Here is a 57,671-nt window from a genome sequence, read left to right on the forward strand (position 1 = left end):
ATCCAACTTGCATAAGCCCACAAGTCATCAGCAATCCCCCTGATGCAGTTCGCAGCCAGCCGCTGCCCTCCGGCTCATAATGCCTGGGATGCGCGTCGCCGTTGCAGGATTGCCAGCTGATCGGCACCCCATGGAATTCCGCCAATGAAATGTCCAGGCCCTTCGTTGGCGTGACATAGTAGCTCAGCCCTGCTCCGGTCCGAACGTGAATCTGCTCAACGCCCGTTTCTTTGCCTTCCGTGCCCATGAAACGCCGCATGCCGGCAATTTGCTCGATCCGGCCTACACGGGCTTCCAATTCCCGCCTCGTCCACTCTTTCCCGTACAGTCGCATACAAGCCTACTCATCTTCCTGAATCACAGGCATTCGCTGAATACGCGGATCGGTGAATATGTCGTATTCATCACGGCTCGTGCTGGAAAACTCAGAAATGACAGCTCCCTCGTCGCCTGCCTGAAACCAATGCTTGACGCCAGGCTGAATGGTATATTGTTCTCCCGGAGACAGCGCCACTTCATGGAACACCGTGTAATAGGCTTCGCTGCCGGGCGGTATTTTCGCTTGAATGACAGGTGTCGCCTCTCCTTCTACATACAAATACACGCTGCCTGTCCGGCAGCGGAAGGTTTCCATTTTACCTTGTTCGCCTTGCACCTGGGGATGCAAATGCTCAGGGCATGTTTGATTAGGAAACAACATCAATTCCTTGGCACAATAGCGTTCCGTATTCACATAGGTAACCAGCTGTAAGCCCTGCGCTTCAAGCTGGTCAAGACCAAATCCGGCGACTTCAATCTGTTCCATTTCATGTTCCGTTAGCGCTATGCTGATGCCCTTCAACATCTCCGCTGCTTGCTTTTGAGCGCATATAACTTCGCTTCTTTTCATCCCGTATCCCTTCCTGTCCTTTGCGATTTGTCAGGGGGTCACGTGCACACCGTCGCTCGTTTACCCACCAGTCCGTCAAGCGAAGATTTATCTTACACTTGGCCCATCATCAACCGATTCGGCTAACCACCTCCGACCAGCAGAAATTCCGCTTATTGCATCGACCTTATCCCCTACACACCAAAAAATGTTTATTTATAACATTATTTTATGTTATCAACAAACATTTGTCTACGTCATTGTTGAAAAAAACTCCCTATTCCTTAACACCAGTGCGTTCCTTATACGATCCGGAAGCAGGTATTTATTCTTCTCATTGGAATTTGTACAATGAAATAGTTCTATGAGCTCTTCAAACTAGCTTGCATTGGAATTACTACAATGAAACCTGCTTTTTGCTTCCCTCCTTCTAATAGGGGAATTCTCTTATTTCCATTTATTTACATACGATAAAAAGAACCGTCAGAGAAACATCCTGACGGTTCTTTTGCCTATAAATCTGGTGGCTAGCAATTTTTCGCTGTCTATTTCAGCAGGTTGTAGATCGCTTGTGCAGCTTCCGCACGGGTTGTACGTTCATCTGGTACGAACAGCCCTTCTTGACGGCCGGAGAGCAGCTTCGCTTTCAGCGCGCTGTTCACAAAAGGCAGGGCCCAATCGCTGATCTCGGATGCATCCGAACTTGCTTCTGAGGACGGCTCGAGTTTGGCGCCTGTCCGGTGCTCATAAGCACGGACGAGCATGACGGCCATCTCTTCTCTGGTAATGCTGCGATTCGGTTCAAAAGCTTGCTGTCCATAGCCAGAAATAATTCCGGCTTTATAGGCAGCCGCCACTTCCTTGGCATACCAGTCTTTCGCTGTCACATCACCGAACGGAGACGTATCAGCAGCTGAAAGACTTAGCGTCCGGGCAAGCAAAGCTGCGAACTCGGCGCGTGAAATATCTTTGCCAGGCGCAAAGGTCGTATCCGTCGCTCCATTCACGATATGCTTGGCGGACAACTCTCTGATTGTCGCGAATGCCCAGTGCTGGTTGGTTACGTCATTGTAATTCTTCTCCAAAGAAAGCACGGCGTATTGGCTAAGTCGATCAGTTCCGACTTCGATAGCGGTATTTCCATTTACTCTTTTTCCGCCCAAGTAGACGAGGCTTCCGTCTTTCTTAATCTCGTAGATGCCAGCCAGTTTCGGATCCATGCCCGCAGGAATCGGGAACGTCATCGTGACAGGCTTCTCAAGCTTATCTAGGGCAAACTGTTTACCCTCAGCGTTGGTCGCGAAGATCGAAAGATCAACCACCTGTCCGCCTAGTTTATAAATACCGTTGTCCTTGCGCCCTGCTTCCTTCAGCGTCCGCTCCGCTTGCGCAGCTTCAACTGGTTCGATTTTCACGGTGACCACAGCCGTTTTGTCGGGAGTCGGCAGCAAGCTGCTTGCGGTTTTCAAAAGCTCACCAGGAATGGTCAGTTTTACGTCCTGAGTCTGAACTTGCAGAGAACGTCCGTTAAGCTGCTCGGTCTGCTCCACTCCAATAACCAGGCGATTCTTTCCTTCCGGTAGTTCGACGGATACCGTTGACTGACCGCCCTTCAAGTCCTCGTCTTTGATGATTATTGCATCTTCTGGCAGCTTCGGTTTATTCACCGTTGTCGATGATCCGGAAGAATCGGATGAACCCGAACCCGAATTTGAATTTGATAAACGATTTACCGTAATGCCATATTCATTGATCGTACCATTCTGTGCCGTCACCTTAACGATGATCACATTGGAGCCAACATTTAAGCTGCTGCCTCCTGTGACAACAACTGTAGCTGCTGCCTGATAGACCGAATAAGTCACCGTGGCCACGGTTGTACTATAGGGAACATCCATGGAGTAGTTCAGCTTGTCCGGTGCAAAGCCGCTCACTGTCGTTCCATTCACTTGCAGATCCCGCAGCGTTGCATCAGACGATGCCGATTGTGGTTGTCTGGTTACCACTAAGGTATACGTACTTTTACTTGTACCATCTTGCGCCGTCACCGTAACGGTGACCGCATTATCACCTACAACCAGATTCTCGCCGCCACTCACCACTACTGTTGCAGCAGGGTCAGCTTTCGAATAGGTCACAGTTGCCACCGTCGTCTCATACGGCACTGAAATCGCATAGTCGAACTTATCTGGCGTGAAGCCGCTGAACGAAGCGCCATTGACTTTCAATTCCGTTAAAGCTGCATTCCCATTAAAAGCCTTTTCGCCAGTAAAATCAATTTCGCTCATACTGGTATAGGCTGCGGTTGGATTAAAGGTTCCGGTCACAACGAATTTCACATACCGGCCCTGCAATGTTTTGTCTAGAGATACATAATCTTTATAAACCGTACCTGTCCAGGTCTTGCCAAACGTGCCGGCAGCTTTGTTCGCCGCATTGCCCAAGAATGCAGCATCATTTAGGTCGGCCAGATTATCCGAGGCGTACAATTCAAATGTTTTGGGAAATTCCATCTTTCCTGAATCCATACGGCTCTTTCTCTGAATACCATTAATCTTATTTGTATTCTTCATATCAATAATGACCCAATGCGGGAAAGGCGCAGCTGGCGCTTCATAGTGGGAATGCCAAATCGTCGTCTCTTGCCCGTCCAAAATGTTTTTCGCTTCATCGTTGTCATTTTCAGCATAAGAGCTGAAAGATTGCAGGGAGAAATTTGTTTTCGGTATGAAAGTGTACACGACAGCATCCTGCGCTGCTTTCAATGCCCAAATCAAATCGAGATAGGCTTGATCGATCACCATTGCACCAGAACCCGAACTCAAAGATTTTGCTGCAACAATCTGAGCTTTCAGCTCATTTTGCACCTGCACAGGGAGAGATACTCCCGCTGTACCCGCAATATGCGCAGCGAATTGCTCAGCTTCCTGAATTTTTGTAGTCAACTGATTAAAATCGAATAAATTCTCCGTCGTTTCTTCCTTGTAGGAGTCGGATAACGCTTTGGCTTCCGTGGCAGTCAGAGCACGCTTCCAGATTCTTAGATCGTCCAGCGTAACTTCCGCTCCGCCATAGCCCTTATTGCCATCTGCTCCGAGAATAATATTAAAAGTAGTATCTAAACTAGCTGTACCTAATACAGAGATGTCCTTGGTTGCCTTCACAACACCGTCCACATACGTTGAAGCTGTCTTGTTTGTCCTGTCTACAGACAACGTAAAGTAGTGCCACTCTTTTCCCACATTTTGAGCGGAATAATCAATGCGATTGCCTCCAGCAGCCATATTAAGAGACATGTAACTCTCAGTCGCAGAGCCAACATACCAGCCTGGATTCACCCCTGAATCCCAGTCCTTATTGGCGAGAACCGTCTGATCTCCTGCTAGATTACCCTTGTGCCAGAAAGAGATTGTAAAGTTCCCACTTCCGAATTTCAAGTCGTCTCGCGCGCCAAGATCGATATAATTGGCATTGCCTGGCGCAATTTTGACGGCTTGTCTGGATTTGCCTGACTCGAAAGTGACATCACCGTTTTGGACAGCCTTACCTGTTACACCTGGAGCAGCGTCATTCAGATTGCCATCGAATTTCATCTCGGACACGAGCCCATTCCACATCGTACTCTCGTCAATCGGCGTCAATCCCGGCGCCGTTCCTGCGGTCCGGTAGGTGGTCTGCACAGGAGCGCTTTTGTTGCCATAAACGTCCACCGCTGATACGTTAATAACATAGGAAGTTGCCGGATCCAAGTCAGCCATTGGAATATTCATTTTATTCGGAATCGGTGAAAAATAATAATCCGACAAAACGTTGAATGATTTCACTGTTTCAGCCGTTCTCTGGTTCAACAGTTTGATTTCATAGTGGTGCATGGACTGATCGTCTTTGGCTTGTCGGAAAGAAAGCACCGGTACGTTACTGACTCCCGGCAGCACTTTGATTTCGGGGTTCGCCGGGAATTGAGGTGCCGTTTTGTTGCGGTTGCTTGTTGTGTACGTGAAGTTGCTTTTGATTTCCGCATTGGAATTACCTTGCAGTTTCACAACCCATTTCTTCCCTGCCAATGCCCCGGCGCTGGAGTACGGAGGCGGGGGGCCCGCTCCTTCTTGCCCTATTCCTACCCACTTACCTCCTTTAATGATGGAGCCTGGGTCGCCGTTATACTCCACTCGCTCAATCTCTATGCGATCCTTGTATACCTCAATAAATTCCGATTGATTAACAGGATATTCATTGCGATTTGCCATTAAACCTTCGTTCGTGACAGCGCCGTACCCACTCTCTGTCTCTACATAGGACATAGATCCCAGATTGATCGCTGTAAAGTCTTTCTGGTAAATGGAACGATCATCGTTAATATTCAAATGCGAGTGGCCGGATAAGACGATAACTTGCGGAAAATCCTTTAAATCTGTATACAGATTATCATTTGAAGATTGCGCGCCGTCCATAACTGTATTTTTGACTGGATGATGCAAAGTAATAAAGATCGGCTTGTTAAGGTTTGCCGGATCGCTAGTCAGCGCTGCCAGTCGCCCCTTCAGCCAATTTCTTTGATTCGTGTCACCGTTGTAGTTGTTCCCGTTCAAGAAGAAAAAGGAATAGTCTTTAATTGTCTTCTCGTAATACCCGTTGGACTGACTCGTGAACCATTCATTCGGATAACCAGCTTTGACCTCTGCTACGCTAGCGTCATGGTTGCCGATGGCAATCTGTACAGGCATATCTTCCCAGCCTTTTCGTGCCATTTGTTCCTGGAAAACCTCGCGAACAAAAGCATGATCAGGCCCTTTGCCATCGAAGTTATCATTGATTAAATCGCCTCCGATAACAATCGCATCCGGCTTGAAAATGGAAGACATCACATCGAAATTGCTGGTGTACCGTGCCTTCGTACTGAGTTTAACTTCCGGTGTGTTCGTTCCGATATGGATGTCAGACATAGCTGCAAATTTCAACAGCGGTTTTTCAGATGTTTTGATGATGTAACCATAAGTCCCTGCTTTACTCCAAACACCGTCTTTCAGGGCAATAACTGAAATGTTCGTTGATTCCGTGATTGAAATCGGCGTTCCAGTATATTTGAGGCTGGTTTCGTCAGGCAATGTGCCGTCGAGCGTATAATAGACTTCTGCACCTGAAGTTGTGGAACTAAGTGCAACACTGATGGATTGCTCATATCGGCCTGCGGACTTCGATGGCACTGGCTTGTCTACAGTGACTGAGGCAGCTGCAACAGGGATGAAACCTGCTCCGGATGAGTAAATAACCGAACAAGCAATCGTGCATGCCATTAATGTGGATACGAATTTCTTGGGATTCAACATGATTGTCCTCCTTAAATACTTTTTGAGTAATTAACTGACTTCCAGCAAACTTTTCCCCTTCTAAAAATAATAAACAATACATGTAAAAACACATTTTTTTATTGTTTTTATGATTGTTTTGTTTTATTTTACCCTTTTTTTGTTTTTGGAAAGTTAATTGAATATGGTGATTTTGTAAATATTCCGAACGAATAAGAAAATAGAAGACCCCCTACAATCAGACTTGTATGGGATCTTCTTTATTGTCTATTTCAGCAAATTGTAGATTGCCTGAGCTGCTTCAGCACGGGTCGTATGCTCGTCCGGTACGAACAACCCTTCTTGGCGTCCCGAGAGCAGCTTCGCTTTCAGCGCGCTGTTCACGAAAGGCAAAGCCCAGTCGCTGATCTCGGACGCATCCGAACTTGCTGCTGAAGATTGCTCAAGTTTGGAGCCTGTCCGGTGCTCATAGGCGCGAACGAGCATGACGGCCATCTCTTCTCTGGTGATGCTGCGATTAGGTTCGAAAGCTTGCTCTGAATGGCCTGTAATGATTCCCGCTTTATAGGCAGCTGCCACTTCCTTCGCATACCAGTCTTTCGCTCCCACGTCGCCGAACGGAGACGTTTCGGCAGATGCAAGGCCTAACGTCCGGGCTAGCATTGCTGCAAACTCAGCACGGGATATATCTTTGCCAGGCGCAAAGCTCGCATCCGTCGCCCCATTCACGATATGCTGAGCTGTCAGCTCTCGAATTGTCGCGTATGCCCAGTGCTGGTTGGTCACGTCATTGTAATTCTTCTCCAAAGAAAGCACGGCGTATTGGCTAAGTCGATCAATACCGACTTCCATTGCCGTATTTCCGTTAACACGCTTTCCACCTAAATAGGCAAGGCTTCCGTCTTCCTTGATTTCGTAGATACCAACCAGTTTCAGATCGGTTCCTGCAGGAATCGGTAACGTTATCTTAACAGGCTTCTCAAGCTTATCTAGGGCAAACTGTTTGCCCTCAGCGTTGGTCGCGAAGATCGAAAGATCAATCATCTGTCCGCCTAGTTTATAAATAACGTTGTTCTTGCGGCTTGCTTCCCTCAGCGTCCGCTCAGCTTGCACTGCTTCAACCGGTTCGATTTCCACGGTAACCACAGCCGTTTTGTCAGGTGTCGGCAGCAGACCGCTGGCAGATTTCACCAGTTCACCAGGAACCGTCAGCTTGACGTTCTGGGCCTGAACTTGCAGCGTGCGTCCATTAAGCTGCTCAGCCTGCTCCACCCCAATAATCAGGCGATTCTTTCCTTCCGATAGTTCGACGAATACGGTTGACTGACCGCCCTGCAAGTCCTTGTCCTTGATGGTTACTGCGTCTTTCGGCAGCTCAGGTTCATCCGGTGTTGACGAGGGTCCTGAAGAATCGGATGACCCCTGTTCTGAATTTGAACTTGACGAACGATTTACCATAATGCCATATTCCTTGAACGTGCCATTCTGTGCCGTCACCTTAACAGTGATCATGTTGGAGCCGACATTTAGACTGATGCCCCCTATGACAACGACACTAGCTTCAGCATCATAAACTGAATAAGTCACCGTGGCCACAGTTGTGCTATATGGAACATCCATGGAGTAGTTCAGCTTGTCCGGTGCAAAACTGCTCACCGTCATTCCATTAACTCGCAAATCGAGCAAGTTTGCGTTGGATGATAGCGGTTGAGCGTGTCTGGTTACCACAATGGTATAAACACTTATCGTGCCATCTTGCGCCGTCACCGTCACCGTAACGGGATTTGCACCAACTATTAAATTCTCTCCACCATTCACGAATACGGTTGCAGCAGAATCCACTTTCTCATAAGTCACAGTGGCCACAGTTGTGCTATATGGAACATCCATGGAGTAATGCAGCTTGTCCGGTGCAAAACTGCTCACTGTCATTCCATTAACTCGCAAATCGAGCAAGTTTGCGTTGGATGATAGCGGTTGAGCGTGTCTGGTTACCACAATGGTATAAACACTTATCGTGCCATCTTGCGCCGTCACCGTCACCGTAATGGGATTGGCGCCTACAATCAAATTCTCCCCGCCCGCGATCACTACCGATGCAGAAGGATCTTTCAGCGTGTAAGTTACCGCAGCCACAGTTTTGTCATACGGTACCGAGAACGCGTAGGCAAATTTATCTGGGGCGAAACTGCTGAGCGAAACGCCATTTACTTGCAATTCCTTCAAAGTTGCATCGTCGCTTAAAGCCTTTACACCAGTAAAATCAATTTCGCTCATGCTGGTATAGATGGCGGCTGGATCATAGGTTCCGGTAACAACGAATTTCGCATACCGTCCCTGAAGTGTTTTGTCCAGCTTGACGTAATCCTTATAAACTCTTCCTGTCCAGGTCTTGCCAAACGTGCCGACAGCTTTATTAGCCGCATTGCCCATGAATGCAGGATCATCGAAGTCGGATAGTTGATCCGAAGCGTACAATTCAAACGTTTTGGGGAATTCCAACTGGTCTGAACTCAGGCGGCTCTTTCTTTGAATACCGCTTAATTTATAGGTACTCTCCATATCGATAATAACCCAATGCGGGAATGGAGCAGCAGGTACTTGCCACTTTGAATGCCAAATGGTTGCTTCATCACCGTCCAGGATGTTGGGCGCTGCATCGTTGTCATTGTCTGCGTAAGAACTGTAGGAATTAATTGAAAAATCGTCTTTGGGAATAAATGTGACTGCAATGCTGCTCTGGGCAGTTTGCAAAGCCCAATTCAAATCCAGATATCCCTGATCGATCACATTTGCACTGTCGACTGAAGTCAAGGCTTTTGCCGCAGCAATCTTAGACGTTAATTCATGTTGCAGTTGTACTGGAATTGATAATCCTGCAGTTCCCGCAATATGTGCGGCGAATTGCTCAGCTTCCAGAATTTTTGCTGTCAACTGATTGTAGTTGTATAAAGCTTCAGTCGTCTCTTCCTTATACGAGTCAGATAGTGCTTTGGCTTCCGTGGCAGTTAGAGCGCGTTTCCAGATTTTCAAATCGTCCAGCGTAACTTCTGCTCCGCCATAGGCCTTATTGCCATCCGCTCCAAGAATGATGTGATAACCAGCATCCAGGCTGTCTGTGCCCAATATGGAAATATCCTCTGTTTTCCCCAAAACCCCGTCCATATAAATGGAGGCCCTCTTGTTCATCCGATCTACCGATATTGTAAAGTAGTGCCAATCCTCTCCCACGCTTGTTACCGTAGTTTCGATGCGATTTTTTTTTGCCCCAGCCATATTAAGTGTCATGTTGTTCCCAATCGCAGGGCCAATGTACCAACCTTGATTACCGCCCGAATACCAGTTTTTGCTGGAGAGAACTGTCTGATCTCCTGCCAAGTTACCCATGTGCCAGAACGAGATCGCGAAGTCGCCGTTCCCGAACTTCAAATCATTTCTTTCGCCAAGATCGACATAATTAGTATTGCCGGCCTCAATTTTAATGGCTTTACCGGATTTGCCTGAGACATAAGTGACAGTACCGCTTTTGGTCGCCAAACCAATTGAGCCAGCTGCATCATCATTCAAATTGTCGTCAAATCTCATATCCGACACGAGCTGATTCCACATCGTAGCCTGGTCAATCGGCGTCAATGCCGGGGTTGAGCCTTCGGTACGGTAGACGGTCTTTAACGGCTCGCTTTTGTTGCCGTAAGCATCTACAGCAGTCAGGGTAAGGATGTAGGACGTTGCCGAAGCAAGTCCAGCCATTGGAATATTCATTCTGTTCGGAATTGGCGAATAGAAAAAGTCCGACAATACATTGTACGATTTTACTTCTTTCGCCGTTCTTTGGTTGTACAATTTGACTTCGTAATGATGCATGGACTGATCGTCCTTGGCTTGCCTGAAGGAGAGCACTGGCACGTCATTTGCTCCAGGCAGCACCTTCATATCATGGTTCGTCGGAAATTGCGGTGCTATTTTGTTCCGATGACTTGGCGTGTAAGTGAAATTGCTTTTGATTTCTTCGTTGGTATCGCCTTTTAATTTCACGACCCATTTCTTACCCGCTAATGCGCCAGCACTGTTGAAAGGAGCCGCTCTATCTTTATTATGTTCTTGCCATGCACCTCCAATCCACATGTACTGAGCATCGCCATTGTACTCCACTCGCTCAATTTCGATACGATCTTGGTATACCTCAATGAATTGCGATTGCGTAATCGACTTATGCAAAGCCTGATTGTCCTCCAATCCGCCTTGCCCTACAGTGGAATAGCCCCATTCGCTCTCAATATAAGACATGGATCCAAGATTCACCGAGGTGAAATCCTTCTGATGAATGGAACGATCATCGTTAATGTTCAAATGCGAGTGTCCGGATAAGACGATAACTTGCGGAAAGTCTTGCAAATCTTTATACAGGTTCGGAACTTTATCAGCCTGCATTCCGTCCATGACCGTATTGGGAATCGGATGGTGCAGTGTAATGAAGATCGGCTTGTTCCGATTGCCGGTATCGCCAGTCAAGGCAGCGAGCCGTCCCTTCAGCCAGTCTCTCTGTCCCGTGTCCCCGTTATAGTTGTTCCCATTCAGGAAGAAAAAAGAATAACCTTTGATTGTCTTCTCGTAATAACCATTTGTCTGGGTCGTAAACCATGCGGCCGGGTAACCATTCTTGACATCAGAAACCCTGGCATCATGGTTGCCTATTGCAACCTGAATCAGCGTGTCCGACCAGTTTTTGCGTACCATTTGTTCCTGAAAAATATCTCTTGTAAACGTGTGATCGCCTCCTTTGCCATCGTTATTATCTCTGATGAGATCGCCTGCGATAACAATGGCATCTGGTTTTGAAAACATCGAAGAAATGACATTAAAATTGCTGGCATACCTCGCTTTAATTTGAGCATCCGTTTCCTCTCTTAAATTTGGATCTAGATGGACGTCTGACATCGCAGCAAATTTTAGCAATGGTTGTTCCGTAGTCTTGATGATATAGCCGTATGTCCCGGGTTTACTCCACACACCATCCTTAAGGGCAATCACCGAAATGTTCGTCGATTCCGTCAGGTGGATGGGTGTTCCATTAAACTTAAGGCTGGTTTCGTCTGGCAATGTGCCGTCCAGCGTATAATAGATGTCTGCCCCTGGCGTCGTAGTGGCAAGCGTTACACTGATGGATTGTTCATAGCGGCCTCCGGGCGTGGAAGGTACTGGCTTATCGACCGCAACAGCAGCCGATGCGACCGGAATAAAGCCTTCTCCCGCTGAATAAACAACTGAGCTAGCGATGGTACATGCCATTAATGCGGATACGAGTTTCTTGGATTTCAACACAAGGAATCCTCCTTTTATTAAGTTGACTTGTTACTTCACATGCAGAGCCAGTGCGCAGAGCAATGTTGCCTAGTAACTGATTAACTTATTAGAGGCACCTCCCCGAAACAAAACTAAAATACATTAATATATGTTGTTTTTATTATGTTTAATTGTATTTTATTGGTTTTGTATTTGTGGATTGTTATATGAATATGATGATTTTGTAAATATACCGGGGGGGGGGGGTTCTTTCAACTTTTGAAAAAGCACCCAAGAATCCGACTCGCTTAAGATTTGTGCAGCGAGCCGCATCGGGTCCATATTGGTGTGGCCTAGAACGGAGAATTTGCTTAGCGATTCGATGGAGATCATCGTAATCAAACAGCTTGCAACGGCTCTATACAGAAACGGACAGATCGTTTAATACGCTATCAATTTCAACATAGGGATATCCCTGCGCATCAGCAACTGCTTTATACGTGACCTTGCCTTCAATTGTGTTAAAGCCTTTTGCCAAGTCTGGATGCAGCAATCCTGCTAGTCGATAGCCTTTATTGGCAATTTGCAAGCCATAGCCGATCGTTACATTCGTTAATGCAACTGTCGATGTCTGCGCGACCGCCCCAGGCATATTGGCAACCGCATAATGCACTACGCCGTGCTTCACGTATGTTGGGTTGCTGTGTGTTGTAATCCGGTCAATCGTTTCAATCGAGCCGCCTTGATCAATAGCTACATCCACGATAACCGAACCAGGCTTCATCGTTTTCACGACAGCTTCTGTCACAAGTCGCGGTGCTCGGCTGCCCGGAATCAAGACGGCGCCGATCAGCAGATCCGCTTTCTTAACCGCCTCCGCGATATTGCTGCTATGCGACATTAGCGTGCGCAGACGTCCCTGAAATTGGTCATCCAGCTGGCGCAGCCGCTCTGCATTAACATCAAGCAGCGTCACGCTTGCGCCTAAGCCAACCGCCATTTTGGCCGCTTGCGTCCCTACCACGCCGCCGCCGATAATAACGACCTCCGCTGGCGCTACACCAGGAACACCGCCTAGAAGTATGCCTTTTCCTCCTTTGGACTTCTCAAGGAATTGGGCACCGATTTGAATGGACATCCGGCCTGCAACTTCACTCATCGGCGTCAGAAGCGGAAGCGATCCATTGCTCAATTGAATCGTTTCATAGGCGATGGCTATCACTTTCTTTTCCGTTAACGCACGGGTCAACTCGGATTCTGCCGCAAGATGCAAGTAAGTGAACAGAATTAACCCTTCCCGAAAATACATGTACTCTTCCTCAAGTGGTTCTTTTACCTTAAGAACCATCTCAACCGACCAAGCATCCGCTGCGAAGGGCACGATTTCCGCACCTGCAGCAAGATAATCTTCGTCTGCAAACCCGCTCCCCAAACCAGCGCCTGCCTCAATCCACACCTCATGCCCATACTGTTTAAAAGTGGCAACACCCGCAGGTGTAATGCCAACTCGATTCTCATTGTTTTTAATTTCTTTGGGTACGCCAATAATCATGTTCATTCATCCCCCTTGGTTATGTCCAAAACTTTTCTTGCTGTATCGTATCCACAAGACGAATCATATCGTCTACCTGTACTTCCCCAATGTTGCCGATCCGAAACGTATTCGCATTCGTAATTTTACCCGGATAGATCACAAAGCCTCTGCGTTTCAATTTCTCATATAAAGTCTGGAACTGGAAAGCTTCGCTTTCTGGATATAAGAAGGATGTGATGATCGGCGACTGCAGCTGCTCCGGCAACAGCGTCTCGAAACCGAGTATTTTCATTCCTTTGACGAGTGCTCGCTGACTTGTTTTGTATCGATTGAACCTAGCAATTACGCCACCTTCATCTGCCAGCTCTTTCAGAGCTTCATAGAAAGCACGGACAACGTGAGTGGGAGAGGTAAACCGCCATTTGCCGTTATAATGCTCCATTTTGTCCCATTGATCGAACAAATCGAGGGAATGCGAGCGGGCCCAGCCTGCACACTTTGTCAATTCATCGATCTTGGCGATAACAAAGCCGAATCCGGGAACTCCTTGAATGCACTTGTTCGCGCTGCTGATCAGATAATCAATTTGCAGATCCGTAATATCCATCGGAATTCCGCCAAATGAGCTCATGGCATCCACAATATAGGTTTTGTTATATTTTTTAGCCATTCGGCCTACCGCTTCAATCGGGTTTAACATGCCTGTCGTCGTTTCACAATGAACAATTGCTACGTGCGTAATTTCCGCATCTTCTTGCAGCATGGATTCCAATTGATTCAAATCCGGAGGAGCAACCTCTCCGTTATCCAAAAGGACAAGTGGAATGTTCAGCATTTTGGCCATATGAGCCATCCGCTGACCATAGGCGCCATTGGCCATGACGAGAATTTTGCCATTCTGCGGAATAACGCTTCCGACGACAGCTTCTACGCAAAATGACCCGCTGCCTTGCATCAGAACGGAGCTGTATAGCGAAGTCTCCTTGGTCGCTAATTGTACAAGCCTAGCGCGGATATCCTGGACAATTCGATTATAGTCATCATCCCATGTGCACCAGTCTTTCAGCATGGCCGCTTTTACCCTCTTACTAGTGGAAAGCGGTCCGGGAGTCAGAAGTAAATAAGGGTTGTCTTCGATCAGCTCAATATTCATCGTTGTACTCTCCTTCGCTCTGTTCATCTATTCGTCGCCTCCCGCCATACGTTCATTAATGTCATCAATAACATGCACAAGATCGCCTATTGTCGGGATCACGTAATGAGCTCCTGCTTGAAAGAAGCGTTTCTCAACGACAGCTATTTGGGCTTTCAATTCTTCAGCCGGCATCGTGTTCACTTCTTCCTCGGTAAGGCCAAGTTCGCTTCCGCCTTTCACGACGCCAACACTCCATGCGCCTGCATTGACACCTTCCTGAATATCGCTGATGGTATCGCCAACTTTGATAATCGCCTTAAACGGATAAACGCCTAAATTCATGGCATTAATGTAGCACATCCACGGATATGGTCTTCCCGCTCTCACTTCAGAAGGAGTCACCAATGAATCCGGCTCATATCCTTTCCGTTTGGCTTCCCGACTTACAATGTTCATCATTTCTGCTGTATATCCCGTTGTTGAGCCTATTTTCAGTCCTCTTGCCCGCAGTTCCTTCACCAAGTCCAGGGCGCCAGGGATCAGATCCGTATATCTCGGTAAAATGTCAAAAAGCATCGGCTCAAAATCAGCATACAAGTCATCCACATCAGCATCTGTTGGCAATACCCCGAATTTATCCTTCCATAGCTGCGCGATTCGCGGTATGGCGCATAAAGTTTGAATATGATCCCATTTCAATAATCCCATCGGGCCACGCGCTTCTTCAGCTGTAATGGCAATACCCCGCTTCTCAAAAATCCGCAGAAATACGTCTAGTGGTGCAAAGCAACCATAATCTACCATCGTACCTGCCCAATCAAAAATAACGGCTTGAATTTGATTTTCAACTTTTTTCGTCATCCTAACCAGCCCTCTCACTGTTCATAAAATATTGTTATTCAGATTCAATCCACTGAACACAAACACGCTCTAATTCAGCCTTCCAGTCTTCCGGCACTGGAACTCCACTAACAATGACATCGATTTCCTGCAAATCCGCCATTTTATAAAATTGCACCAGACCTATTTTGGAATGGTCGGCAACCACAACGTTCATTTTGGCATGCTTCATCATCTTCTTCGCTAGTTGACCGCGCTCTTCATCAAACGACGTGACCCCTTTGTCGATGATCATGCCGTCGATAGAAATAAATGCTTTGTCTGCATAAAAATGCTCCACCATTGACTCGGCCAATGAGCCAACAACTCTGGATTGCAGCGAACTCACTTTGCCTCCAGTGAAAATTATTTCTCCGGAGTAGAGATCTCTGTTTTTATAATCAATGAGTGCAAAAAGCGCAGGAATCGAGTTGGTCAAAATCGTCAGATATTCCTTATCCAGCAGATGTTCGATCATCTGCAAAGTCGTCGAGCCGTCATCGATGAAAATGATTTCATTGTCCTCTACGAGCGCTGCAGCCGCTTTGCCTATTTTCCGTTTTTCGTCTGCATTCAGTACTTCCCTGTTCATATGCGAGGGCTCTTCCTGGGAACGATTCATTTTCACCGCACCCCCGTAGACTCGCTTCAACTTGTTAGCCTCTTCTAGGTCCTCCAGATACCTGCGTATGGTCTCGGAAGAAACTTGGAGTGCTTCTACAAGCTTATTGGTCATAACTTTGCCTTCTGAATTGATTTGACTAAGGATATAGTCTTTGCGCTCTTCACCGATTAATGACACGAACAGCAACCCCCTTGTGCATTTGCTTCATTAGCAGTAACGCAGCGGTTATTTGCGAACTTGCCAGGCCTCTGTTTTCTTTCTTACATTCTTCGAAAGTAGAGTATACAGCAGTCTTACGATAACATTCGTAATCACGATGAGCACCGCCATGGCTGCAGCCGCTGCGACATCGCCCGCATCTTCCATGCTCACCAAGGCTACGGCAGCTAAGTTCAAATCCGCAGACCGCAGAAACACGACGGCAGAAAAGGTAACCATCGAGTTGACGAAGAAGTACATGGCAATTTCAATGATTGCCGGCAGACACATCGGAACCGTGACTTTCAGCAATGTCTTATAGAAGGGTACGCGCATGGATTCGGCAACGAGTTCGAATTCTTTATCCAGTTTCTTCAGCGCCGTCGTTGCTGTGATGAAAGGCACGCCATAGAAGTGAGTAATATTGGCCAGTACAAGGATGATCATCGTTCCGTAGATCCAATTCAAGGGATTGCCCGGATTGTTAAAGAAGAAAATGTAAGCCAGACCTATTACCATACCAGGCAGTGCAAGCGGCAGTACCGATAGAAAATAGCCAATCTGCCTAAGACCGTTCAAATGCCGCGATTTCTCGATTAAATAGGCGAATAGAAACGTGATGACTGTTCCGACTATCGCTGTAAGGAACGATACCCGTAAACTAGTCCAGAACGGGTCAAGTCCGGAACCTGCTACATGTGAGAAATCATAATGTTTGAAACTGAAACTTAAATTATAGGGCCAAACTTTGATCAAGGAAGCGCAGACAATCGTGATTAATGGAATGAGGATTGCGATAGAAATGAGAATGCCAAAAAGTTGATAGAACGTATCACGGGCTCTACCAGCATTAATCCGGTAGGGAGTCGATTTGGAGGAAAGCATGGACCGCTGTTTTCGTTCCACCATTCGATCTACCACAAAGGCGATAATGGCGGGAATCGTTAGCAAAATACCTACGGTGGCTCCCATTGACATATTTTGCTGTCCGATGACTTGCTTATAAATATCTGTCGCCAATACGTTGAATTTGCCGCCGATCGCTTGCGGTGCTCCGAAATCTGTAAAGCAGGCCGTGAAGCAAACGAAAATAGCGCTTATTAATCCATATTTGACCGATGGCAGGGTGACCGTCAGAAACATTCTGCTCTTGCTCGCGCCTAATGTCTTCGCAGCTTCATACAAGCGCTGATCTGTGATGGACAACGCCGTAATGAAAATGAGAAATGCTTGCGGAAACAAATAAATGACCTCGGAAATAACGATGCCTACAGGACCGTAAATCGGTATGCTGATACCGCTCGGCAATAATCCGAAAAAGCCCTTTGTCACTATGCCTTGATTGCCAAAAAGATACGTTAAAGCGATTCCATGCATCATCGTCGGCTCGAAAAGCGGCAGCATTGCGACATAGTGCAAGTAGGCTTTACCTCGAATGGCCGTCCGGCTTATTCCATACGCATACAGGAAGGCTAGACTGACGGCAATAACGGTCGAAAGCAGAGAAACCCATATCGTATTCCATAACGATTGCGCCAAAGATGGCGTCGTAAAATATTTGATGAAATTATAAATCCCGATGAATTCATCATTCGTATTGAAGAAAGCCTTACTGAATAATAAGCAGAGGGGAACTAATGTCGTTGTGGATAACGTAATAACAAGCGCGGCGATAAGGAAATTTTGCAAATTGATGAGTTCTCCCCAATTTCGGCGAACAGGCGGTGTCCATCCAGAAGTTTGCTTCTCCATCACACAGTCACCACGTCATCCGGCTTAAACGAAATCACCTTATCTTGCGGAAACTCGACGGAAACTTCGGCAAACTTGATCAAGTTAAGTTTGTGAACATGCCCAGAGGATATATCCACAGAGAGAAGTTGATTGCCAATCATCTCCTTCAATTCGCGAATTGGCTGCAAAAGCAATCTATAGAACGGACCTCTGAACTCCATATGCTTGACGACAGCTCGAAAGCCTGAACCTGGAGAAGATATTCGAATGTGCTCGGGTCTGACAGCTAAATGGGCAAGGGGATGATTTCCTTTGTGAGACCAATAAGCAAGGAAATTAATGGACCCTATAAAATCAGCCACAAATGGCGATTCCGGTTGATCATACACTTGCTGAGGTGATCCAACTTGCATAATTTCAGCATTATTCATAACAACAATCCGATCTGCCATGGTTAAAGCTTCTTCTTGATCATGGGTAACCATAATCGTTGTAATACCCAGCTTCTTTTGCAAATTACAAATTTCTTCGCGCAGTTTGGCCCGAACTTTGGCATCTAGCGCCGATAGCGGTTCATCCAGCAATAGGAAGTCCGGCGATAAGACGAATGCTCTGGCAAGTGCAATCCGCTGCTGCTGTCCGCCCGAAAGCTGAGCAGGAAAGCGGTCTTTCATGTGCAGCAGATCGACCAGCGACAGTGCTTCGCTTACCTTGTCGCCGATTTCTTTCTGCGAGAATTTTCTTCCTTGCAGCCCGTAGGCAATATTTTGATAGGCTGTTAAATTCGGAAATAAGGCGTAGGATTGAAAGACCATGCCAAAGTTTCGTTTGGATGGCGGCAAAGCCGTAATGTCCTTGCCCTGGACCGCTACTCGCCCGCGCGTCGGTTTCTCAAGACCGGCGATAATGCGCAGCAATGTTGTTTTGCCGCAGCCGCTTGGACCAAGCAAGCAAATGAATTCATTTTTTTGAATATCAATGTTGATTTCCCTAAGAGCTGTAAAGGAGTCAAATGTTTTGTTCACACCTTGAATGGATAAATAGGCTTCTGGCATAAGTTGCCTCCTTGAACTTAGAATGAGCAGGAAGCGGCTGCTGGGGCCAGGAATCAGCCGCTTCCGGATACTCGCTGACTATTTTTTCGGCTCGCTCTTCGTGTTGTAACGTTTATCCCATTCTGCCAAAATACTTTCACGATTTTTTGCAGCTTCATTCAAATCGTTTTTGATTAATTGTTTGATCGGATCCACCTTGTAACCCTCAGGAAGTTTGGAAGCATCTGTTTTGATAGCCAAGATCGCATAGTTTTTGTTGTATTCCAGCATGGCTTCATCTGTAATGGCCCAATCAAGGAACTGCTTGGACACCTGTTTCATTGTTTTCTTCTTAATAAGTGCATTGGCTTCTACGTCCCACCCAGAGCCCTCTTTCGGAAACACAACCTCAACCGGGGAGCCATTCTTCTTCTCTTGCAGCCCGCGATATCCGAAGGAAATGCCGATCGGGTACTCGCCGGTGCCAGCCAATTTGGCCGGTTTCGACCCCGAGTGAACGTACATGCCAATATTCTCATGCAGCTCGTTCATGTACGTCCATGCTTTGTCTTGGCCATCCAATTGAATGAGTCCGGATACGGTCAGGAAACCTGTTCCTGAGGAAGACGGGTTCGGCATTGTAATAAGCCCTTTATATTCCGGTTTAATTAAATCCGCATAAGATTCAGGTACGGGCAATTTACGCTTATCCATCTCCGTTTTGTTAACAATAAACGCTGTTTCCCAGGCATCAATGCCAACCCAATGCGTGGGTACATTTTTATCTTTAAATTCAGGAAGTACACGTTCTACCCCCTGCGGAGCGTAAGGTTCCAATTGTTTATTCTGATCAAGCACCAGCAAACTTGTTGCCGCCAACCCCCAAACAACATCTGCTTGCGGATTGTCTTTCTCGGCCAGCAGCTTGGCCGTGATCACCCCTGTCGAATCTCGGACAATGTTAATTTTGACATCTGGGTATTTCTTTTTGTAACTAGCTAAATAGTTCTTGATCGCATCATCTTCCAGTGCCGTATACACGGTCAATTCCTTACTGGTTGTATCCAAGCTCCCTATTCCTGCTGGACTTGCGGCAACTCCGGATGTTGTCTCATTGCTGGTTGCGGATTTGCCGCATGCCGTTAATAAAGATACCAAGGTCACGATAACGATTAGACTTCCAGTTAATTTGGTCATTGTTCCGGTTCCTCTCCTGGTTAGAATCTGTTCCTTCCGATACTTCACTCACTCTTCTCTCTACGTTCATTTTGCAATCTCTGGGTGCTAATTGCTGTTTCACTGATCGACCTTCGATCAAAGATCCCCCCCGCATCGTTTTAGCACGTAAACAAACACAAAAACAACCTTACTAAAACATTTTAAATTGCTTTTTGTTTCTTTTAGTTGTTTTTATACTCAGATTATATGTTTTGTTTAGTGATGTGTCAATGACCTAAATGTCATAATTCATGACATAACTATGTTTTTTTTGGATTTTTTTCATTGTTATTTAAAAATAAGACTATTCACCCTCAAAAAATGTCATGTAAGTTTACAGAAACATTACAATTCATTTCGTTTTCCAATGGTATTTACAATTATTTAATGAAAAGTTGTTGTAGAACTAACATTCCAATGATAATATCAAACAAAACACACAACAAACAAACGAAAGACACTTTCGTGGATTGTTACTTTTTCTAAAGGAGGGCGGCTTCATGAGTTTTCTAAGCGACTTTCGCACTATGGTCATCGGCATTTTACTGGAGTCGTTTCCTTTCATCTTGCTTGGCGTCATCATTTCCGCCCTGCTGCAAACATTCATAAGCGACCAGGCACTACAGCGATGGATACCGAAGAAAACCATTCCCGGCATCCTTTTCGGCTGTTTGCTGGGCATTATCTTCCCGCTATGCGAATGCGGAATCATCCCCGTGGTGCACCGATTGATTCGCAAAGGCATGCCGCCTTATATCGGCCTCGTGTTTATGATGGCTGGGCCCATCATCAATCCGGTCGTGTTTACGTCTACGTTCGTCGCTTTTCGGGCTCAGCCCCAGATGGCTGTCTCCCGCATGGCGCTGGCTTTCGCTGCTGCTGCTCTTATCGGGGTGTGGGCGGCTCGCGGAGTTCGCGATTCCGCGCTTCGCAGTCCGGTGAACAACAGTCTTGAACCTGTCGCCACAGGCAAAAAAAGCATCAAACGTCCGCTTCCCCATAAAGCCCCGAAAACAGCTTGGACAAATAAATGGCATGAAACGCTGGAGCATGCCGCTATTGAAATGTTTGATGTAGGCAAATTTCTAGTACTAGGCGCTACCGTAACAGCTTTGCTGCAAACGATCGTCAGCAAAAAGTGGCTTCTTGCATTAAGCGACGGGGACTTCACTCCGCATTTGTTCATGATGGGACTCGCCTATGTCCTTTCCATTTGTTCCACTGCAGATGCGTTCGTTGGCGCTACGTTCATTCCCGACTTCAGCTTGGGCTCCGTGCTTGCTTTTCTCGTCTTTGGCGCCATGCTGGATATCAAAAGCACATTGATGCTGCTCAAAGTATTCCGTGTCAAAACCGTCGTGACGGTTTTGATCATTTCAGCCGTTGTCGTTCTGCTAGGATCGGTCGCATTCGATCGACTGAATACGTACTTATAGAATGGAGGCAAAGGAATTATGCAAATTTGGTCCGTGTTTGCGCATCGAACGATTCGAGCTGCCGTCTTAATCGCATTCGTTATTTTCATTGTCCGGATTAGCCGGTCGGATGCACTGATTTATTATGTGGCACCGAGTATGAATATCTGGGTGAAAAGCCTTGCCGTCGGCATGTACGTGCTGGCTATGCACCAGCTTTATTTGGCGGTACGTGATGTCTTGTCCAAAAAGAAAGCAGCGGCATTCGCTTGCACCTGCTCGTCACACAGCCACCATCACTGGAAACCAGGCATAATAAGCATGTATATAGCCTTGATCGTTCCGCTTGTGCTTGCGTTTTCGTTTCCCAATGCGGTGCTCGGAAGTCAAATGGCCGCTAAAAAAGGGTTGAATTTGACTCCTGCGAGCATTCTCGTTAATAATTTCGATGCCATTCAGAAGCAAGCTCCGGATGATGCGTTACAACTGGACACCGGACAGACTTTTCCGTTTAATACCTACACCAAGCCTTATGCCAAGCGGGCTTTGGAAATGTTTAACCAGCCTCTCATTATGATTAATGACGATTTTTATATAGAATCACTGACATCAATGGACTTGTATCAGGATCAATTTATCGGCAAAAAGGTGCAAATTGCAGGTTATGTGTACCGCCTCGACACCATGAACAAAAAGCAATTCGCTTTGGGAAGATTCTCGATGCGCTGCTGTGTCGCAGACTCTGTGCCACTTGCCATTCTGATCGAAACCGACAGCCCCGAACAATGGAAAAACGATATGTATGCTGTCGCTCTGGGCACCATCGAAAAACGTCATATTGACGGTAAAGACGTAGTAACGATCGTTGCCAAAACGATAGATACGCAAAAGGAACCAACAAGTCCCTACGTTTATCAAAATGCTTACTTTGGAAGTTAACGCTTAAAAAGATCACCATCTCTCCTTATATCGGAGGTTGGCGATCTTTTTTGCTTACAGCTTGACGTTCAATTCATTAAAACAGCCACTTTGTTTAAGCCGGATCGGACAGCCCGCTTTCGAACAAAAATTGATCAAGATCAAATTCCAACAAGGAATTAAGCCTTCTCTCATAAGGCGGGAATTCCAGTTCTTTCGTGACCTCATTAGGTACGATAATGCATCGGATACCAGCCGCATTGGCAGCCTTCAAGCCATTGGGGGAATCTTCGAAAGCAATCGTTTCAAATGAGCTTACGCCTAATTTGTGCATCGCCAGTTTGTACAACTCGGGATCCGGCTTTACTCTCTTCACATCGTCTGATGTAACTACCTCATCGAAGAGCGACATCAACCCAAACGATTTCAAATAACCGCTCACCCATTCGTGAGACGAACTTGAAGCAACTGCTATTTTCATACCGAGTTCACTTGCCTTATGCAAAATCTTCAATACCCCTGGTCTCAACTGGGCATGTTCCATACGAAGCTCATATCTCATTTCCAAATGAGACTGTATCTGTACAAGGTCAATCGGCTCATCTGCATGCTCTTTCAAATATTCGTAAGGATTAAAAGCATCTAAAGAAGAGCCAACATGGCGCGCCCATAGCTCCAATGGCAAGTCCAAGCCATACAAGACATACACCTCTTTGAAGACCTGATACCATGGCGTTTCTGTATCTAGCAGCAAGCCATCAAAATCAAATATAGCGGCTTTCAACATCCTCATCCCCCCGTTCCGACATAGCTTAAAATCGGCTTTCGTTATGCGTCGCTTCCTTAAATCCCAAATATTCGAATTCCACCGAGCAGCCCACGCCTTGCGGTGACTGCGCCACTACTCCCGCCAGGCATTCCTCCGAGTTCTGCATGCCGAAGTATCGAATGAGCGTCCAATTGGCGCCATCCTGCGAATACGAAAAAGCAACACATTCGTTTCGTTTGATAACACGCAAGTAAGGATTTTCCACCACTACACGCTCCGAATTGCAATCATCGGATACACCATCCTTCGTAACGACAGACACGATGATCGCATGTTGACCATTAAATTCAAAACACAACTTGGCCCAGTTTTGTTCGTTCAGCATAATCATTAAACAACCGGAATCATAGATATGCCGCATATCGACACGAAGCCTTGTCGTCAGTTCAAAAGAATCTCCCGCAGGCCAGTACAAGAACGGCGCAGAATCGGCATAGTGGATACCTGCCGGATCTTGAAAAAAGTCGGATTTGGACGGAGCTTCAACAACCAGTCTGCCGTCCTCTGTAAACTTATATCGCTTCGGCGTATTGAGCCATTCAAGCTTCTTTCTTGTTTCTTCCGCAAATAAATTTGAAATCATCGTTATTCTCCCATCGTTACTGATTGTTCTACGCGTTTGCCGGTCACTTTGCCAATGGGGTATGCCAATAGAAGTAAACTAGCATAGCTGATAAATATGATAATGAAGAGCAAGGAAGGCTTGATGTTATAAATGAGCCCGGAAATATATCCCCAAGGAATCGCTACAATCGACATGACGACTTGGATAGAAGAATATAAATCGGCTTTGTCATAATGTCCGAGCTTGTTCATGAGAAGGGAATCCCTGAAAGTTAAGAGCAGAAAAGTTCCTGCCGCGAGTACAGTTGTGACAATAACGAGCATGAGCACGCTGCCTGCAGGAATAAATAAAAACAGCAACGATCCTGCTGCACAAACAGCTAACGACAGCTTCACATACGAGGCTTCATTTCGTTCTTTCAAACGAGGCATGATTGCGCTATATACCAGTATCGTCGTTACAGCCGTAATGAAAGGAATCCATGAGATCATCCTGTCACCAAAGCCAAGCTGCTCTTTCAAATAAATAACCTGAAAAAAGTTCAGCTGTAGGATGATATTCGAAATAATCGTTATCATAATGATCGGCAGCATTTGTCGGTTGCGCAGCGATTGACCAAATAAGCGAAAACTTTGCATAACTCCACGAACAATATGGGTATCGCTATGCGTCTGAATCATCACTCTCCCTGCCTCAGTCTCTTTGGTCAAGTAATTACGTACGACAAAGAGCACAGTCATACTGATGCCGCCGATGAAATAAACGACGCTTATCGTCGGCATAATGCCATACTTATGAATAACCCCTCCTGCGAGAGGGGCCAGCACGCCAGCGGAAATAATAATCATATTCATAATGGCAAATACAAGTGAACGCTGCTTCTCATCCACATCCTCTATGATCAGCAAGTTGAACGCGACGGTGACGAATTTGGAACTCGCGTTCAATAAGTATGCAATGAGAAACAGCCAGAAATTGTTTGAAAATGCCCATATAAACATGGGGATACTCCAAGATATGAGATCGAACAGAAGTGTCGTCCGCTTTCTGCCCCATTTATTCGTAACTGCTCCCGCAAACAGCTGAAACACGAAGGAGAAGTACAAATTAACCGAGTTGAGGATACCGATCTGAATGTCGCTCAAGCCTGCCCCCTTCATATACAAGGGGGCATAGAACAAAACAATCGTGCCTGGTATCGCCCACAATGGCTCAAGCCAGATGGAATACCGAGGGTTGTCGGGCAGCTGCCGAAACTTTGCAAAGTTCATACATTCACCCTAACATACTAGAATGGTTTTGACAGAGCTCATGGGACGCGGTTCGCCTGTACGCATGTGATAGCCCATCGTTTCGTTGAATGCTTGTTCATAGTGCTCCAACGCCACCCTGGAGGTGATCATCCGTTCCAGCTCCGGCATACTTTGGGCGAACTGGAGTGCCATGCCTACGATTTGATGAACGGCAACCTGGCCAATGATGCTCACTCCATTGTTAATGAAATCTGTTGGCCGAATGGAGACCTCATACTGTTCGTTGTAACCCATCGGGATGATCCGTCCGCCTTTGCCGATGTAATCAAGCGCCATATGCAATTGATTGCCTACCGCATCAACGACGATATCGAACTTGCGATCATCGTTCACTGCCAACACCGATTGGGCGGTCATCTCCGCAGGATGGAACACATGATCGGCAATCTCGCTTGCAAAGCTGCGGCGGTAATCGTCCGGCTCTGTCCCAACCGTCAGACGACCTAGACGCTTACTGACCAATTGGCACAAGGACCCAATCGCTCCAGAGCCCAGAACAAGCACCGAATCACTGGGCTTAATATTTGCTTTGAGGAACGTATTGAGCACACAACCGAGCGGTTCGATCAGCATAGCCGTTTCCCAGCTCATCGTATCCGGTATTCGATACATGTACTTCTCTTCTCCGACGTAATATTCCGCGAAAGTGCCGTGAATCGTCATCCCGACCTGATGCTCTTCAAAATTCTCACAGTAGCAAAATTGACTCATTCGGCAAAAGTGGCATACGCCGCAAGCTTGCGTTGGATCAATAATCACGCGGTCTCCTACGCGAACGCTTCTGACCCGCTCGCCTACATCAACCACCGTGCCCACCCCTTCATGCCCGATAACCGTTCCTGCATTGGCAAATATTTTTCCTTTGATCACGTTTAAGTCCGTACCGCAAATGCCCGATCCATATATCTTTACTTTCACCTGTGTCGCTGATTGAATTTCAGGCTGATCCATCTCCATTAGCTCTACGGTTTTGGGAGCTGTATATACCAGTGCCTTCATTATTCATTCCTCCTTTAATCATTCGCAAGAAGCTCATTGGCTTCGGTCCATAATCGCAAGGCAGTCTCAATCGACATCTGGACGCGATCCAGATCATCTTTGGTATGGGAATCGGAATACACAAAATAACCTTTGCTAAAAATGCCATCTGCCGCCAAATGTTTGACCAAAAATTCGCGAAACGGATCTTGATAAAAATGAGGATGGCTTATCTGACGAATACAAAAGCTTGCGTATGTCCCTTGCAGTTCCATATCATGCAGCCCGAGCGACACCATGAGCTCTTTCAACTGCTTCATCATGGAAGCTGTGTTGTTTCGCCAACTCGGCCAAACAGGTGCCTGCTCCATCAACCCCTCGCAAGCGATAAGCGCTGCGAAAGCAATCGTTTCACTGGCATGGGCAGAACTGAACTTGATGTCTGCAAGCAAAGGCATCCACGGATCACCGCCCATAATGACAGCCAAAGGCAGTCCGTTCGCTATTCCTTTGGACAAGCAGAGAATGTCAGGCCAAATATCGAACTCACCTGCCGTTGCCTGCTTGCCCATTCTTATGCCTGAAGTGACTTCATCAAAAATGACGGTTATCTTCCGACGATGACAGTCAGCTACAACCTCTCTCAGCTCTTCCTTCTCCCACTCGTTCGGACATAGTACGATACAAGCTATATCGTCAGCTTCCGAAGCCAACAAATCCATAATGGCATTTGCGCCGCTATTCACCCAGCTTGTCGTGTCACGGATACCGGGCGGTATTCCCAGAGCTGCGGCATCTTGCCCGTAATACCCATAAGAGGACCAATCATGCCATCCATGATACGCTGTTGCGATAACCTTCGACTTGCCGCTATAGGCTCTGGCCGCACGGACAGCCGCACTAACGACGTCTGCTCCACCCTTCGCAAACTTCAATGACTTGTAACGACCGCCAAATCGCTTCAATATCAGCTTAGCCGCTTCCAGCTCCAAGTCTGATGCTGTCGAGAAACTCGTTCCTTTGGCCAACTGCCTAATAATGGCCTCATTCACTTCATCTCGGGCGTGCCCCCAGGACACCGTCCCCATGGCCATCTCGCAATCCAACCACACATGACCATCCAAATCTGTAAATCTCGAACCCTTTGCTTCCGCACAACATAGTGCCGTATAACCTGGAAACAACCGATCAGGACTTTTGGCAAGCGTGCTGCAGCCGCCGGGAATAATAGCACCAGCTTGCTCTAGCCATTCCAAGCTCCTAGTAAAATTTATTTGCTCTATGGTTTCTCTCATCCTTACACCCCCTGACTATCGAACCTTCGTCCCTGGCCAGCAGCTCTCGTAAATTTGGTTGATCATAACGACATTTCCATATAGATCAATGATCAAATCCTCAGATGAGGCATTGCGTCGTATCTCAATCCAATAACGGTTGTCTAGTAACCGAGTGAAATTGTCAACCAGAAACAGCAGTCTTGACGAAGAATGAATTAGCTCTTTGCCCAGCACTTGCGGGAGCCAGATCGAGCCATTGGACTGAAAGCGGCTCGAGTAATCGTGCACATCCGTTAATGACACCAACCCTGACTTTTGCAGTTGATCCCAGAACGTCTCTGCATCGCTGCGCACCTCAGCCAAGTCAATTCCTGTGAAGGCCAATCCGTGTTTTAAATTATTGGAAGATAGCCGACTTTTCAAATTTGAAAGTGTAAAATCCCAAATATCGCTATATATGTCATTTCCCCACTTTTTCCAAAACCTCGCCAAGTTGTTTTTACGATTGAAGCTTCGATGAATACCGCTGCTTCTTTCCCAATGATAAGCACGAATCTCCGGATTAATAACGGTTGAATAACCGGCTGCCTTCGCTCTCATCTGATAGTCGAAATCTTCATAGCCATTGAAAAACTTCTCGTCTAGATAACCGACTTTTTCAAAGACTTCCCGCTTCATGGTGAACATCGCAAATACGACCATTTGCACTTCAAATATTTCCCGGGGAATATCTTCCAGCGTTGCATTCAGAAACAAATGTCGTCCAATCGTATCAGCAAACGTAATGCCACAGTGCTGAATGCCTCCCGTCTGCGGGTAAAGCAGCACTCCACCGGCCATTCCAATCGTGGGGCTGCTGTTAAGCGTTGCCTCCATCTTCTCTTGCCAGTTCGGATTAAGAATAATATCAGAATCAAGCAAATGAATGTAGTCACCTTCTACGGTGGACAAAGCTTCGTTAATTGAAACCGCACAACCTCTTGGGTATTCATGGCGAATAATTTCGATCTTTACCCCAGCAGGCGCTTCCCGCTGAAGCCGCTCCAACAGCTCTTGAACCTTAGGTCCGGAACCATCATTGATAAATATGATTTGGGACGAAGGACCAATGCTCTTCATAAGGGATTCCGTAAATAAAGTTAGAATGTTAAAATCCTGATTGACTGGAACAACGATTGAATGCTTCATAATCATCTTCCTCCAATTTCTTGATACTAAGTTTCAATACTTAGAATTGAAAAATGACCGCAAGAAAATAAACAGGCGACTAGAAACAGACTGGCAACAAATCGTGAGGCATCTTGGTACGGAAATCATGTAATCATCTTAAAAATTCTTTATTTGGAATTAATTTCAATTTCATCTTACACTAGAAAGATTACTCTTTTCATTGATATTTTTGGGGTATTCCTTAGCTGAATGACAAAAATGTTCATGGCTTTGGGGAAAGGAGGTAAGTAAACTTAACATGTAAATGCATTTCCAAAAATTACTAACTTTTACACCATAGGAGGTGACATCACCATCGATAACCCGAAATAGGCAAAAAGCGCGATAGTACCATGAACTGTTTTCTGGCACATTAAATCTATTTTTTGAACAAGTTAGGTCGGCAATTTAGTAAAATAAAATGACTGGAGTGAACTTATCTTATGAAACGGTTACTCATGAAGAAATGGTTGATAGCGATTCTTGCACTTGTATTTATTGGATCCGCAGCGCCTGCTGCATTTACTCAGACGACGCATGCTAATCCGTTACCTCAGCACATTTCAAATATAAATAGCGGTAAAATATTAGGAGTCAGTGGATGGGATAAACAAGCGGACGGTGCGAATATTATACAATGGTCCTTTACCTGGGGTTCCGAGGCCAATGATCAATTATGGTATTTGGAAAGTTTGGGAAATGGTTACTATCACATCAGAAACGCGAATAGCGCAGACTTATTGGATGTCAGCGGAGCGTCTACATCAAATGGAGCCAATGTGATTCAATGGCCAGATAATGGCGGGCTGAACCAAGAGTGGAAAATTGTTCCAACCGGTGTCGATAGAGGTCATTCGTCGTACATTATTAACCGAGGCAGCGGCAAGTACTTGGATATGTCAGGATGGTCGACATCCGACGGCGGGCAGGCTATCCAGTGGGATTATACTGGCGACGCCAATCAGCGCTGGATTATTGCTCATTAATAACACCACGGGGTTGTCCAAGAAGTCAGTGAAAACTGACTTCTTGGCGCCCCGTTTTTGTTGAATGCTAAAAATAGGTACAAAAAAACCGTCTTTTTTATGTATCTGGAAGAGCAGCCATACTGTAATCGCCAGTCGCGAAAGTAGGGGCAATCCATTCTGCGAATGTCGAAACATCGTTTCTATGCGGCGATTTGTATGCATAAACGTCATTCACCATCGTTTAAACTGCCAACTGCCCCGCAAACCTGCTTGATTGACAGGTTCGTTCAAAATTACGGAAATACAGAGCCTTACGTACCCTTTGGAAACGTTTTGACATCTCGCTAGGGTAACAAGGGACCAACAAAGATATGTTACGCACGAAAGCCCACCCTTCAGAGTGCGGGCTTTCGTGCTTGTTTTAAGAAAACGTCTTTCTTTATCTTTCTGGTAAACATGTTTTAATACCTACTGCACTTTCACAATCGCCCACTTTTCGTCGGACGAATTGGTGAATGGATTTTGAACCAGTGTGCCATTGTCGAGAATACTGCCGTCTTTCACCTCCAGCGCTTTTCCGCTACTAACGCTAGAAATTTGATACAAGCCTTTTCCGATGAACTGAAGTTTCCATTGTTGGCTCGTCGCTCCGCTATAAGGCAATTGTACGATTTTAGCCCCATCTGCATTCGAAACTCCATTCACAGAAGGTGCGTAACCTGTGGTGTTTTTACTGGTTATTTTGTAATTGCCGTTGCCTACACTTTCAATCTTCCACAATTGATTGTCGGAGCCTGTATACGGCGCTTGAATGTTATCAGCCCCGGCAGCAAGCGATCCTCCACTGATGTCAAGTACCTTGTTGCTCTTCAAATTGACAATTTTGTAGTAGGATGCAGGAACATAATTATCTGCAATTTTTTGCACTTGCCACAGTTGGTGATCGCCTCCGTAATAATCGCGTGAGCTAGTCGGGTTGCCGTCACTTGCAGAACTGTTCCTATTTTCCAAATCCTTCCCTCTATGTGCATTTATGATCTTGAAATAACCGTTGCCTACATTGGAAATCGTCCATTGCTGAGTTTTGCTTGGAGGGCTTGCGCTCGTTTCAGAATCTGTCGACTGTATGACCGTATTGCCTGATACATTCATCGTCTTTCCGCTAAGTTTGTTGACAATTTTAAAGTTACCCAACCCTAAATCATCAATAATCCATTGCTGGTCAGCCTCATCCAAACTTGTTCGTTGAGCTACGGCTGCCCCTTCATTTAAAGAGTTTCCAACTCCGAGCGCCTTGCCGCTTCCTTTATTAACGATTCTGTACACCGCATTGGAATCAAACGTATCGATTCCTGTCGGGGCAGGAATATCACTGGTAGAAGAGCCGACTTCCAATTCGCTAGCAGCGGCATAACCGCCTGTCGCCGAGTTAGCTTGCAGTTTGAAGTAGCGAGCTGTTTGCGATGGGAACGTGACTTGTTTTACCGTCTTGACTGGCAGAGAGGGAGTAGGAAGTAATCATTCCACCTGTTAAATCATTGGAAGGCAAATAATTTAGCATATTAATATTGTTATACGTATAGCCTAAATCCAATGTAACCGTTTGCGGCAAGGAAACGGAGGATTGCCAGGCTGTTTCAGTAATACCTCCTGGAGCCGGATTTCCAAGTGATCCATCAATGACATAATTTCCGTTTCCGCTGCTTGCCGAAGCTGAATTAGCTGTAATCGGGTGCTCCATCATGGTTGGTTGTGGAGGCAAAGGAGGACGGGCTGCATTTGGCGACCAAGCGGCACCAATTTCCGCCAACCGATTCACGACATTGGGATCCAGCTCTCCTTGCCGATTCGGAGATACGTTTAAAATGAAATTTGTATATCTAGACTCCAAAACATTTAAGTGGTCATATACGACGTAAGACACGCTTTGGGGGTTGGTGTTGGTCATACTTGAATGCCAGAACCAACCGCCGTTAACTAAAATATTGGCTTGGCTGGCTGCATACGTATTATTGGCAGGAGCCCAATGCGATGGTCCTAATGGTTCTTCGAAGACAACAATATCCCCATCCCATGGCTCTTTGACAGCATTAACCACGGTAACCATAGTATTCGGCTGAAGACGCTTTATGAGTTAGCGAATTTCTTGGAAAGCTACTTGGTTGCCCATTCTCCATGCCCAACCGTCAAAGATTAACATAGGAATGTCCCCATAATTGGTAAGCAGTTCCGTTAATTGCCCCTTCATAAAATCGAGATCCGTTCTGCTAACGGAACCTGCATCAATTCCTTGCTGACGATCCCAAATCGAGTAATATAGTCCTGGCAAAATCCCTCTGGAACGCATGGAATCGACATATTGCTTCACGATATCACGCGGATATGCGCTGTTCATCACGTTGTAATTGCCGCACTTGGTTGGCCACAAGGCAAACCCATCGTGGTGCTTGGTTGTTAACAACGCATATTTCATTTTGGCGGACTTGGCGGCGTCAGCCCATTGATCCGTATTCACCGACGTTGGATTGAAGGTGAGCGGGTTTTGTCCTGGGGTTGCCCATTCTTCATCGGTATAAGTACCCATATTGTAGTGGATAAACATGCCGAACCTTAAATCAACATAGTTCTTTTGATTCGTGTAAGTGTCTGCGAAAGCGGGAGACACCGCTCCAAACAGAAGCGTTGAGACGAGCGCTAAACAAGCTGTTACCTTGTTGAACATTTTCATAAGTTAACCTCCTGAAAATAGTCTATTTTGCTAATCCAAATGAAAAACTTCCTCCATAGAAGCCCACCATTCCCCCTCTCTTCTTGTAACCAGCGGTTCTTGACAAGGATCTGTCAGCTTCCACCATCCCTGCGTCGCTGGGTCTTCTGCCATCTTCATCATATCCGCAACAAAATCATTGCCTGTATATTCATAATAACTAAATAAAAAGCCATCTTTGTAGTAAATGGAATAGTTTTGAATGTTGCATTCCTTAATCTTTTGATTGACAGCCTCCCATGGATTCGCATGAAGTCGCACATATTCTTTGAGGCACTCCGTTTTAACTTTAATAACCGATCCGCGTCTGATCATGGCTCTCTTTCACCTCCTTCCTTAAGAGCTTAATCCTAGCATCCAGATGCTGGGATTAAGCTTCAAAATCCTCTAGTCCTTCTTCTGTTTCAAACTGTCCAGACCTACAGCCGCAACAATGACAATTCCGATGATAATTAATTGATAATAAGGAGAAACGTTGAGCAGATTTAAACCATTGCGGATGACGCCCATGATGATCGCTCCGATGAGCGTTCCCCAGATGACGCCCCTGCCGCCCGCCAGCGAAGTGCCGCCGATCACTACAGCGGCAATGGCGTCCAACTCATACCCGTTGCCGACTAAGGCAGAAGTCCCGTTGATTCTTCCGGCGACGATGATTCCGGTCAACCCACACAACAGACCACCAAACGCATAAATAAAAATTTTCGCGCGATCAGTATGAATTCCCGAGAGCCTGGAAGCTTTCTCATTGCCGCCAATGGAATATGTATACATACCTATCTTCGTCCGGGTTAGCAGAAACCAGGCAACCAGATAAACGACGGCGGTTAAAAGCACGGCCACCGGAATCGGTCCGACATATCCTTGACCCAGCCATGTAATAGCGTCCGGAAGACCGTAAATCGTCCTCCCCTGTACAAATACAAGCGCTGCTCCCCGCCAAATCGTCATGGCGCCTAAGGTAACAATAAACGGATTAATATTAAATTTGGTAATGACCACCCCGTGAATCCATCCCACAGCTACTCCGATGACTAAGGGAATGAGCAAGCCGATATACGGATTCACGCCCTGGTTCACCACCAATTCACCCATTACTGCGGCGGATAAGGCCACGATTGCGCCTACCGAAAGGTCGATCCCCCCGGAGATAATGATAAACGTCATCCCAACGGCGACGATGCTGTTTAGAGAGGACTGAAGCAGAACGGTCAGCAAGTTTTTGGAAGTCAAAAAAGAGGGAGCAATAAAACTAAGCACGATCATTAAAACCACTAGAGCAATAAAAGCATTGATTTGCGTCGAATAATTAGCGCGAAATCGGGATACCGCTGTCCCTCTATCGAACCTTTGCGCTTTCTCATGGACAAGCTTAGCCTGCATGGTTCATACCTCCAGCCGCGTAATGCAAAATATGTTCTTGTGTAGCTTCTTCCTTCGAAAGCTCAGCTGCCAGTTTGCCTTCACTGATGACGATGATGCGGTCGCACATCGCAATCAATTCCGGCAGTTCCGAGGAAATCAGGAGGATGCCAACCCCTTCTTTCGCTAAACGATTCATTAAATGGTATACTTCGACCTTAGCTCCGACATCAATCCCGCGTGTCGGTTCATCCAAAATCATAATTTTGGTTTTAGAAGCCATCCATTTGGCCAAAACGACTTTTTGCTGGTTGCCTCCGCTTAAATTCATGACCTGCTGTTTGATATGGGGCGTTGACACTTTTAAACTGCCGACAAAATGCTCTGCGATCTCTCTTATCTTTCCCTTTCGCATAACACCGGAATTTGATACCTGATCGAGACTGGCAAGATTGATATTCTCCTCAACGGAAAGTATTTGGACCAAACCTTCCATTTTCCTGTCCTCCGGAGCTAATCCGATTCCGAGACGAATGGCATCCCGAGGGGTACGAATGTTTACTTTCTGACCGTCTACATAAATATTCCCTTGGTCAATACTATCAACACCAAAAATAGCTTTAGCGATCTCCGTTCGTCCTGCTCCTACCAATCCCGCGACGCCCAGAACTTCGCCGGCTGCCAGAGAAAAGCTTATGTTTTCGAATACGCCTTTGCGCGTCATATTATCCACTTGCAATAATGGCCGCCCAGGAGCCGAAGCGCGCTTGGGAAATTTGTCTTTCAGGTTTCGTCCGACCATAAGTTGAATGAGGTAATCGGTATCCAGATTTCCTTTCTCTACATCAACCGTAGCTACGTACTCTCCATCCCTCATGACCGTTATTCGATCGCCAATTTGATTGATTTCTTCCAATCGGTGTGAAATATAAACGACAGCAACGCCCTGTGAGGTTAAATAACGAATAATCGCAAACAGTTTATTGATTTCTTCGTGCGTAAGCACAGCCGATGGCTCGTCAAGAACCAATATTTTCGCATTGGAAGTAATCGCCTTTGCAATCTCCACCATTTGCTGGGAGGCTATCCCCAATCGATGAACGGGTATTTGGGGATCGATGTTAGCTCCGACCTGTTCCAAGGCTTTGCAGCTATCTTCATACATTTTGGCGTAGTCGATCCTTTTGATGACACGACCTTTCATCGGCTCTTTGCCAAGAAATATGTTTTTTCCCGCATCCAGATCAGGTATTAAATTAAATTCTTGGTAGACTACGCTAATGCCTAATTCCTGAGCGTGTATCGGCCCCTTGATCTCAGTCTCAACACCATCCAGGCGGATTGTTCCTTCGTCCTGCGTGTAAGCGCCGGATAAAATCTTGATCAACGTCGACTTGCCGGCGCCATTCTCACCAAGCAGTACATGAACTTCGCCTCTTCTAAGCTGCAATTGCGCTTGATGTAGGGCGAGTACGCCAGGAAACCTTTTGGTAATGCCTTTCATTTCTAAATTGAACTCGGAAGATTGACCGCTATCCATATTTCCTCACCCTCTTACATGGCTTATCGTTCTGATGAGCAGGGTGGAAGCTTGAATAATGCAGCCACCCTATGCTAAATTTTACAAATTGACGAAAGTTACGGGAGCTTAATGCCATTATCCTTGATATATTGATCTACATTATCCGGCTTGACCAGCAATGTTCCAGTATCGATGCGTTTGTCGATAGATTGCCCTTTCGCTGCGCTGACAGCCGTCTTAACGGCTTCATATCCCATTTTGTAAGGAGCTTGGGCGACATCCGCAGCAAAGCTCCCTTCTTTCACGAACTTCAAAGCTTGCGGGTAAGCGTCAAATCCTACGATCAACGTTTTGTCCAGCTTGCTGGCGTCTTTCAGCGCCGTATGCGCCGCAAGCAGAGCGCCGTCCCATCCGCCAAACACGGCATCGATTTGCGGATTTGCATGGAGCGCATCCTCCATGGCCTGCAACGCTTTCTCACTTTCCCAGTTGCAATCTTTGGCCAGCACAATTTTCATATTCGGATAATTTTTTTCCAGATAGTTTTTAAATCCTTCGTAGCGCTCCTTCCCTGTCCCTTGGGAAATAGCTCCGTTTAATAGTACAATATTTCCTTTGCCGCCTAATTTGTTGCCTAGAAATTCAGCGGCTTGTTCGGCAGCTTTGATGTTGTCTGTCGCTACAAAACTGTCGACTTCCGCACCGGAAATAGAGGTATCTACAGCAATAACGGGAATTTTTTGATCCCTTGCTTTTTTGACAACAGGGGCTACTCCCACGGAATCCGTTGCCGCAACGATAAGACCGTTCACTTTGCGATTCACCAAATCTTCGATGACTTGAAGCTGGCCCGTAATATCGTTTTCTTTAGGCGGTCCAAGCATAATCAATTCTGCGCCCAAATCTTGAGCCGCTTTTTTGGCGCCTTCATTTAAAGTCACCCAGAAAGGGGACGTCGAAGACTTCGTTGCGTAACCGATTGTCACTTTATCGCTCTTGGCGCTTGCCGTTGCCGCAGCTTGCGGACTTGTCGGCGATGCAGCGTTGCCTTCTGCAGGTTTCGCCCCGCCTCCGCAACCTGTTAGCGCAACTGTCGCCAGAATGGCCGTAAGCAAGACAGCGCTTACTTTCCCTTTAGTTAAATTTTTTCTCATTGTCTCGTACCCTCCTAAGAATCTGTTTTTCTGAACAATTCTTACTATAAAGGGCATGCCAATTTTTGATAATAGAAGATTTTCTTCATTTTAGTTCATATTTTATTGTGCTTAAATATTTTTCCGCATCTACTCCTGCAAAAAAGGGAACAAAATTTGCTGGTTTTCATCTTTATCAATATTATCTTTGGAAATAGCGGCTGAACCTGTATCGATGAAAGGCGGAATTTTCTTCCCATTTAGAACATCCGAAGCAGCTTGAATACCTAAATAACCGATCTTGAATGGCATCTGCACGATCATATGCTGGATCGTTCCTTTTTGCAAAAATGCCACCTCTTCATAAGAATTATCGAATCCGACCAATTTCACTTTACCGTTTAATCCCAATTCGTCTATCGCCTGCGCGGCTCCGAGAGACGATACTTCGTTCAATCCCACGATTCCTCCGATATCGCGGTGAGTTCGCAGCAAGTCCGCAACGGTTTGCCTCGCCTTCTCTTGATCATCGTCGCAGTAGAACGTTTCCGTACGCCTTTCCCTATTCAGCGCTTGCAATCCGCTTATGACGCCGCTTTCTCTGTCGATTGCGGATTGCGAACCTCTTACATAAGAGATAACGGCAACAGATGACTCCGGCTCAAGCAAATGGTGGAGCAATTGGCCGGCCCGAGTTCCTGCAGCGGCATTATTCGTGGTAATAAGACTATCAGCCACATTGCTGCGAATCCCGGAATCGATCAGTATCAATGCAATGCCGCTCTTCTTGATTTTCTCGCCAACCGCAACAAGCCGATCGTAATCGGCGGCTGCGAGTACAATGGCATCCGGCTTCTGGCGAATCGCCTCTTCGATGGCCTGAATTTGTCCGTCCACATCGGATTCGCCGCTTCCGCCTGTAAGTGTCACATTCAGCTTGTATTCCTCTGCTGCGGCATGAATGCCCGCCGTCACGACCCGCCAAAACTGCGCTGTTATCTGCTTGTTTTTCAGCACAACGATAACCGATTGAGGGCGGGAGTCGGACAAATTGCTCAGCATAAACAGCCCGTAGCCTAAGATAACGGCCAACACGAGCGCCAACGTCAGACGGATCAGATTTTTCCCTGCCATGTTGCACCTCACTCTATGATCGGCAAAGTCATATACACCGTCGTGCCTACATCATATTCACTCTCAATGTGCAATCCATAAGAATTGCCGTAGTACAATTTGATCCGTTCGTCCACATTCCTCACACCGATGCCGCCGCCTTTGGAAGCGCGTTCCTTATTTTTAAACACGTTATCCAGCTGTTCCGAGCTCATGCCGACTCCGTTATCGGAAATTTGCAACAGCAAGCGGGCTTCATCCCTGAATCCATGAATCATAATCTTCCCTTTTTCCTGCTTGTTTTTAATCCCGTGATATATGGCATTTTCGACAATCGGTTGAAGCATCACTTTTAATACCTTGAACATATGCAAATCCGGATCGATATCAATTTCGAAATCCAAATGATCACCGTATCGGATCTTCTGAATGTTCAGGTAGCTGCGAATATGCTCGATCTCATCCGCGAGCGGCGTGATATCCGTACCTTTGCTGATACTTAACCGAAACAGCTTGGACAGCGAGTACGTCATTGTGATGACTTCTACCATCTTCTTACCTTCAGCCATCCAAATAATGGAATCCAACGTGTTGTACAAAAAATGAGGATTAATTTGCGCTTGCAAAGCCTGAAGCTCGCTTTTTCTTTTCATTTCCTGCACAAGTGTATTTTGTTTGAGCAATTCTTGTATTTCATAAGTCATTCGGTTGAACGCTCGACTTAGGGCGCCGATTTCATTCGCTTCGCGAATATCGACAACCGTATCGAAGTTCCCTTTTTGCACGTTTTTCATCGATGCCTCCAATTGTTTAATCGGTTTAGCGATTCTTCTGGACAAGAAGAGGGAGATGAACAAGGCAATGAGCAGGCAGCCAGCTCCGCCAAAGAAATACGTCAACTGGATTTCCTTGCGATTATGTACCATTTCATCCAGATAGCTAACCCCCACGATTTTCCAACCAGTATCCTTCGATGACGTGACCGAATACATCTTGCCTTCTCCATGATCGCGCACGGAAACGCTTCCATTATCCATTTGCAGAACGAGGGGGATATTCTCTGTCTTGAGCTTGTTATATATTAATTGCTGCTGTGGATGGTATACGATACGGCCGTTTCGGTCGACGATAAATACATACCCCCGCCTCCCCAGTTGCACGCCATTGCATATATCGGTAATGACCTTATAGTTCAAATCGACGAGAAGCACGCCGAGAAACGTATTTTTACCGTCCGTGCTTGTCAGCTTGCGGCTTAACGAAACGACCCAGTTATATTCATCTTTCAGAATCGTCTGAACATGAGCGGCGGAAATAATCGACTTACCCTCTGCGCGAAGGGCATCTTGATACCATCCCTGCTGCTTGGGGTCCACAAAAGGATTCAGAACATTAGATCGGTTCATCACATTGCGGCCTTCATTTCCAAATATGATAATGGAGGAGATATCTCCCCGCGCATTCAACACATGATTAAATTGATTTATAATTCTTTGTTTATACTCGTTCAACACGGATTCGGTGTGAAAATCCAACTTCATTAAATATTCCGTAATGTCCGTATTCATCAATGCCACGTCAGCAATACTTTGCATATATGCAATATAATATTCAATATTGCGATCTACCTGATTGACAATTTGCTGTGTATTTTCTCTTGCATTGGATTCTACGGCGTCAAAGGCGAGTTTATAGGAGAGCAGGCCAATGATGGAAATCGTGAATACGATCAGAGCAAGAAAGCTTGCCATTAAATCCGTTTGAATGGTTTTAATTCCCCACTTGTTCTTCCAATTCATCGTCATCATTCCCTCGATTTCTGGATTCGCGAAATTGGGTCGGCGACAACCCTGTCGACTTGCGAAATGCAACGCTAAAATAGTGAGCATCCTTGTACCCCGCAAGCTCGGCAATTTCGTATGTTTTGAGCGAGGTTTGCCAAAGCAATTCTTTGGCCTTATTGATTCTGCATAGCGTCAAAAATTCAATAAACGTCATGTTTGTATAATTTTTAAAAATAACGCAAAAGTAACTGGTGCTAATCGACAAATGCTTGCAGACCATCGGGGAAGTTAAGCCAGGATCCGATAAATTATCCAAAATAAATTGTTTCGCTTTATTGGCAAGCAAATTCCCGGTATCCATTCGTCTCTGCACGATGAATGCCATTGTATTTTCAAACACATCTATTAGCCAATGCTTCGCTTCTTGCAGCGTCTTCATTTCAAATATTTCGGTAAATATATTTTTTTCTAGTATTTGACCCTCAGAAATGTGCAATTCTTGCCAAACATCTATCACTGCGAACAGCAAAATCTGGATGTGCATGCAGCATTCTTTCATCGGGATATTCCCTGAGAGTAGTTCCTCGAAAAACAAATGGATGATGGCATGCATGTCAGCCGAATTTCCTGTCTTTAGCGCCTTGGCCAACTGAGTGCTTAGCCTCTTGGCATTGTAAGCGGATAGATTTTCTTTTTGCGCCATATCCTGAATAGGAATAACTTGGTTGCCTCCTAGCAGATAGCGGAAATCGAGGGCGGACAACGCACCCCGGTAAGATGCATGAAGCTCCTTCAAGCCTGCGCACGGAAGGCCGATGCCTGCCGAAACAGACAGCTTCAAATAATGTTTGACGGATTGCAGAATCATGCCGCTGGCTTGCTCAACCATCTCGGCAAGGGATAGCTTCTCTTCTCCTGAAAACAGGATGACAACTTGTCCCAAGTGGTTGTTGAATACGACAGGATGTTTGCTACATGCTTTGGAAATATCTTCACAGATGTTTTGTATGGCAAAAAATAATAATTCATTGTCAGTCTCTGGATAATGGGCTTGGATTTCCTCCGTATCATCCAGATCAATGACGGCGGCGCATAGATAGTCGCCGGGCAGGCTAATGTCGAAATACTTCATTTTCTCGGCAATTTTCTTCTCGGTTAAATCTCCCGACACCCATTGATCCAAAAATCTCATCCTCAATAGTGGGAGACTTACTTGCAATTGTTCGTTTATTTTGTTCCAATTTTCTAGGTTCTCCCTGTCTTTATCCAGGTCTTTTTTTAAACGCCCCAGAATCTCGTGCAACATTTCAGGCAGAATCGGTTTTAACAAATAGTCATGCACTTTGAATTTAATTGCTTGTTGGGCATACTCAAAATCATCATGTCCGGTCAAAATGATTACTTTCGTTCTCGAATGGTGCGTAACAGCAAATTCAGCCAGCTCGAGTCCGTCGACAAAGGGCATGTAGATATCGGTGAGTAGAACATCAGGTTGATAGCTTTCCAAAGCTTCTCTGGCTGTGAGGCCGTTTTCACAGATGGCGATCAAATCATAGCCCAGCTCACTCCATTGAATATGATCTCTCATCCCTTCGCGAATGACTTTTTCATCGTCAGCGACTATGATTTTGTACATGTACACACCCCAATTTGTAAGCGATATCAGCAGATTAAACTAATTCAGCAAAACAGAAAACTGACGTTAAATGGCCACATACTGAAGTTCAATGGTGTAGGCTTTATGTGCACTTGGCAGCATTTCGTACTAATGGGTGGCTTCAGGGATTAAAGTTCATGATGCTATTGCGATCATAATGTGTGGGGGGGGGGATCCAAAGGAGAAGTAAAAATATTGAATATAAATAAAGATATTTTTCACTATAAAATACCTCTTGCGCATATACCAGGTTCGTCCGATCTCCTGAAGCAATGACACCCACCCTACTTTCAGTTCATCGGATGCCTGCCAGAGGCCAGAAGTTATTTCCGTGCGAACCTGGTCTACGGGAAAACTCCTTTGAATATCGCCAAAGAAAAAGTCGAGCGGAAACTGACTAACCACATAACTTGAAATGGAAGGAATAAAGATTGCGTTATAAATAAATGTTCCTAGCTTATCTATTGTATAGCCATTCGGAGACATCAATATCTATGCTCGCACGCACACGCAGCAAATTTACTTTTTAAAATTCAAAAAGCTAATCTCCTTAAATAAGAAGGACATTGGCTTTTCGCTTAAATTATATTGACTTAGAATGTATCTCGCTAGACCATTAATTGGAGAACCATTCTTCCTGCCTCTTGGTCATATGATTCGCCATCCACAGACAAACATCCCACAGATCAGCGACAGGCTGGTTTGTAAAAGGCAGCGTATGCATATAGCCCGGCGGGCCGAATTCCGGTGTAAAGGTGATTTCGGCCCGGCCTTTAGACCTATGCTGCTCGGCGATTTGCCGCCACCAGCCCTCATGGGTTTGAAGCTCTTGAGCGTATTCCGGAGCGGCGGGGTCTGGCACCTGAGGCCCTTGCGCATAACCGATGCGGCCATGGATATGAATGACCCGTTCCATGACAACGGCAAGATTCGCTGCTTGATCCTCAAGGAGTGATTCGCACACACAGCACCAATGACTGAAATCAGCCGTCAAGCGCAGATCGGGCAGTTCCTTCAACAGCTCAGCCGTCCCCCAAGGGGTAAACATGGCGCGTCCCCGGTGTGTCTCATGTCCAATCGGAAGGCCTATCCGCTGTTCGATGGCTAATGCTTTTGTAAAGAAATCGATTTGCTCGCTCCAAGGCATCGAGTCCTTCGCGCTGTGCGAGTTGATCAGGATCGGATTGAACAGGGCCGCTTGCTCTACACTTTGCTCAAAAGAACCCGCATGGTTATCTGCATGTGAGAATACCATTGCAATGTAATCCAATTGATACTCGTTCAGCAATTCCCGAAATTTAGCTGCATGTTCAGGCGCTGGCAAGGGAGATTCTACACCTTTGTAACCGGCTTTAGAAATCCGCTCGAATTGTGCCTCCAAAGATCCTTCCATGCCCCACAACGCTTTAATCATTTTCAATTGCATGTTCGCATTCCTCCAATTTGTTAGACGCCCCATTCTTTGCGTGCTTGATCAACTGTTTTGGGCGGCGTCTTGCCCCAGGCGTAATGCCCCTTTGGCTTGCTGCCCATCCATCTTTCGTCCGTGGGCTCCGCCGCAAGCTGATAACGCGTATCCGCACTAAGTCGGTAACGGTTCGTCGTATTGTTTAATGAAGCGTGCATCATATACATGCCGAATATAATCGCATCTCCGGCCTCGAAGGTTGTAGTCGCCCATTGGCCGCCGAACGTATCGACGATTTCGACTGGATCTTCAGAAAACCAACCAGTTGCCACGTTATCGCGGTCTACGTCCATCTCTCCATAAGTTTGCTTAATTTTGTCAAAATGCTGCGAACCGAGACATAAAGCTAACGTTCCCAATTCAAGCGAAGTGTCCCCAAAAGGCGTCCACATCGTATATACGTTTTTGGTCCCCCTCCCCATGTAAACGATATCATAATGTGCTCCAGTATTTCCACCATGACCGACAGCACGTGGCCATTTATAATCATAGGTCAGGGCAGGCCCCCCTAACAGACGTTCGAAAAAATCCATGACCGAGGAGCTGTTTACTACGTTAAGAAACTGTGGAAACGAATCCTTCAGTTCGTCAGCGCTCTTCCCCCACATAGCGCCCTTATTTTCTCCGCCGATTACACCTTCCTCGAGCGGAGCAGCAGGGTCTAGCCTTCCCATCTCCTGCATGCTTTGCAGAAATTCCATTCTCGCAGAAAGCACTTGATTTCTATCGTGTAAACCGCGGATCAGCAAATATCCGTCTTCCGCAAGCCGTTCCCTTAACGCTTCCGTATCCTTCATAATATCGTTGGAGCTCCTTAGTTCAGTCAGATAAGGCCCTCCCATTTCCAAATATCGTTGTCCAATTTGCACATTCATGTTTCATGTCCCCTTCCGTTATCAGTAGTTGGTGCATACTTAAAGCATAATGGAAGGGAACCTGAAAGTCGTTAGCCAAAAACAAACAGAATTTACTCAAAAACAGGCTTGATGAGAATTAGTGATGATACATCCGCTGTAATTTTTTCCACTCCGTCGGGGATTGCCCCTCGAGCTTTTTAAACCATCCAGAAAAAGCATGCAGCCCAGAGAAACCAATAAGTTCCGAAATCGTCTGCATGTCCTTGTCTGACGAGCTCAGAAGCCATTTGGCTTCGGCCAACTTACACATCTGCTGATACCGTTTGGGCGTCATTCCGTACACCTTATGGAATTGTTTGCGAAATCCTTCTTCCGAAAGGCCCGCTACTTGAGCCAGGTCGGAAATCTGTATGCCTCTTTGCAGGTTTTGCCGAATGTAATCGGCTGCATGCGTGATGGAAAGAGCTTGCTGTTCCGGCTGCGAATGCTCATAAATGAATAGCGACAACACTTGAATCCACGTCAAATAATTTTCTTCCCGTTCTTTCAAAGGGGCGGAATAAATCCGCAGCCACTGGCGAAAAAGCAGCTCGTACTGTTCCCCGTCCAATCGTGATAATGAAATGATTCTCGGGACATTGCCCGTAATCAGCTTATCAAACCAAGCCCTCGTTCCCTTGGGCAGCCCCTCCATCAGCAAGACACCGAAACGAATGGCTGTTACCGCATGGAAGGAATGAGGGAAGTCAGAGGGAATCAGCACCACTTGTCCCGTGTCAACGTCAAACTGACGATCCTGATACCGGAACATTCCGCGCCCTTCCAAAATAACGGTAATCTCCAAGCTATCGTGACGAAAGAAGGAAGAATCTTCCCAATTCTTGTCATGTGTCCCGATAAAGCTTCGGATTTGCAGCGGTTGATGCATCGGCAACTCCCCTTAGGTTAGCAATTCAAGTAACATATAAGCTTAATTGAATAAATATGAATGTTATACATTTGCTGTTGACTATAGAATGAATTTAGATGCAATTAATGTCAAGTCCAGGGGAGCATATATTTGGATACTTCTAAGAGGCTGTCCCATAAGTTGAATTTTAGTAGGTAAGCGTCGGTTGATTACTTTCATGTGGAATGAAGGGGCTTTCAGATCAGATCAGTTCAGTTCAGTTCACCCGAGTGTAAAAGCCTGCGAAAATACAGGAATTCCCCGGCGAATTCGGTTAAAAAGTGGAAATGCCTGCAATTGTGCAGGCATTTTATCTTTTTCAGCCGTAAATCCAGAAAAAGCCTCAAAAGCCTGCACAATCGCAGGAATTTAACAGTTGAGGCTATTCCAGATGCAAAAAAGATGCATAATTGCAGGTTTAGAGAAAGCAACTGGAGCTAGCACTCAGAGAAAGTAGAAGGTTCATCAAGAAATTCTCAGAACTCGTAACAGCAATAGTGAAATAGATCCGGACAGCCATATTCATACGCATGAAAGAAGATCACACGCAGAACGGCCAGAACAGCCAGTTTATGTCAGGTTACAATGTACCATCCGAGCTGCCGGTAATCGAATAGTAAAAACAAGTTTGGTATAGGCACGATCGAGCCTCTCCGAATCCCAATCAAAAAACAAAAAAGCTGTCCCTCAAGTAGGTTTATCTACTTATGGGACAGTCACTTAATAAGAGAAACTATACGCTAATAGTCACGGAGATCATCATTCGTTATGACAAAAAGAACCAGCGCTGATTTGCGCCGCCATTATCATACCATTGAATGGCCTGCCCAAGGTCGGATGTCGATGCTCCTGACATATCTAATAGCTTGCCACTGTTGGTTCCACCCGTTATTGCTCTGCCATTGAATAATATTGGGGCCCCATCGGATGTAGACGCTCCGTTGACATCCAATAAATCTCCGCTAGCTGCGTTTCGGATATTATAATATCCGTTCCCTAAATCTTCGAGATACCACTTTTGATCATTATTTTCTAGATTCGTGTATTGTTGGATAAGCGCACCGTCCGCTTATTTATCCGATCCGCTGACTGACAGCGCTTTTAAGCTGTGTACATTTATAAGTTTCAAAGTAACCGGCGTTCCAGAAGCGTACGTCTTTGGAGTTACTGCGGGTGACGATACAGATACAACTAACACTAGTGCCAAAATCGCTATCAACCCGAACCTACTTAGTAATCGTTTCAAGAAAATACACTCCTTTTTAATTTAATTTCTTAAACTTTTTTAAAATCTTTTATTTGGAATTATTCCCAATTTCACCCTTCACTAGATGGATTACTTTTTTCATTGATATTTTCAGGGTATTCCTTACTAGCATGACAACAATGATCATGGATTTGAAAAGCCCGCATCCCTAAACTCAGATTGCGGCCTTTTAAATCGGTTTCTGGCATGCCGATAACACAACTAAACAAGGCTGCCGAAATTCTCGGCAGCCTTGTATGATTTTCCAAAAAATTACAGCCTAGTATCGTCTATCGGTTTCTTCCGTTCTGCCTTTTGGCTTTCACGGAATTCGGATGGCGTTACTCCTGTCCACTTCTTGAACTGCTTCATGACAAAAATAACCGCACCGAGCAAATCGCTCGCGTGCGGTCTTTCGTGTAAAATCCTTATCCTTCGTTTGATTCAACTAGACGGCTCAGCCATGTTCCGGTAGTCGGCTCACCCGTCTTATGTCGATGCTGCACGCCGCTGCAACCCGAATATCGAGTTCCGTATTCTCGGGAGCTGTAACAACGAGCGAGGCGATCTCCCCGTTCTCAGCTTTCCAAGCGACTTCGATGCACCCGCCTAGCGGCAGGGGCACCGTTCCACTGGCCCAGCTTAAATCGCCATGACTACCTATTTTTGTTCATCATCATTTCAAGAACAAGCTTGTCAATTTCCGAAGTTGCTTCATTCCCAATCCGGCAAAAGTTATCAATGGTCTTCTCGGCGTCTTCTTCAATAAAGCCATTCGTCGATGAAATGGACATCCCTTTGGAAGCGAGAAGCGCAGATTGCACCGCAGCGCTCGTACAGGTTGCTACTTTCATCGCGCAGCCGCCTTTGGCTCCATCACACATCATGCCCGTCACATTCCCAAGCATGTTCTGGATGGCTGCTTTAATCTCCTTCTTTCCGCCGCCAAGCAAATAGGCAATGCCGCAGCTTGCTCCCGTGGCGGATACCGTAACTCCGCATAATGCGGATAATCGGCCGAACTTGGATTTGATATGAATCGTGACCAAATGGCTTAAAGCAACGGCACGAATGAGTTGTTCCTCCGATGAGCCTAGCTTCTCAGCTGCCGCGATAACAGGGTTCGTCGCTGCAATGCCCTGATTGCCGCTGCCGGAATTCGCCATGACTGGCATGCTGGATCCAGCCATACGGGCATCCGATCCGGCGGCTGCAAGAGCCATGGCATGCGAAGTCAGGTCGTCGGATAATATTCCTATTGCCACATTTTCCTTAATCGTCTTCCCAACTTCAAGCCCATAGGCATGCGCCAAACCGTCTAAACCTGCTTTGTGGTTCAGTTCAATACTTTGTTTGACCAAGTGTAGATCATCATGATTGACAGTATTCACGAAATCCACAATTGTGTCTATCGTTAGCTCGTTCCGATCCTCTTTGGAACTCTTGAAGCTGGCATTAGCGCAGCCCCCTGTATCGACAACCTGCCCGTCGACTTCGATCAGCGTAATATTCGTATGATTATCTGTAATAACAACCTTGGCATATCTTTGTTCGGATTCGACAATGACCTCAATGTATAACTTCTTTGTTGTGTCCGCAAGCTGGAAAACAGATACGCCTTGCTCAACCATGGTTTGAGCCGTAGTTATATCTTCTGATTTAATACCTGCGAGGACTTCAAGCTGTTTCTCCGCTTGCCCGGCAATAGCTCCTAATGCTGCAGCTAAATCGATCCCTGTCAGCTTCGTTCCAGGTATGCCGACGGCAAGTGCATTTTTGATAATCCCAGCGCTGGCTTTCACCGTAATTTTGTCAATGTGCCCTGGCATATAAGTTCTTGCCTTGGCCGCAGCAAGCGCTATTGCCACCGGCTCTGTGCAGCCAAGAGCGACAACGAGTTCGCTTCTCAAGATCTGAATGAATGGATGTGTGTCCATGCTGTACCTCCTTTAACACCGACAGGTACCAAGGACCTCCGAATGATGATTAAAATATACTATAATTGGAGCAATCAATACAACTAATTAACGTCATTAATTAATTTGGATATAGAAAAAATCTATAATCAGACATAGTTTTTATTGAAAAAATTAACAATTTCTTTGAACGCCGCTTACCTTCTCCGAATTAATATACGTTAAACTAACTCTATTATATGTTCTACAAAACGGAGGCTAAGCATGCACAACATCAAATTCTCCAAGCGGAGGAACTGGATTCAACAACGCAATAAGGAATGGCCAGGCTTCTTTAAAGCCGTATTCAATGGGAACGCCGGTCGTGTAATGGCCAAGGCAAAGCCCTTTACTGTGCGCAAAAAATTGCTGGGCTCTTTTTTGATTACAATCGTTTTGTCAGCAATCGTTGGCTTTACCGGGTTGGTTAATATGTCGTCCATGCAAAAATTGACAGGAGAAATTACTAACTCTTCCTTGCAGGGAATCAATACCATCAACAAAATTAATTTGCTTGCGCAACAAATGTTAGCCTTGCAGGCTACGATGATTATGGAACCGAATGAAGACAATAAAAAGCAGTTCATCCCGCAGTCCGGTGCGATTTTCAAGCAAATCGACGATAATTTGCTGCTTTATAGCCAAAAAGCACAAAGTGACGAGGAACGCTTGCATGTTGGACAATTAAAGGCCAAATGGTCATCTTATAAAGACGTATACTCGGATTCTTTCATTATGGCAACAAGGGTTAACTTCGTGGAAGGTGCCGGTGCCTATGCTGACCAGATTTCCAAGATGCTGAAGAAGTCGAAAGAAGCTTATGAATCCATGCAGCAAGAGATCGATGCCCTAGGCAAACTAAATTACGACGGCGCTGTAACTTTATCCGAAAATAGTGAAGGCCTCTACTACAGCGCTGTCCGCAACACCGGAATCGCGGTATCTCTTGCGGTTATTCTCTCTATTGGTCTAGCCCTCCTTCTCTCAGCCAACATTGCCGAGCCAGTGAGACAAGTATCCGGCACCCTGCAAAAAATTGCCGAGGGAGACCTTTCATCCTCTGCCATTAACGTCAAAAACCGCGATGAAATTGGGCTTTTGGTTCATTCACTAAATCGTATGACCCTGAATCTCCGAGACACGATTAAGCAGATACGCGACACCTCCGATACCGTCGCAGGATCGTCCAATCAGCTCCTCGAACATTGCGAACGCAATGTTCAGGCCGCTGGCGAAGTGAAGCAATCCATAGAGAGCGTAGCCGCAGGAGCAAGCGATCAAATGTTGGGCGCTGAACAAACCAGTGTGGCCATTGATCAAATTATAGATGGCCTTAGAAAGATTGCAGACTCTACCGTAGAAGTTTCGTCGATGGCTGCGGAAGCTTCTCTGCAAGCAAGGAAAGGCGACTCCTCTGTACAAAACGTCGTTCATGTTATGCATAACATTAGTGAAGCTGTCGTCGATGGCGAAAAAGGGATTCGGAAACTGGAAGAACATTCCCGCGATATCGGCAACATTGTCAATCTGATTGGAGATTTATCGCAGCAAACCAACTTGCTAGCCCTGAATGCGGCGATTGAATCTGCACGGGCAGGAGAATACGGACGAGGTTTCGCTGTTGTCGCTCAAGAAGTAAAGAAACTATCTGAGCAATCAGCTAATGCAGTTAAGCATATCGGCGCAATGATCAAGCAGATCCAAACAGATACGCATCAAGTTGCCATTACGATGAAGCAGGGGCTAGGCGAGGTAGACAAAGGACTGGAGAGCATTGGGCAAGTGGAAGTATCCTTTGCGAACATCGTTTCTTCAGCGGAGGATGTCAACCGCAGCATTCAGGGAGCGGCAACTGCCGCTCAAGTGCTGGCGGCAAGCTCTATACAGGTGTCCGTGACCATCGAGGAGATGAACACCATCGCTCATCGCTCGGCTTCTTCGGCAACAGCAGTTGCCGCAACGACGGGAAGGCAGCTCGATTCTCTTAACGGCATGGCAGGTTCCGCCCACTCGTTAAGCAGCATTTCTCAGAACTTGAGGCAATCGGTCAACCATTTTAAAGTAAATTAATTCACAATAAAAAAAAGTTAAAGGACCTTTTGGTTAAGTCCTTTAACTTTTTTTCATTGTATGCCGATCCCCTGGGCCATCAGCTTTCTTTCAGACTGCGTTTACTTCGTTAATTTAAGCGCCCTTAGAATAACAGTTGCAGCTTCGGCGCGGGATGTGTTCGCCTGTGGCTTCACGGTTTGATCTTCAGCTTGAATACCTGAGCTTCATAAGGACGAAGCTCCAAACGCTGCAAATCCAAACCTTTATTTATCTCATAGTTGCCTATGAGCTGCTCACCCGATGTACAGACAACTGTATTCGGAAGCTCGAAAGTGACAGGCATCTCATAGAAATTCAAAACAACCAGCAAGCGCTCCTCACCCAAAGTCCGAGTATACGCATAAATGCGTTCATCCTGTTCCAGAAGCAAGTCATACTTTCCGTATACGATCACATCATGCTGCTTGCGAAGCTCAATTAAACGACGGTAGTAATGAAATATGGAATCTGGATCACTCAGTGCTTCTTCGGCATTAATCTGCGTATAATTCGGATTTACAGTAAGCCACGGCGCTCCGGTTGTAAAACCGCTATGCGAAGTAGTGTCCCACTGCATTGGGGTGCGGGCATTATCTCTTCCCTTGCTGTAAATGGAAGCCATAATGTCATGAACGCTATGTCCCGCATCGCAGTATTCCTTGAACATATTGAGCGTCTCAATATCTTGGTAGTGATCGATCGAATCGAATTTGACGTTCGTCATACCAAGCTCTTCACCTTGATAAATATAGGGTGTCCCTTGCAGCGTGTGAAGCAGCGTAGCCAGCATTTTGGCGGATTCCTTGCGCAGTTCGCCATCATTCCCAAAACGTGAAACCATTCGCGGTTGGTCATGATTGTTCAAATACAAGCTATTCCAGCCTTTGCCATACATCTCGTTCTGCCACTTGCTCATAATGCTCTTAAAAGCAGGAAGGGTCCATGGCTGGACATTCCACTTTCCACCAGGGCCGGAATCAATATCCATCAGCTCGAACTGGAACACCATGTTCAGCTCGTTCCGATCCTCACCAACGTACTTGACAGCATCTTCCGGAGTCACGCCAATGGTTTCACCCACGGTCATTACATCGTATTTGGACAGGACCTCGCGGTTCATTTCCTGTAGAAACTCATGTATCCGCGGACCGTTCATGAAGTAGTCTCCGCCGAAATTATAGGTTCCATCGCCCGCTGCGTCTGGCAAACCTTGTACCTTGCTGATCAGGTTAATGACATCCATCCGGAAGCCGTCAATTCCTTTGTCAAGCCACCAGGTCATCATGTCGTACACCTCACGGCGCACTTTTTCATTTTCCCAATTCAAATCTGGCTGCTTCTTGGAAAATAAATGAAGAAAATACTGTCCCGTCACTTCATCTAACTCCCAGGCCGATCCACTGAAAAAGGAAGACCAGTTGTTTGGCTCCTGCCCGCCTTTGCCGTCCCTCCAAATGTAGTAATCCCGATAAGGATTCTCTAAGGACTTGCGAGACTCGGCAAACCATACATGCTCATCCGAACTGTGGTTGACAACAAGATCCATGATCAGCTTCATGCCGCGACTGTGCAATTCGTAGAGCAGCTGTTCCCAATCGCCAATCGTGCCGAAGTCATCCATAATGCTTTGGTAGTTGCTAATGTCATAGCCGTTATCATCGTTGGGAGATTCATAGACGGGCGACAGCCAAATGATGTCCACCCCAAGCTTCTTTAAGTAATCCAGCCTCGAAATAATGCCGGGAATATCCCCAATGCCGTCACCGTTGCTGTCTTGGAAGCTGCGGGGGTAGATCTGATACACAACGCTTTCTTTCCACCAAGTTCTATTCAAGTTGTTCATATTGACACTCCTATCCACTTGTTTACTTCACAGCACCTTGCGTAATACCATTAATAATCCACTTTTGCGCAATCAGATAGACGATAACCATCGGGGCGAGTGCAAGCAGATACGAGGCAAATGCCAAGTTAAAGTCCGTACTGAATTGACCTTGAAATACATACTGCACGAGAGGAAGTGTATACGATTCCGGTTTGCCTAGAATAATAAGCGGCAGCATAAAATCATTCCACGTCGACAAGCAGCTCAAAATGGCAATTGTGGCATTAATCGGTGCCAGCAGCGGGAAAATAATACGCCAGAAGGTTCCATAGGTGGAGGCTCCGTCAACCGTCGCAGCTTCTTCCAATTCAACCGGTATGGTGCGGATATAGCCAACATACACAAAAATGTTGAATGCAAGTCCATACACGATGTAAAGAATAATTAACCCTGGCATGTTGTTCATATGCAAATCCGTTGTCAGCTTTACAATCGGAAGCATAATAATTTGGAAAGGAATGAACATTGCGCTAATGAAATAGAAGTACAAGCCTTTAAAAAACTTCTTGTTCATATTCCGCGCAATTGCATAGGAAACAAGCGAATTGGTCAACAGAATGAAACCAACAGAACATACGGTGATAACAAAGCTGTTCCCTAAAGCCGAGAAAAAGTTGGTCGCCTCAATGGCATTCTTGAAGTTCTCGAAGTGCAATCCCGTTGGGAGCGAAAAAACAGATTTCGCCATTTCCTCCGGATTTTTGAGCGCAATAGCAACGGCCATATATAAAGGGAACAAAATCAGCAATGATCCCAGAGCGATCAAACTCGTGACGATCCAATTCGTGGAATGTTTTGTCATTACGCATCCATCTCCCGATTCTGCAGAAATTTAAGCTGTACGACGGAGATGACCACAATCACGATAAAGTAAATAACAGCATTCGCGGCTTGATACGCAAACTCTCCGCCTTGGAAGCCGCCTTGATAAATCAAGTAGGCAATGGACTGTGTCGCGCGACCAGGTCCGCCTCCTGTCAATGCGACGATCTGGTCAAATACCATCAAGGAACCCTTCATAGCCAAGACCATATTGATTGTGAAGAAAGAAGAAATCATCGGAAATGTGATTTTCCAGAACGTCTGCCATTTACCGGCTCCGTCCAAACTGGATGCTTCATAGATATCTTGCGGAATCGTTTGAAGTCCGGACAGATAAAGAATCGTGTTGAACGCAATCCCTTGCCATACAGCAACGATAACGATCCCAATCCAAGCCCATTGTTCATTGCCAAGAATGTTGGTGGACAGGAACTCGATTCCTAATTTCTCTCCCCACGTCGGAACAATGTTGGAAAATAAATAGTTGAAAATATAACTGACAATAAGTACCCCAAGAACGTTAGGGAGGAAATAAACACCCCGGAAGAAATTACGGTATTTGATACGTGAGTTTAAGCCCAATGCAATAAGCAAACTTATCACATTAATGAATATGGTGACGACAATCGCGTATTTAAAAGTAAACAAATATGAGTTCATCACATTGTTATCTTGAAAGAGGCCAATGAAATTCTTAAAGCCAACAAAGTCGTACCCTTCACTATACCCGTCCCAATTCGTGAAAGCGTAATAAATGCCTTGCAAGGCAGGAAAGGTATGAAATGCGAAAAATAAGAGCAATGCTGGTATGACCATACTGTAATACGCCGCTTTTTTTGAAACCATGATGATCCTCCTTTAATAAATAGGGAGAGAGCGCCTTACGGCGCCCTGCTTCTATGTGCTTCGGCGTTTACTTGCGGTTAGCAACTTTATCCCACTCGGTATCAAATTGTTTCACATAAGCATTGACATCTTTTTTCTGCAGGTAGCTTTGGATAATCGTATCGGCTTTAACAGCACCTGGAATGTAGTGATCGGAGAAGTCTTCAATGTTGCCGCTTGCGAATGAAGCATTCAGATCTTGTACGCTTGCATCTGTTTGATTCACGTTTTTAACAGCAGAGAACGCTTTTTGCTCGTCGATGTAAGTTTGAACATTCTCAGGTTTCAGCATGAATTCAATGAACTTCTTAGCTTCTTCAGCATGCTTGCTGTTTTTGGAAATAGTCAGCAAGGTATCAACGCCGGAAATAACTTTATTCTTGGAAGGATCGTTAGTAGCAGGCAATGGGAACACACCCAAATCTATGCTCGGATTTGCTTTTTTAATTTCTGGAATGGCCCATACACCTTGCAGGTACATCGCGGATTCACCTTTAGCGAAAGCCGTGTTGCCATCGTTGTAGCCTTTGCCCATCATATCCTTTTGACCAAAATCCAGAAGTTTCAACTGTTTGTCAGCCACTTCACGGAATTCTGGGCTGTCAAATTTAACGGAGCCTTTTGTTCTTTTATCATAGAAATCAATGCCTACAATGTTGGTCGACAAAGAGTTAAAAGGCACCATCACCGTCCATGAGTCTTTAATCGTCAGATAAAACGGAGTTTTACCGGCATCCTTCACTTTTTGCGCAGTAGCCATCAATTCATCCCAAGTTTTCGGTACGCTTAGACCCAGTTCTTTGAACATGGTCTTATTGTAGATCACACCGCTGGCATTAGCTGTAAAAGGAATAGCGTATAGTTGATCGGTGCCTGTCAGCTTTTTCAACATGTCTATGTAGGAAGGCTGGATAGTGGCTGTAAGGGAATCATTCGAAAAATCAGCAAATAAACCGCTTTTGGATAGCTGAGCGAACGTATCCGTTGCTCCAAGACCAATGATATCGGGTATGTCCTTCTTGGCTACACGCGTTTTCAGGACAGTTTCCGCATCTGGCGGGTTAACTTGAGTCACTGTGATGTTCGGATTTGCATCGTTGAACTTTTTGACCAGAGCATCGAAAGAAGCTTTGGCTTCCGCTTTATTCTGGAAAAACTCCAACTTCACTTTTTCCCCTTTTGCAGCAGGAGATGCCGTATTGGAAGAAGATTCACTGGTCGTTTTTCCGCCTCCGCAGCCTGCTAGTACCGAAAGGGCGAGGACGCTTGCAAAAATAGTTGTCGTTGTTTTTTTCATCGGTAAGACCTCCATTTTATAAATGAGATTATGAGTAAGGCTGATATTTATTAAAGTAAACGTTTAACCTAATGAGGTAAAAAATATGAATCTTAAAAAGCGCTTCACACCACCACCCTTAAAGAGTAAACCACGTTTAGTTCAACTATCGCAAGGCCTATATTACTGGAAAATTACTGCTTCATGTTAAACGTTTACTAAACAATCTGAAAAAGAAGCCCTTTTCAAGGCTTGGATCGCACTGTTTGTCTTTCTACCAGATGGTGACTTACAATGCTGCTCGACACTTGCGTTGAATCTTCTTCAATTAATGCAATTAACTTCTCCGATGCCATCCGCCCCATCATTGTCAATGGTTGATGGATGGTCGTCAATGGCGGATAGACCATTCTGGCAAACTTCAAATCATCGTAACCTATGATCGAGAGATCATCCGGAATCTTAAGCCCCCGCTCCATGGCAACATTCATTGCACCGATGGCCATCTCATCGCTTGCTGCGAACAAAGCTGTGAAAGGAGGCGCTTCTGCCAGCAGCTTCTTCATTGCTTCCGTGCCGCCCTCCAGATTAAAATCACCATTCGCCACTCGCGATTCGATGTATTCAATTCCATTGTCAGCCAAAGCCTGACGATACCCTTCCAAGCGTGGTAAACCCGCTATCCGGTCTTTAGTCGAACCGCTGATCATGGCGATCTCCCGGTGCCCTTTCTGAATGAGATAGTCTGTCGCATGATAGGCCGCTTGATGATCATCAACCTTCACATAAGGTATCATATGCTTCTGAGACATCGTATTCACAAGGATGACAGGAACTCTCATTTCCTTGATTGCTTGAAAGTATTCATCCTTAAGCACTTCACTGGTGAAGACAATGCCATCTACCTGCTTCTCCCGGAGGACTTGCAAATACTTCATGGTCCGCTTGCCTTCTTCAGCCGTGTTGCACACAATGACACTGAACCCTTTTTCCTGAGCAATCTCTTCAATACCGTGAAGAATATCAGATGAGAAGCTGCTGGACACATGCGGGAACAGAACACCAATGGTCTGTGTCCTCTTATTAACGAGCCCTCTTGCGATCGCATTAGGTTGATACCCCAACTCTTCCACTGCCTGCATGACCTTCTGTTTGGTCTTATCTGAATAGCCGGTGAGGTTATGAAGCACTCGGGAAACTGTAGCGACAGAAACATCAGCTGCCTTGGCCACATCTTTAATTGTCGCAGGATTCATAGCTTACATTACCTTCTTTGCATAACATCATTTAGTCTAACATGATTTAGCTGAGTAAACGTTTAAGTAATCTTAGAATAGTCTCCTGCTCAAAGTTTGTCAATTAATTTTTAAATCGCTTACAAAAAATATCACGGCAGCTGCCAGCCACCTCTTCCACCCATTAATTAACTAGCCTATTCAGTACATCGTCTATTTTTTTGCTGTTGGCTAGGTAGCCATGGTTCATCCACGTCATAAAATCGACCTCGAAGGCATGACGATTGCGTACGGCGGGAATGGTCTGCCACAACGGATGGGTAACTTGACGTCTTTCTGACCCTGCCTCTTGTTCATGCCACTTATCAAAAGCGAAGAAAATATAATCGGCCTCCAACTCTTGCAGCCATTCCCAAGTCACGCCCTTTCTGCCCGCTTCACAGGTTAACTCCTGCACCATCGGGTGTGGGACAATCCCCAAATCCCCCCATAGAAAAGGCTTCGTGTAGGTCTGATCAACACTAATGCACTCGGCGGATATACGCAGAAAAGCATACGTCCGATTTGTGATTGAACGGGTTAACCTACTTCTGGCCTTAGCTGCTTTGGTCTCATATTGCTGGATAGCCAGCTCCGCTTGATCGATCCGCCCCAACCGATTCGCCACTGTTCGCAATGTCGAGTACCAATCCTCATCATCATGCGTTATGATCTCCGTCTGCACAAAACGCTTGCACTGCTCGTATTGATTGGTTCGATATTCATAATCACTTCTTCGTGCGATGATTAAATCTGGATTGAATGTCGCCAGCGGTTCAAAGCTATTCTGCAGCACGTCGAAGGCTGGAACCGTATCTAGCCTTAGATATTCTTGCCGCCCCCAGCCAGCATGCGACCACTGCACAATCGGCGTAACTCCCAAAGTGAGTAGTATATCTTCCATGAGCAAGGAGACGATACGTATCTTCCCCCGATGATGATGCCTGTACCTCCCTGGCGCTATGCCCTCCATTTTCTTGAATCGCCGGTTGAAATAGAACTCGTTGTTGAAGCCGACATGCTGGGCAATCTCATGAATTCGATCCTCTGTTTTTAGCAGCAGCTGCTTAGCATGGTCGATCCTCAGCTTATTAATGAATTCAAGCGGGAATTGACCGGTCAGTTCCTTGAATATCCGTGTGTATTGCCACTGAAAAACGTTTGCATCCGAAGCCAACTGAGACACAGTCATTTGATCGGCGTAATGGTCGCTTATATAGTCGATCGAGCTTTTCACACTATCACGCAAGTTCAATGCTGGCGTCGCTCTCGTGTTTTGCTGTAGGACAAGACGAATCAACTCCTCGAACCGCACATGGTTGTAAAACCTCATCAAATCATTATCATCGGGACTATGCTGCTCAATTGTTTCTAATAGATCGACACATTGTGAGAACGGTACGCAAGTTAATGCGCCTATACACGGGAAAGCCTCCGGCGATTCGTATCGCCACGCAGCTGTATCCGAAACTCGAAACGCTTTGAACGTGACGAAGTAGAGAGAGAGGCTGTTTGCCTGTGTAGAGCAGAGCGCGGCTTGACCTGGCTCCGCCACAATCAGACTTTCCCTGATCAGTCCGAAGGAACGACTTCCTATCTTCACTTCTGCTGCTCCGTCCATAACGGCAAACAGCATGTACTCGCCATCGAGACCCTTGCACTTTTCGCTAGAAAATGGCGCCATATGGAGCTTCCGAATACCTGTCATGATATAAATGACGAAAGGATAGCGGCGAGATGCCGTCTCATTATTCATCTTACACGCCCCTTTTTGTTAGAGTGAGAATCATTATCATTATTATAAAACAAAAAGGAAAGCTCTTCAATCATGCATGAAAAGCTTTCCCTTTATATCCTAATGATGTGTTGACTGGACCGTTTATTTCACTAAGAATTGCAACAGATCGTCAATTTTCATACGATTCGCTGTAATGCCCCCCGATTGCCAATGCGAACGTTCAAGCTTATATACATGACCATTCTTCACAGCTGGAATGCCTCTCCAAATGGGATCGTCAAGCAGAGCAACCGCTTTCTTATTGGACTCTGAGTCCCACTTCCCATCAGAAGGGAAAATGATAATATGATCGGCAGTAAATTCTGGTATTTTTTCTTGTGAAATAACTTCATGGGCTTCGATACCCTTCACCCACGGAAACGGCTCCAAACCGAGGTCTTTGTAAATCATGCCCGTGTAGGCATTATTTTGACCGAACAAGCGCAGCTCCGGCTTTCCTCCGACATCAAGACGCACAACAGCAACGGTTTGCTTGCCAATGGCCGCATCCAGCTTCAATTTGGCATCTGCTACCTTCTGATCATAGTCTTTCAATACGCTG

46 protein-coding genes and 1 pseudogene (2 of these 47 cut by a window edge) are annotated in these 57,671 nt (G+C 45.9%); 4 read left to right on the forward strand and 43 right to left on the reverse strand.

Translation table 11 applies throughout. The annotated features are described in order from the left end of the window. The 12 genes and pseudogenes from BC351_RS06730 to BC351_RS06785 form a co-directional block, all read right to left on the reverse strand. Positions 1–334, reverse strand: partial view of an aldose 1-epimerase family protein gene (locus BC351_RS06730; protein ID WP_079409966.1) — the start only. It extends 689 nt beyond the left edge of the window; only the first 334 of its 1,023 coding nucleotides appear in the window; the start codon lies at positions 332–334; the stop codon falls past the left edge of the window. A 6-nt stretch (positions 335–340) separates the two neighbouring features. Continuing rightward, on the reverse strand, positions 341–844 hold the full coding sequence (locus tag BC351_RS06735) for a D-lyxose/D-mannose family sugar isomerase (protein WP_244208910.1): 504 nt from the start codon (positions 842–844) through the stop codon (positions 341–343). A 569-nt stretch (positions 845–1,413) separates the two neighbouring features. Beyond that, complete coding sequence (locus tag BC351_RS06740; protein ID WP_079409968.1) at positions 1,414–6,195, reverse strand: S-layer homology domain-containing protein; 4,782 nt, start codon at positions 6,193–6,195, stop codon at positions 1,414–1,416. Between the two features lie 246 nt (positions 6,196–6,441). Beyond that, positions 6,442–11,493 (reverse strand): cadherin-like beta sandwich domain-containing protein, encoded by a 5,052-nt coding sequence (locus BC351_RS06745; protein ID WP_144028304.1) that lies wholly within the window; start codon positions 11,491–11,493, stop codon positions 6,442–6,444. Between the two features lie 250 nt (positions 11,494–11,743). Further along, positions 11,744–11,874 (reverse strand): annotated as a pseudogene (locus BC351_RS06750) (MgtC/SapB family protein); the annotation flags it as partial. Between the two features lies 1 nt (position 11,875). After that, positions 11,876–13,009 (reverse strand): alanine dehydrogenase, encoded by a 1,134-nt coding sequence (gene ald / locus BC351_RS06755; RefSeq protein ID WP_079409970.1) that lies wholly within the window; start codon positions 13,007–13,009, stop codon positions 11,876–11,878. 19 nt (positions 13,010–13,028) lie between these two features. Next, positions 13,029–14,144, reverse strand: a complete 1,116-nt coding sequence (phnW, locus tag BC351_RS42675; protein ID WP_079410220.1) for a 2-aminoethylphosphonate--pyruvate transaminase — start codon at positions 14,142–14,144, stop codon at positions 13,029–13,031. Between the two features lie 27 nt (positions 14,145–14,171). Continuing rightward, entirely contained in the window at positions 14,172–14,987 is an 816-nt protein-coding gene (phnX, locus tag BC351_RS42680) for a phosphonoacetaldehyde hydrolase (protein ID WP_079409971.1), read from the reverse strand. A gap of 34 nt (positions 14,988–15,021) precedes the next feature. Continuing rightward, positions 15,022–15,807, reverse strand: coding sequence for a DeoR/GlpR family DNA-binding transcription regulator (locus BC351_RS06770; RefSeq protein WP_079409972.1), 786 nt, complete (start codon positions 15,805–15,807; stop codon positions 15,022–15,024). A gap of 48 nt (positions 15,808–15,855) precedes the next feature. Beyond that, entirely contained in the window at positions 15,856–17,580 is a 1,725-nt protein-coding gene (locus tag BC351_RS06775; RefSeq protein WP_079409973.1) for a putative 2-aminoethylphosphonate ABC transporter permease subunit, read from the reverse strand. Continuing rightward, positions 17,580–18,617, reverse strand: a complete 1,038-nt coding sequence (locus BC351_RS06780) for an ATP-binding cassette domain-containing protein (RefSeq protein WP_079409974.1) — start codon at positions 18,615–18,617, stop codon at positions 17,580–17,582. The genes BC351_RS06775 and BC351_RS06780 overlap by 1 nt, the downstream gene beginning before the upstream one ends. Positions 18,618–18,695: 78 nt before the next feature. Further along, positions 18,696–19,793: a putative 2-aminoethylphosphonate ABC transporter substrate-binding protein gene (locus tag BC351_RS06785; protein ID WP_079409975.1), complete on the reverse strand. Its 1,098-nt coding sequence runs from the start codon at positions 19,791–19,793 to the stop codon at positions 18,696–18,698. 521 nt (positions 19,794–20,314) lie between these two features. Here BC351_RS06785 and BC351_RS06790 point away from each other — a divergent pair. Both BC351_RS06790 and BC351_RS06795 read left to right on the forward strand, forming a co-directional pair. Beyond that, positions 20,315–21,250, forward strand: a complete 936-nt coding sequence (locus tag BC351_RS06790; RefSeq protein WP_079409976.1) for a permease — start codon at positions 20,315–20,317, stop codon at positions 21,248–21,250. An 18-nt stretch (positions 21,251–21,268) separates the two neighbouring features. Further along, entirely contained in the window at positions 21,269–22,168 is a 900-nt protein-coding gene (locus tag BC351_RS06795; RefSeq protein ID WP_079409977.1) for a TIGR03943 family putative permease subunit, read from the forward strand. Between the two features lie 94 nt (positions 22,169–22,262). Here BC351_RS06795 and BC351_RS06800 read toward each other — a convergent pair whose 3' ends face one another. From BC351_RS06800 to BC351_RS06825, 6 genes are read right to left on the reverse strand one after another with little or no spacing between them, the layout of a single operon-like run. Next, a complete protein-coding gene (locus BC351_RS06800) occupies positions 22,263–22,934 on the reverse strand; it encodes an HAD family hydrolase (protein WP_158081999.1) in 672 nt (223 codons plus the stop codon). 25 nt (positions 22,935–22,959) lie between these two features. After that, entirely contained in the window at positions 22,960–23,559 is a 600-nt protein-coding gene (locus tag BC351_RS06805) for a DUF1349 domain-containing protein (RefSeq protein WP_079409979.1), read from the reverse strand. Positions 23,560–23,561: 2 nt separating this feature from the next. After that, a complete protein-coding gene (locus BC351_RS06810) occupies positions 23,562–24,812 on the reverse strand; it encodes an MFS transporter (RefSeq protein WP_079409980.1) in 1,251 nt (416 codons plus the stop codon). 9 nt (positions 24,813–24,821) lie between these two features. Further along, positions 24,822–25,853: a zinc-dependent alcohol dehydrogenase gene (locus BC351_RS06815; protein ID WP_079409981.1), complete on the reverse strand. Its 1,032-nt coding sequence runs from the start codon at positions 25,851–25,853 to the stop codon at positions 24,822–24,824. Between the two features lie 14 nt (positions 25,854–25,867). Beyond that, positions 25,868–27,127, reverse strand: a complete 1,260-nt coding sequence (locus BC351_RS06820) for an aminotransferase class III-fold pyridoxal phosphate-dependent enzyme (RefSeq protein WP_079409982.1) — start codon at positions 27,125–27,127, stop codon at positions 25,868–25,870. A gap of 15 nt (positions 27,128–27,142) precedes the next feature. Then, positions 27,143–28,297: a glycosyltransferase family 2 protein gene (locus BC351_RS06825; RefSeq protein WP_158082000.1), complete on the reverse strand. Its 1,155-nt coding sequence runs from the start codon at positions 28,295–28,297 to the stop codon at positions 27,143–27,145. A gap of 464 nt (positions 28,298–28,761) precedes the next feature. Here BC351_RS06825 and BC351_RS06830 point away from each other — a divergent pair, with 464 nt between their 5' ends. Further along, the gene (locus BC351_RS06830; protein WP_079409984.1) at positions 28,762–29,304 is read left to right on the forward strand and encodes an RICIN domain-containing protein; all 543 of its coding nucleotides are present in this window, start codon (positions 28,762–28,764) and stop codon (positions 29,302–29,304) included. Between the two features lie 450 nt (positions 29,305–29,754). On the opposite strand, the gene BC351_RS06835 is transcribed toward BC351_RS06830, so the two are convergent. From BC351_RS06835 to BC351_RS06910, 18 genes are all read right to left on the reverse strand, one after another. Next, complete coding sequence (locus tag BC351_RS06835) at positions 29,755–30,681, reverse strand: RICIN domain-containing protein (protein WP_079409985.1); 927 nt, start codon at positions 30,679–30,681, stop codon at positions 29,755–29,757. A 34-nt stretch (positions 30,682–30,715) separates the two neighbouring features. Further along, positions 30,716–31,393 carry a discoidin domain-containing protein gene (locus BC351_RS06840; RefSeq protein ID WP_079409986.1) on the reverse strand — a complete coding sequence of 226 codons (678 nt, stop codon included), beginning with the start codon at positions 31,391–31,393 and terminating at the stop codon, positions 30,716–30,718. 27 nt (positions 31,394–31,420) lie between these two features. Beyond that, positions 31,421–32,014, reverse strand: coding sequence for an alpha-L-fucosidase (locus BC351_RS06845; protein WP_079409987.1), 594 nt, complete (start codon positions 32,012–32,014; stop codon positions 31,421–31,423). A 30-nt stretch (positions 32,015–32,044) separates the two neighbouring features. Beyond that, the gene (locus tag BC351_RS06850; RefSeq protein WP_079409988.1) at positions 32,045–32,368 is read right to left on the reverse strand and encodes an L-rhamnose mutarotase; all 324 of its coding nucleotides are present in this window, start codon (positions 32,366–32,368) and stop codon (positions 32,045–32,047) included. 72 nt (positions 32,369–32,440) lie between these two features. Continuing rightward, positions 32,441–33,436, reverse strand: a complete 996-nt coding sequence (locus BC351_RS06855; RefSeq protein WP_079409989.1) for an ABC transporter permease — start codon at positions 33,434–33,436, stop codon at positions 32,441–32,443. Continuing rightward, entirely contained in the window at positions 33,426–34,955 is a 1,530-nt protein-coding gene (locus BC351_RS06860) for a sugar ABC transporter ATP-binding protein (RefSeq protein WP_079409990.1), read from the reverse strand. The genes BC351_RS06855 and BC351_RS06860 overlap by 11 nt, the downstream gene beginning before the upstream one ends. A gap of 98 nt (positions 34,956–35,053) precedes the next feature. Continuing rightward, positions 35,054–36,091 carry a sugar ABC transporter substrate-binding protein gene (locus tag BC351_RS06865; protein ID WP_158082001.1) on the reverse strand — a complete coding sequence of 346 codons (1,038 nt, stop codon included), beginning with the start codon at positions 36,089–36,091 and terminating at the stop codon, positions 35,054–35,056. Positions 36,092–36,220: 129 nt separating this feature from the next. After that, positions 36,221–37,204 carry a substrate-binding domain-containing protein gene (locus tag BC351_RS06870; protein WP_079409992.1) on the reverse strand — a complete coding sequence of 328 codons (984 nt, stop codon included), beginning with the start codon at positions 37,202–37,204 and terminating at the stop codon, positions 36,221–36,223. Positions 37,205–37,212: 8 nt separating this feature from the next. Next, positions 37,213–38,982: a cache domain-containing sensor histidine kinase gene (locus BC351_RS06875; protein ID WP_144028305.1), complete on the reverse strand. Its 1,770-nt coding sequence runs from the start codon at positions 38,980–38,982 to the stop codon at positions 37,213–37,215. Beyond that, complete coding sequence (locus BC351_RS06880) at positions 38,954–40,603, reverse strand: response regulator (RefSeq protein ID WP_079409994.1); 1,650 nt, start codon at positions 40,601–40,603, stop codon at positions 38,954–38,956. Before BC351_RS06880 ends, BC351_RS06875 begins: the two co-directional genes overlap by 29 nt. A 637-nt stretch (positions 40,604–41,240) precedes the next feature. Next, a complete protein-coding gene (locus BC351_RS06890) occupies positions 41,241–42,050 on the reverse strand; it encodes a sugar phosphate isomerase/epimerase family protein (RefSeq protein ID WP_079409996.1) in 810 nt (269 codons plus the stop codon). A gap of 20 nt (positions 42,051–42,070) precedes the next feature. Then, positions 42,071–42,967 (reverse strand): phytanoyl-CoA dioxygenase family protein, encoded by an 897-nt coding sequence (locus BC351_RS06895; protein WP_079409997.1) that lies wholly within the window; start codon positions 42,965–42,967, stop codon positions 42,071–42,073. 118 nt (positions 42,968–43,085) lie between these two features. Continuing rightward, positions 43,086–43,877 carry a helix-turn-helix domain-containing protein gene (locus BC351_RS06900; RefSeq protein ID WP_079409999.1) on the reverse strand — a complete coding sequence of 264 codons (792 nt, stop codon included), beginning with the start codon at positions 43,875–43,877 and terminating at the stop codon, positions 43,086–43,088. 787 nt (positions 43,878–44,664) lie between these two features. After that, positions 44,665–44,952: an RICIN domain-containing protein gene (locus BC351_RS43840; protein ID WP_079410001.1), complete on the reverse strand. Its 288-nt coding sequence runs from the start codon at positions 44,950–44,952 to the stop codon at positions 44,665–44,667. Positions 44,953–44,967: 15 nt separating this feature from the next. Further along, positions 44,968–45,144 carry a hypothetical protein gene (locus tag BC351_RS42080; RefSeq protein ID WP_158082002.1) on the reverse strand — a complete coding sequence of 59 codons (177 nt, stop codon included), beginning with the start codon at positions 45,142–45,144 and terminating at the stop codon, positions 44,968–44,970. A 71-nt stretch (positions 45,145–45,215) separates the two neighbouring features. Beyond that, positions 45,216–45,413, reverse strand: a complete 198-nt coding sequence (locus BC351_RS41415) for a hypothetical protein (protein WP_144028306.1) — start codon at positions 45,411–45,413, stop codon at positions 45,216–45,218. 188 nt (positions 45,414–45,601) lie between these two features. Beyond that, on the reverse strand, positions 45,602–45,808 hold the full coding sequence (locus BC351_RS42085) for an alpha-L-rhamnosidase C-terminal domain-containing protein (protein ID WP_279628312.1): 207 nt from the start codon (positions 45,806–45,808) through the stop codon (positions 45,602–45,604). Beyond that, the gene (locus BC351_RS06910; RefSeq protein WP_079410003.1) at positions 45,801–47,081 is read right to left on the reverse strand and encodes an L-cysteine desulfidase family protein; all 1,281 of its coding nucleotides are present in this window, start codon (positions 47,079–47,081) and stop codon (positions 45,801–45,803) included. The genes BC351_RS42085 and BC351_RS06910 overlap by 8 nt, the downstream gene beginning before the upstream one ends. Positions 47,082–47,324: 243 nt before the next feature. Here BC351_RS06910 and BC351_RS06915 point away from each other — a divergent pair, with 243 nt between their 5' ends. Continuing rightward, entirely contained in the window at positions 47,325–49,169 is a 1,845-nt protein-coding gene (locus BC351_RS06915) for a methyl-accepting chemotaxis protein (protein WP_079410005.1), read from the forward strand. 172 nt (positions 49,170–49,341) lie between these two features. Here the strand turns inward: BC351_RS06915 and BC351_RS06920 are convergent, their stop codons facing one another. From BC351_RS06920 to BC351_RS06950, 7 genes are all read right to left on the reverse strand, one after another. Beyond that, complete coding sequence (locus BC351_RS06920; protein ID WP_079410007.1) at positions 49,342–51,033, reverse strand: glycoside hydrolase family 13 protein; 1,692 nt, start codon at positions 51,031–51,033, stop codon at positions 49,342–49,344. A gap of 22 nt (positions 51,034–51,055) precedes the next feature. Further along, positions 51,056–51,877: a carbohydrate ABC transporter permease gene (locus BC351_RS06925; protein WP_079410009.1), complete on the reverse strand. Its 822-nt coding sequence runs from the start codon at positions 51,875–51,877 to the stop codon at positions 51,056–51,058. Further along, entirely contained in the window at positions 51,877–52,743 is an 867-nt protein-coding gene (locus BC351_RS06930; RefSeq protein ID WP_079410011.1) for a carbohydrate ABC transporter permease, read from the reverse strand. Before BC351_RS06930 ends, BC351_RS06925 begins: the two co-directional genes overlap by 1 nt. A 67-nt stretch (positions 52,744–52,810) precedes the next feature. Further along, complete coding sequence (locus BC351_RS06935) at positions 52,811–54,079, reverse strand: ABC transporter substrate-binding protein (protein ID WP_079410013.1); 1,269 nt, start codon at positions 54,077–54,079, stop codon at positions 52,811–52,813. A gap of 224 nt (positions 54,080–54,303) precedes the next feature. Continuing rightward, entirely contained in the window at positions 54,304–55,314 is a 1,011-nt protein-coding gene (locus tag BC351_RS06940) for a LacI family DNA-binding transcriptional regulator (RefSeq protein WP_079410015.1), read from the reverse strand. Between the two features lie 163 nt (positions 55,315–55,477). Continuing rightward, entirely contained in the window at positions 55,478–57,088 is a 1,611-nt protein-coding gene (locus BC351_RS06945) for a helix-turn-helix domain-containing protein (RefSeq protein ID WP_079410017.1), read from the reverse strand. A gap of 123 nt (positions 57,089–57,211) precedes the next feature. After that, a protein-coding gene (locus BC351_RS06950) for an ABC transporter substrate-binding protein (RefSeq protein WP_079410019.1) crosses the window boundary here: on the reverse strand, positions 57,212–57,671 show its 3' portion. 521 nt of this gene lie beyond the right edge of the window; only the last 460 of its 981 coding nucleotides appear in the window; its start codon lies beyond the right edge, outside the window; the stop codon is at positions 57,212–57,214.

It is taken from the genome of Paenibacillus ferrarius (assembly GCF_002027705.1).
GTDB classification, from domain to species: Bacteria; Bacillota; Bacilli; order Paenibacillales; family NBRC-103111; genus Paenibacillus_E; species Paenibacillus_E ferrarius.

Excerpts from the sequence above, each read along its gene's own strand:
- BC351_RS06735 (WP_244208910.1), bottom strand. The coding sequence starts at position 844 with ATGTTGAAGGGCATCAGCATAGCGCTAACGGAACATGAAATGGAACAG.
- BC351_RS06740 (WP_079409968.1), bottom strand. The coding sequence starts at position 6,195 with ATGTTGAATCCCAAGAAATTCGTATCCACATTAATGGCATGCACGATT.
- ald (WP_079409970.1), bottom strand. The coding sequence starts at position 13,009 with ATGATTATTGGCGTACCCAAAGAAATTAAAAACAATGAGAATCGAGTT.
- phnW (WP_079410220.1), bottom strand. The coding sequence starts at position 14,144 with ATGAATATTGAGCTGATCGAAGACAACCCTTATTTACTTCTGACTCCC.
- phnX (WP_079409971.1), bottom strand. The coding sequence starts at position 14,987 with ATGACGAAAAAAGTTGAAAATCAAATTCAAGCCGTTATTTTTGATTGG.
- BC351_RS06775 (WP_079409973.1), bottom strand. The coding sequence starts at position 17,580 with ATGGAGAAGCAAACTTCTGGATGGACACCGCCTGTTCGCCGAAATTGG.
- BC351_RS06780 (WP_079409974.1), bottom strand. The coding sequence starts at position 18,617 with ATGCCAGAAGCCTATTTATCCATTCAAGGTGTGAACAAAACATTTGAC.
- BC351_RS06785 (WP_079409975.1), bottom strand. The coding sequence starts at position 19,793 with ATGACCAAATTAACTGGAAGTCTAATCGTTATCGTGACCTTGGTATCT.
- BC351_RS06790 (WP_079409976.1), top strand. The coding sequence starts at position 20,315 with ATGAGTTTTCTAAGCGACTTTCGCACTATGGTCATCGGCATTTTACTG.
- BC351_RS06795 (WP_079409977.1), top strand. The coding sequence starts at position 21,269 with ATGCAAATTTGGTCCGTGTTTGCGCATCGAACGATTCGAGCTGCCGTC.
- BC351_RS06800 (WP_158081999.1), bottom strand. The coding sequence starts at position 22,934 with ATGTTGAAAGCCGCTATATTTGATTTTGATGGCTTGCTGCTAGATACA.
- BC351_RS06805 (WP_079409979.1), bottom strand. The coding sequence starts at position 23,559 with ATGATTTCAAATTTATTTGCGGAAGAAACAAGAAAGAAGCTTGAATGG.
- BC351_RS06810 (WP_079409980.1), bottom strand. The coding sequence starts at position 24,812 with ATGAACTTTGCAAAGTTTCGGCAGCTGCCCGACAACCCTCGGTATTCC.
- BC351_RS06815 (WP_079409981.1), bottom strand. The coding sequence starts at position 25,853 with ATGAAGGCACTGGTATATACAGCTCCCAAAACCGTAGAGCTAATGGAG.
- BC351_RS06820 (WP_079409982.1), bottom strand. The coding sequence starts at position 27,127 with ATGAGAGAAACCATAGAGCAAATAAATTTTACTAGGAGCTTGGAATGG.
- BC351_RS06825 (WP_158082000.1), bottom strand. The coding sequence starts at position 28,297 with ATGAAGCATTCAATCGTTGTTCCAGTCAATCAGGATTTTAACATTCTA.
- BC351_RS06830 (WP_079409984.1), top strand. The coding sequence starts at position 28,762 with ATGAAACGGTTACTCATGAAGAAATGGTTGATAGCGATTCTTGCACTT.
- BC351_RS06840 (WP_079409986.1), bottom strand. The coding sequence starts at position 31,393 with ATGGTTACCGTGGTTAATGCTGTCAAAGAGCCATGGGATGGGGATATT.
- BC351_RS06845 (WP_079409987.1), bottom strand. The coding sequence starts at position 32,014 with ATGAAAATGTTCAACAAGGTAACAGCTTGTTTAGCGCTCGTCTCAACG.
- BC351_RS06850 (WP_079409988.1), bottom strand. The coding sequence starts at position 32,368 with ATGATCAGACGCGGATCGGTTATTAAAGTTAAAACGGAGTGCCTCAAA.
- BC351_RS06855 (WP_079409989.1), bottom strand. The coding sequence starts at position 33,436 with ATGCAGGCTAAGCTTGTCCATGAGAAAGCGCAAAGGTTCGATAGAGGG.
- BC351_RS06860 (WP_079409990.1), bottom strand. The coding sequence starts at position 34,955 with ATGGATAGCGGTCAATCTTCCGAGTTCAATTTAGAAATGAAAGGCATT.
- BC351_RS06865 (WP_158082001.1), bottom strand. The coding sequence starts at position 36,091 with ATGAGAAAAAATTTAACTAAAGGGAAAGTAAGCGCTGTCTTGCTTACG.
- BC351_RS06870 (WP_079409992.1), bottom strand. The coding sequence starts at position 37,204 with ATGGCAGGGAAAAATCTGATCCGTCTGACGTTGGCGCTCGTGTTGGCC.
- BC351_RS06875 (WP_144028305.1), bottom strand. The coding sequence starts at position 38,982 with ATGAATTGGAAGAACAAGTGGGGAATTAAAACCATTCAAACGGATTTA.
- BC351_RS06880 (WP_079409994.1), bottom strand. The coding sequence starts at position 40,603 with ATGTACAAAATCATAGTCGCTGACGATGAAAAAGTCATTCGCGAAGGG.
- BC351_RS06890 (WP_079409996.1), bottom strand. The coding sequence starts at position 42,050 with ATGCAATTGAAAATGATTAAAGCGTTGTGGGGCATGGAAGGATCTTTG.
- BC351_RS06895 (WP_079409997.1), bottom strand. The coding sequence starts at position 42,967 with ATGAATGTGCAAATTGGACAACGATATTTGGAAATGGGAGGGCCTTAT.
- BC351_RS06900 (WP_079409999.1), bottom strand. The coding sequence starts at position 43,877 with ATGCATCAACCGCTGCAAATCCGAAGCTTTATCGGGACACATGACAAG.
- BC351_RS06910 (WP_079410003.1), bottom strand. The coding sequence starts at position 47,081 with ATGGACACACATCCATTCATTCAGATCTTGAGAAGCGAACTCGTTGTC.
- BC351_RS06915 (WP_079410005.1), top strand. The coding sequence starts at position 47,325 with ATGCACAACATCAAATTCTCCAAGCGGAGGAACTGGATTCAACAACGC.
- BC351_RS06920 (WP_079410007.1), bottom strand. The coding sequence starts at position 51,033 with ATGAACAACTTGAATAGAACTTGGTGGAAAGAAAGCGTTGTGTATCAG.
- BC351_RS06925 (WP_079410009.1), bottom strand. The coding sequence starts at position 51,877 with ATGACAAAACATTCCACGAATTGGATCGTCACGAGTTTGATCGCTCTG.
- BC351_RS06930 (WP_079410011.1), bottom strand. The coding sequence starts at position 52,743 with ATGGTTTCAAAAAAAGCGGCGTATTACAGTATGGTCATACCAGCATTG.
- BC351_RS06935 (WP_079410013.1), bottom strand. The coding sequence starts at position 54,079 with ATGAAAAAAACAACGACAACTATTTTTGCAAGCGTCCTCGCCCTTTCG.
- BC351_RS06940 (WP_079410015.1), bottom strand. The coding sequence starts at position 55,314 with ATGAATCCTGCGACAATTAAAGATGTGGCCAAGGCAGCTGATGTTTCT.
- BC351_RS06945 (WP_079410017.1), bottom strand. The coding sequence starts at position 57,088 with ATGAATAATGAGACGGCATCTCGCCGCTATCCTTTCGTCATTTATATC.